47 protein-coding genes, 1 tRNA gene and 2 pseudogenes are annotated in these 47,682 nt (G+C 66.3%); 30 read left to right on the forward strand and 20 right to left on the reverse strand.

From position 1 onward, the window contains the following. The first annotated feature begins 355 nt into the window (after positions 1-355). The 3 genes from J0J10_RS24880 (at position 356) to J0J10_RS24890 (ending at position 3,569) form a co-directional block, all read left to right on the forward strand. Positions 356-697, forward strand: coding sequence for a DUF6634 family protein (locus J0J10_RS24880; RefSeq protein ID WP_291650067.1), 342 nt, complete (start codon positions 356-358; stop codon positions 695-697). Positions 698-803: 106 nt separating this feature from the next. Next, positions 804-1,610 (forward strand): metallophosphoesterase, encoded by an 807-nt coding sequence (locus J0J10_RS24885; protein WP_291650069.1) that lies wholly within the window; start codon positions 804-806, stop codon positions 1,608-1,610. 39 nt (positions 1,611-1,649) lie between these two features. Then, positions 1,650-3,569, forward strand: a complete 1,920-nt coding sequence (locus tag J0J10_RS24890) for an AAA family ATPase (protein ID WP_291650071.1) — start codon at positions 1,650-1,652, stop codon at positions 3,567-3,569. A 6-nt stretch (positions 3,570-3,575) separates the two neighbouring features. On the opposite strand, the gene trxB is transcribed toward J0J10_RS24890, so the two are convergent. From trxB to J0J10_RS24905, 3 genes and pseudogenes are all read right to left on the reverse strand, one after another. After that, positions 3,576-4,580, reverse strand: coding sequence for a thioredoxin-disulfide reductase (gene trxB / locus J0J10_RS24895; protein ID WP_291650073.1), 1,005 nt, complete (start codon positions 4,578-4,580; stop codon positions 3,576-3,578). A 126-nt stretch (positions 4,581-4,706) separates the two neighbouring features. After that, positions 4,707-5,100, reverse strand: a pseudogene (locus J0J10_RS24900) (FAD-dependent oxidoreductase); the annotation flags it as partial. Between the two features lie 105 nt (positions 5,101-5,205). Further along, positions 5,206-6,201, reverse strand: coding sequence for a mitochondrial fission ELM1 family protein (locus tag J0J10_RS24905; RefSeq protein ID WP_291650075.1), 996 nt, complete (start codon positions 6,199-6,201; stop codon positions 5,206-5,208). Positions 6,202-6,353: 152 nt separating this feature from the next. On the opposite strand from J0J10_RS24905, the gene J0J10_RS24910 reads away from it, so the two are divergent. Continuing rightward, complete coding sequence (locus tag J0J10_RS24910) at positions 6,354-6,818, forward strand: Lrp/AsnC family transcriptional regulator (protein ID WP_291636234.1); 465 nt, start codon at positions 6,354-6,356, stop codon at positions 6,816-6,818. A 4-nt stretch (positions 6,819-6,822) separates the two neighbouring features. On the opposite strand, the gene J0J10_RS24915 is transcribed toward J0J10_RS24910, so the two are convergent. From J0J10_RS24915 to carB, 5 genes are all read right to left on the reverse strand, one after another. After that, positions 6,823-7,320 (reverse strand): hypothetical protein, encoded by a 498-nt coding sequence (locus J0J10_RS24915; protein WP_291650077.1) that lies wholly within the window; start codon positions 7,318-7,320, stop codon positions 6,823-6,825. Beyond that, on the reverse strand, positions 7,313-7,780 hold the full coding sequence (locus tag J0J10_RS24920) for a hypothetical protein (RefSeq protein ID WP_291650078.1): 468 nt from the start codon (positions 7,778-7,780) through the stop codon (positions 7,313-7,315). The genes J0J10_RS24915 and J0J10_RS24920 overlap by 8 nt, the downstream gene beginning before the upstream one ends. 7 nt (positions 7,781-7,787) lie before the next feature. Then, complete coding sequence (locus tag J0J10_RS24925; protein ID WP_291650079.1) at positions 7,788-8,270, reverse strand: hypothetical protein; 483 nt, start codon at positions 8,268-8,270, stop codon at positions 7,788-7,790. 68 nt (positions 8,271-8,338) lie between these two features. Continuing rightward, positions 8,339-8,812: a transcription elongation factor GreA gene (greA, locus tag J0J10_RS24930; protein ID WP_291636242.1), complete on the reverse strand. Its 474-nt coding sequence runs from the start codon at positions 8,810-8,812 to the stop codon at positions 8,339-8,341. Between the two features lie 106 nt (positions 8,813-8,918). Then, complete coding sequence (carB, locus tag J0J10_RS24935; RefSeq protein ID WP_291650081.1) at positions 8,919-12,251, reverse strand: carbamoyl-phosphate synthase large subunit; 3,333 nt, start codon at positions 12,249-12,251, stop codon at positions 8,919-8,921. A 420-nt stretch (positions 12,252-12,671) separates the two neighbouring features. On the opposite strand from carB, the gene nhaA reads away from it, so the two are divergent. Together nhaA and J0J10_RS24945 are read left to right on the forward strand one after the other, a co-directional pair. After that, complete coding sequence (nhaA, locus tag J0J10_RS24940; protein ID WP_291650083.1) at positions 12,672-13,880, forward strand: Na+/H+ antiporter NhaA; 1,209 nt, start codon at positions 12,672-12,674, stop codon at positions 13,878-13,880. Between the two features lie 145 nt (positions 13,881-14,025). Beyond that, positions 14,026-15,087 carry a class I SAM-dependent methyltransferase gene (locus tag J0J10_RS24945; RefSeq protein WP_291650085.1) on the forward strand — a complete coding sequence of 354 codons (1,062 nt, stop codon included), beginning with the start codon at positions 14,026-14,028 and terminating at the stop codon, positions 15,085-15,087. Positions 15,088-15,104: 17 nt separating this feature from the next. On the opposite strand, the gene J0J10_RS24950 is transcribed toward J0J10_RS24945, so the two are convergent. Continuing rightward, a complete protein-coding gene (locus J0J10_RS24950; RefSeq protein ID WP_291650087.1) occupies positions 15,105-16,487 on the reverse strand; it encodes an amidohydrolase family protein in 1,383 nt (460 codons plus the stop codon). Positions 16,488-16,751: 264 nt separating this feature from the next. Between J0J10_RS24950 and zigA the strand changes: the two genes are divergently transcribed. From zigA to J0J10_RS24965, 3 genes are read left to right on the forward strand one after another with little or no spacing between them, the layout of a single operon-like run. Beyond that, a complete protein-coding gene (gene zigA / locus J0J10_RS24955; protein ID WP_291650089.1) occupies positions 16,752-17,966 on the forward strand; it encodes a zinc metallochaperone GTPase ZigA in 1,215 nt (404 codons plus the stop codon). Between the two features lie 58 nt (positions 17,967-18,024). Next, the gene (locus J0J10_RS24960; RefSeq protein ID WP_291650091.1) at positions 18,025-19,326 is read left to right on the forward strand and encodes a hypothetical protein; all 1,302 of its coding nucleotides are present in this window, start codon (positions 18,025-18,027) and stop codon (positions 19,324-19,326) included. A gap of 45 nt (positions 19,327-19,371) precedes the next feature. Next, positions 19,372-19,776, forward strand: a complete 405-nt coding sequence (locus tag J0J10_RS24965) for a GtrA family protein (RefSeq protein WP_291650093.1) — start codon at positions 19,372-19,374, stop codon at positions 19,774-19,776. Here the strand turns inward: J0J10_RS24965 and J0J10_RS24970 are convergent, their stop codons facing one another. Next, positions 19,777-20,508, reverse strand: a complete 732-nt coding sequence (locus J0J10_RS24970) for a class I SAM-dependent methyltransferase (RefSeq protein ID WP_291650095.1) — start codon at positions 20,506-20,508, stop codon at positions 19,777-19,779. 212 nt (positions 20,509-20,720) lie between these two features. Here J0J10_RS24970 and J0J10_RS24975 point away from each other — a divergent pair, with 212 nt between their 5' ends. Both J0J10_RS24975 and J0J10_RS24980 read left to right on the forward strand, forming a co-directional pair. After that, positions 20,721-21,977: an SAM-dependent methyltransferase gene (locus J0J10_RS24975; protein ID WP_291650097.1), complete on the forward strand. Its 1,257-nt coding sequence runs from the start codon at positions 20,721-20,723 to the stop codon at positions 21,975-21,977. A 280-nt stretch (positions 21,978-22,257) separates the two neighbouring features. Next, the gene (locus J0J10_RS24980; protein WP_291650099.1) at positions 22,258-22,749 is read left to right on the forward strand and encodes a hypothetical protein; all 492 of its coding nucleotides are present in this window, start codon (positions 22,258-22,260) and stop codon (positions 22,747-22,749) included. A 19-nt stretch (positions 22,750-22,768) separates the two neighbouring features. On the opposite strand, the gene J0J10_RS24985 is transcribed toward J0J10_RS24980, so the two are convergent. Continuing rightward, a complete protein-coding gene (locus tag J0J10_RS24985; RefSeq protein ID WP_291650100.1) occupies positions 22,769-23,671 on the reverse strand; it encodes a DMT family transporter in 903 nt (300 codons plus the stop codon). Positions 23,672-23,796: 125 nt separating this feature from the next. Here J0J10_RS24985 and J0J10_RS24990 point away from each other — a divergent pair, with 125 nt between their 5' ends. Further along, the gene (locus J0J10_RS24990; protein ID WP_291650102.1) at positions 23,797-24,732 is read left to right on the forward strand and encodes a LysR family transcriptional regulator; all 936 of its coding nucleotides are present in this window, start codon (positions 23,797-23,799) and stop codon (positions 24,730-24,732) included. 281 nt (positions 24,733-25,013) lie between these two features. After that, positions 25,014-25,487 (forward strand): VOC family protein, encoded by a 474-nt coding sequence (locus tag J0J10_RS24995; RefSeq protein ID WP_291650104.1) that lies wholly within the window; start codon positions 25,014-25,016, stop codon positions 25,485-25,487. Between the two features lie 63 nt (positions 25,488-25,550). Here J0J10_RS24995 and J0J10_RS25000 read toward each other — a convergent pair whose 3' ends face one another. The 3 genes from J0J10_RS25000 to carA form a co-directional block, all read right to left on the reverse strand. After that, positions 25,551-26,354, reverse strand: a complete 804-nt coding sequence (locus tag J0J10_RS25000) for a prephenate dehydrogenase (protein WP_291650106.1) — start codon at positions 26,352-26,354, stop codon at positions 25,551-25,553. A 175-nt stretch (positions 26,355-26,529) separates the two neighbouring features. Continuing rightward, on the reverse strand, positions 26,530-26,856 hold the full coding sequence (locus J0J10_RS25005) for an NIPSNAP family protein (RefSeq protein WP_291636272.1): 327 nt from the start codon (positions 26,854-26,856) through the stop codon (positions 26,530-26,532). A gap of 14 nt (positions 26,857-26,870) precedes the next feature. After that, complete coding sequence (carA, locus tag J0J10_RS25010) at positions 26,871-28,079, reverse strand: glutamine-hydrolyzing carbamoyl-phosphate synthase small subunit (RefSeq protein ID WP_291650107.1); 1,209 nt, start codon at positions 28,077-28,079, stop codon at positions 26,871-26,873. A 136-nt stretch (positions 28,080-28,215) separates the two neighbouring features. Here carA and J0J10_RS25015 point away from each other — a divergent pair, with 136 nt between their 5' ends. The 7 genes from J0J10_RS25015 to J0J10_RS25045 all read left to right on the forward strand — a co-directional run bounded on the left by J0J10_RS25015 (position 28,216) and on the right by J0J10_RS25045 (position 35,333). After that, on the forward strand, positions 28,216-28,677 hold the full coding sequence (locus J0J10_RS25015) for a GatB/YqeY domain-containing protein (protein ID WP_291650109.1): 462 nt from the start codon (positions 28,216-28,218) through the stop codon (positions 28,675-28,677). A gap of 170 nt (positions 28,678-28,847) precedes the next feature. Beyond that, entirely contained in the window at positions 28,848-30,737 is a 1,890-nt protein-coding gene (gene dnaG, locus J0J10_RS25020) for a DNA primase (protein ID WP_291650111.1), read from the forward strand. Positions 30,738-30,939: 202 nt separating this feature from the next. Beyond that, entirely contained in the window at positions 30,940-32,964 is a 2,025-nt protein-coding gene (gene rpoD, locus J0J10_RS25025; RefSeq protein WP_291636280.1) for an RNA polymerase sigma factor RpoD, read from the forward strand. A 223-nt stretch (positions 32,965-33,187) separates the two neighbouring features. Beyond that, positions 33,188-33,463 (forward strand): hypothetical protein, encoded by a 276-nt coding sequence (locus J0J10_RS25030; protein ID WP_291636282.1) that lies wholly within the window; start codon positions 33,188-33,190, stop codon positions 33,461-33,463. Between the two features lie 80 nt (positions 33,464-33,543). Then, positions 33,544-34,095, forward strand: coding sequence for a hypothetical protein (locus J0J10_RS25035; RefSeq protein WP_291650112.1), 552 nt, complete (start codon positions 33,544-33,546; stop codon positions 34,093-34,095). Between the two features lie 192 nt (positions 34,096-34,287). Then, positions 34,288-34,899 carry a LysE family translocator gene (locus tag J0J10_RS25040; protein ID WP_291650114.1) on the forward strand — a complete coding sequence of 204 codons (612 nt, stop codon included), beginning with the start codon at positions 34,288-34,290 and terminating at the stop codon, positions 34,897-34,899. Between the two features lie 2 nt (positions 34,900-34,901). Then, positions 34,902-35,333 carry a secondary thiamine-phosphate synthase enzyme YjbQ gene (locus J0J10_RS25045; RefSeq protein WP_465247255.1) on the forward strand — a complete coding sequence of 144 codons (432 nt, stop codon included), beginning with the start codon at positions 34,902-34,904 and terminating at the stop codon, positions 35,331-35,333. A 4-nt stretch (positions 35,334-35,337) separates the two neighbouring features. On the opposite strand, the gene J0J10_RS25050 is transcribed toward J0J10_RS25045, so the two are convergent. From J0J10_RS25050 to J0J10_RS25060, 3 genes are all read right to left on the reverse strand, one after another. Next, complete coding sequence (locus tag J0J10_RS25050) at positions 35,338-35,892, reverse strand: TetR family transcriptional regulator (protein WP_291650116.1); 555 nt, start codon at positions 35,890-35,892, stop codon at positions 35,338-35,340. Further along, on the reverse strand, positions 35,889-36,260 hold the full coding sequence (locus J0J10_RS25055) for a hypothetical protein (RefSeq protein ID WP_291650118.1): 372 nt from the start codon (positions 36,258-36,260) through the stop codon (positions 35,889-35,891). The genes J0J10_RS25050 and J0J10_RS25055 overlap by 4 nt, the downstream gene beginning before the upstream one ends. A 184-nt stretch (positions 36,261-36,444) precedes the next feature. Then, positions 36,445-36,708, reverse strand: coding sequence for a hypothetical protein (locus J0J10_RS25060; RefSeq protein WP_291650121.1), 264 nt, complete (start codon positions 36,706-36,708; stop codon positions 36,445-36,447). Between the two features lie 301 nt (positions 36,709-37,009). On the opposite strand from J0J10_RS25060, the gene J0J10_RS25065 reads away from it, so the two are divergent. Both J0J10_RS25065 and J0J10_RS25070 read left to right on the forward strand, forming a co-directional pair. Beyond that, positions 37,010-37,297 (forward strand): HlyU family transcriptional regulator, encoded by a 288-nt coding sequence (locus J0J10_RS25065; RefSeq protein WP_291650123.1) that lies wholly within the window; start codon positions 37,010-37,012, stop codon positions 37,295-37,297. Between the two features lie 286 nt (positions 37,298-37,583). Next, positions 37,584-38,861: a putative bifunctional diguanylate cyclase/phosphodiesterase gene (locus J0J10_RS25070; RefSeq protein ID WP_291650125.1), complete on the forward strand. Its 1,278-nt coding sequence runs from the start codon at positions 37,584-37,586 to the stop codon at positions 38,859-38,861. An 89-nt stretch (positions 38,862-38,950) separates the two neighbouring features. Here the strand turns inward: J0J10_RS25070 and J0J10_RS25075 are convergent, their stop codons facing one another. Beyond that, positions 38,951-40,027, reverse strand: a complete 1,077-nt coding sequence (locus J0J10_RS25075; protein WP_291650127.1) for a 2-dehydropantoate 2-reductase — start codon at positions 40,025-40,027, stop codon at positions 38,951-38,953. Between the two features lie 157 nt (positions 40,028-40,184). Here J0J10_RS25075 and J0J10_RS25080 point away from each other — a divergent pair, with 157 nt between their 5' ends. Then, on the forward strand, positions 40,185-41,408 hold the full coding sequence (locus J0J10_RS25080; RefSeq protein WP_291650129.1) for an MFS transporter: 1,224 nt from the start codon (positions 40,185-40,187) through the stop codon (positions 41,406-41,408). 102 nt (positions 41,409-41,510) lie between these two features. On the opposite strand, the gene J0J10_RS25085 is transcribed toward J0J10_RS25080, so the two are convergent. Then, positions 41,511-41,933 carry a VOC family protein gene (locus J0J10_RS25085; protein WP_291636303.1) on the reverse strand — a complete coding sequence of 141 codons (423 nt, stop codon included), beginning with the start codon at positions 41,931-41,933 and terminating at the stop codon, positions 41,511-41,513. A gap of 79 nt (positions 41,934-42,012) precedes the next feature. Here J0J10_RS25085 and J0J10_RS25090 point away from each other — a divergent pair, with 79 nt between their 5' ends. The 7 genes and pseudogenes from J0J10_RS25090 to J0J10_RS25120 form a co-directional block, all read left to right on the forward strand. Beyond that, entirely contained in the window at positions 42,013-42,384 is a 372-nt protein-coding gene (locus tag J0J10_RS25090) for a hypothetical protein (RefSeq protein WP_291636305.1), read from the forward strand. Next, the gene (locus tag J0J10_RS25095) at positions 42,377-42,787 is read left to right on the forward strand and encodes an acyl-CoA thioesterase (RefSeq protein WP_291636307.1); all 411 of its coding nucleotides are present in this window, start codon (positions 42,377-42,379) and stop codon (positions 42,785-42,787) included. The genes J0J10_RS25090 and J0J10_RS25095 overlap by 8 nt, the downstream gene beginning before the upstream one ends. 231 nt (positions 42,788-43,018) lie before the next feature. Further along, on the forward strand, positions 43,019-43,153 hold the full coding sequence (locus J0J10_RS25100; protein ID WP_291650131.1) for a hypothetical protein: 135 nt from the start codon (positions 43,019-43,021) through the stop codon (positions 43,151-43,153). 89 nt (positions 43,154-43,242) lie between these two features. Further along, positions 43,243-45,645 carry a methyl-accepting chemotaxis protein gene (locus tag J0J10_RS25105; RefSeq protein ID WP_291636311.1) on the forward strand — a complete coding sequence of 801 codons (2,403 nt, stop codon included), beginning with the start codon at positions 43,243-43,245 and terminating at the stop codon, positions 45,643-45,645. 131 nt (positions 45,646-45,776) lie between these two features. Further along, complete coding sequence (mbfA, locus tag J0J10_RS25110) at positions 45,777-46,769, forward strand: iron exporter MbfA (RefSeq protein WP_291650132.1); 993 nt, start codon at positions 45,777-45,779, stop codon at positions 46,767-46,769. 110 nt (positions 46,770-46,879) lie between these two features. After that, positions 46,880-46,955: transfer RNA gene (locus J0J10_RS25115), tRNA-Ile, on the forward strand. Positions 46,956-47,261: 306 nt separating this feature from the next. After that, positions 47,262-47,483: pseudogene (locus J0J10_RS25120) on the forward strand (transposase); the annotation flags it as partial. Between the two features lie 32 nt (positions 47,484-47,515). Here J0J10_RS25120 and J0J10_RS25125 read toward each other — a convergent pair. Next, on the reverse strand, positions 47,516-47,682 hold a 167-nt coding region (locus J0J10_RS25125; protein ID WP_291650136.1), incomplete at its 5' end, for an IS3 family transposase.

Genomic DNA, 47,682 nt, shown 5'->3' on the forward strand with positions numbered 1-47,682 from the left:
TCCTCGCTCGGCTACAAGCCGCCAGCACCGGTCGCTGTGGTCTGGCCGGCTGCGCAAACCCAACCCGCTTCGCCGGCCATCTCAACCGTGGCCGCCAAGCCCACCATGCACTAGATTAGAACCGGGCCACCTAACGGGGGCGGGCCAGCTTGTCGACAGTCGGTCGGCCAGGTCGAGATGGGATTTGGGCCGCTGCATGTCCACGTGTCGGCGACCGAGGTTACTTCAGCGCGCGGGATATCGAGGGGGCACTTTCGAAGCCGTCATTCTCGAACTCGTCACGTCGGCGGGAGGGCGACGGGCGGTTCGCTAGTCGAATTTCGGGAGGGCGGATTCTCGCAGGAGCGGCATTCCCATGGATCCAATAGATCTGGCTTGGACGGAGCGTCGGGCAGGGATTGAACTCGAGATCGAACGGCTGACGCGGCTCGTCGCCGACCTCACGATGTTCTGCGCCACTAAAGCTCCGGCCAGCGCCGAGCTCGCAACGGCGCCGATGCTTGATCGATGGCTGGCGACGTCAAGGCCCGCCTATTGCCTCGTTGGCGAGGTTTCCGGACATCCGCTGCTGGCGGGATCGGGGCGCAGGGTCGTTACCTCCGACCTCGTCCTGATCGACGGAGAGCGCGGTTGGGCGAGAACACGGTCTCGCTGGTATCGGCTCGGCACGCACACCACGTCGACGTCCGGCGGCTGAAGTTTCCACTCAACGAGATCCGTCGAGCGCGCCGAGAAAATTACCTCCGGCTTCCAACTCATCGTCGCGCGCGTTTCGCACCCGACGCGGCCAATAGGAATGATGCATGCGTCTTCTCGTCCTATCCGACATCCATCTTGAATTCGGCCCCTTCGAGCTTCCCGATGACATCGAGGATTTCGATGTCGCCGTGTTCGCCGGCGACATCGGTCGACCGATCGCAGACGCGATTGCGTGGATCGATCGGCAACGGAGCGGCCCGCTCAAGGGGAGACCGGTCGTCTTCGTGCCGGGGAACCACGAGTTCTATCGAGCGGAGTTCGCCGAATCCTTGAGCGCAGGCAAGACTTCGGCCGAACGGGCCGGAATCCATATGTTGGCGCCGGGAATGGTCATCCTCGGCGAGACGCGCTTCATCGGCTGCACGCTCTGGACCGATTACGCCCTGCTGGGAGACCCCAAAGCTGCGCGACAAGCGGCGCTCATGAGAATGAACGATCACCGCCTGATCGAGGTGGTCGAAGATCGACAAAGAATGCGCTTCCTGCCTCCGCACGCCGCCGCGCTACACGCGCAGGATCTGAACTTCATCGTGGCAAATCTCCGGCAGCCATTCGGAGGGAACACGGTCGTGGTCACGCACCACGCTCCTCACCCAGGATCCGTGCAGTCGCGATACCAAGGGGATGCGCTGTCGCCTGCTTTCGCCTCCGACCTCTCCGAGATCATCGAACGGTATCGCCCCGAACTCTGGATCCACGGTCACGATCACGCTTCCCACGACTATAGGGTCGGCCAGACACGTATCCTTTCGAACCAGGCCGGCTATCCGCGCAGCGGAGGAGGGCGCGAGAACCCCGAGTTCAACCCGCGCCTCGTTGTCGAACTCTCTCCATTTCGCAATTGTCGCTAACCGGGGTCCAATCCGATGAGAAAACGGAATGGCAGAATCTTGCGGGACCGCGCCAACATTATCCGCAGCGCTGGCCGCCTTCTGGCTTATTGCGCGACGATCCGCGGTTGCCGGCCGTATCTGCGCCGCGGCGGTACCCTCGCACTCGTCCTGATCGTCCCGGACGACGCTGACGTCGAGGACTACCGGCATGCAACCAACTTCGCGTTTTCGAAACCTGATCGGTTCGGCGGCTTCGATTTTGGCGACAACGCGAAGATCGTGGTCGCTCCCGATCACTGGCGAAAAGAGCGAAAAGAGGCCGCTCAGGACGACCTTCTGAAGCACGATTGCCTTGTCATTCTTGCGAAAGATGTGGCCGAGGTTCCGAATGCGGTAATGGCGGCAATCGACGACGTGGTGAAGTTGGACCGCCCTCAGGTCCGGCACCTCATGGCGGCCAGTCGCGTCTGCCTTAAGCAGCGGATGAGCGTGGTTCAGGCCGAGGAGCTTGCTGCCATGCCCCTGGCTCTGGTCGGTTCGATGCTGTGGCGCACCAGGCCGGTGTCCCAATCTCTTGATTGTATGAGGGATGTTCTGAGGGAGCGCAGGCCGGTCAAGGATCGGGAACTCCGCATCGAGAATCTGCATGGCCTAGGCGAGGCCGGGAGCTGGGCGCTTGATCTCGCCCAAGATCTAAATGACTGGCGTGAGGGCAAGATCGGGTGGGAGGACATCGATAAGGGAATTCTAATCAGCGGCCCGACCGGGACCGGCAAGACGACCTTAGCAAAGGCTTTAGCGGCAAGCTGCGGCGTGCATCTCGTTCTAGGGTCACTGGCACGTTGGCAAGCGCACGGCCATCTTGGCGATTATCTCCGGGCGATGAGGGCCGCTTTCGACGAAGCGCGTAAGAATGCGCCGTCCATCATCTTCATCGACGAGGTCGACGCCGCCGGAGACAGGGAGAAATTCAGCAACGATTACAACAGCCAGTACCACAATAAGGAGGTGGCGGCTCTCCTTGAATGCATCGATGGCGCCGAACGGCGAGAGGGCGTGATTGTCGTAGGCGCGTGCAATTATCCGGAAAGGTTGGATGCCGCTCTCGTTCGGCCTGGACGCCTCGATCGTCATATACGGATTCCACTACCCGATGGTCCGGCTCGGGAGGGTATCATCCGGTGGCATCTGGCCGGGGCACTTGAAAGCGACGATCTTTCCGTCGCCGTAGGCCGGACCGAAGGCTGGAGCGGCGCTGCCTTGGAGCAACTCGTCCGTGACGCCCGCCGATCGGCCCGTCGGGCTCGACGGATGGTCTCCGTCTCCGATCTCAACGCAACGCTCCCGCCGACCGTCTCGGTTCCCGCCGCGATGTTGCGTCGTGCGGCTGTGCATGAGGCCGGACATGTGATTGCCGCTGTCGTGTTGGACAAGCCCTTCGAGTTTGCGGAGATCCGCGACAAGGTAGATTCCGCTGGCGGGCATCAATCATTGGGCGTTGTCCGGGTCGGCAAGATGCCAATCGCCGAGATCACCGTCCAGAGCCTCCTCGACGAGATTTGCTTTCTGCTGGCTGGCATAGCTGCGGAAGGCGCCATCCTGGGCAGTCGCTCCATTGGTGGCGGCGGAACCCGAGGCAGCGATCTCCATCTGGCGACCCTCGTCGCACTCCGGCTCGAAGGGTCCTATGGGCTTGGCGAAGGGCTGGCTTTCCTGGCGGGAGAAGGAGAGGCTGAGCTGCTTCGATTGCTCCACACCTCAAAAACCATTCGCGAGCGGGTCGAAATCATTCTTGCCGAGCAAATGGTGAGGGCACGCTCACTCGTCGAGAGACACCGCGGCGCGCTGGAGCGCGCGGCTGATGAACTGCTCGACGGGAGGCGCATCACAGGTGTTAATGCAGGCGAGTTGATGGCAAGCGTCATAGATCGACCTGGGATTGGCCGAGAGCTAGTCGCCATCGGCTCAGCCCAGTGAGGCCTATTACCAAGCTTCAATCATCTCAGATTGCTGCTTCTCTTCAGCGGCCACTTCGGGATTCGAGCTGTGCTCGGCAAGATATTTTTCGGCTTCAAGCGCTGCCATGCAGCCCATGCCTGCCGCGAGCACCGCTTGACGATAAGTGGGGTCTGCCACGTCGCCTGCCGCTAGGACACCCCTTTGACTGGTCTTCGTGGACCATGGCGCGATCCTGATGTAGCCGGTCTCGTCCATATCGATCTGACCGCGAAAGAGCGCGGTTGCTGGATCGTGGCCGATTGCGACAAAGACGCCGTCGGTCGCAACTTCTTTGAACTCGCCAGTCTTCGTGTTCCGGATACGGACCCCAGTAACGGACTTCAGCGGTTCGGTAGTCCCGAGGATCTCGTCGACGGCGTGGTCCCAGATGACCTCAACCTTCGGATTTGCGAAAAGCCGCTCCTGAAGAATCTTCTCGGCACGGAAGCTGTCGCGACGGTGGACAACAGTGACCTTGCTGGCATGGTTAGTTAGGTAGAGAGCTTCCTCGACCGCGGTGTTGCCGCCGCCGACCACCACGACTTCCTTGCCCCTATAGAAAAAACCGTCACAGGTGGCGCACGCTGACACCCCGTGCCCGCCAAAGGCCCTCTCAGAATCCAAGCCAAGCCAACGTGCCTGGGCTCCAGTCGCGATGATTACGGTGTCCGCGAGATACGTGTCGCCTGAGTCGCCGATCGCCTTTTTAGGGGTGCTTGCAAGATCGACCGAGACGATCAGATCGTAGACCAATTGCGTGCCGACGTTCTCTGCCTGTTGACGCATCTGCTCCATCAGGTCGGGACCCTGAACCGGGTGTGCAAAGCCCGGATAGTTTTCGACGTCGGTGGTGATGGTTAGCTGGCCGCCCGGAGTCATGCCGGTCACGAGCATCGGCTTTAGGCTCGCACGCGCCGCGTAGATTGCTGCGGTGTATCCCGCCGGACCGGCACCGATGATCAGTACCTTGGTGTGGTGGACCTTCGACATTGGGAAATCCGTTCGGAGTATGATGCTGAGTCAGGCGGCCAAGCGAGTAGGACGGGCAGTATTGTAACTCTCTGCAACGCCTTGATTATAAAGGTAGAGTATCACACTCGGGGGCGTTTCGCGATCGCCGAAGCCCTGGAAGCTCTGCTCCGAGGGCAGGCCGAGCCACTTGGCCTGGGCGCCGGTGGCGATGACCAGCGCATCGCAGGAATAGGTCTCGCCGCCATCGCCCCAGAGCCGGAAGGGCCGCTGCGAGAGATCGACGCGGGCGATATGGTCGGAGACCATCTTCGTGCCCATGTGCTCGGCCTGGGCACGCATCTGCTCCATCAGCCAGGGGCCCTGGATGACGTCGGCGAAGCCGGGATAGTTCTCGACATCGGTGGTGATCATCAGCTGACCGCCGGCCTGCATGCCGGAGATCAATACCGGCTCGAACAAGGCGCGGGCGGCGTAGATCGCGGCGGTAGCCCGCGGGGCCGGAGCCGATGATCATCACCTTGGCGTGGGTATGGGCCATTCTCGTCTTCCTCTACCGGCCGTGCCGGTGAATTTCGGTCTCTTCCGGCCTCGCCGGCGATATCGCCTGGCCGGCCGCAACCCGACATATCGGCATCGGGGCGCGTCAGTCCAAGCCTGTCACCGCCCTGTGGCAGCGCCAGGCCTCGTCGACGGCCCGCGCGATCGCTTCCGTCGAGTCTAGCGGCTCGTAGCGCCCGCCTTCAAGCCGGCCCTCGAAGTGATGCACAGCGCCATAGGCCTTCAGCGCCTCGAGGAACTTCGCCAGCCGGGCATGGCCGCCATGCGGCTCGAAGACCAGAATGGGGACACCGGTGGCTGCCGCCTCGCCGATCATGTTGGTCGAGTCGGCGGTGACGACGATCGCATCCGCCAGCGCCAGCAGCGGGACATAGGGGTTGGCGCCCGTGCCGTCCCACCACCAGCCGCCATGGCGCCTGAAAACAGCAGCGACCGCCGCCTCGAGCGCCGGCGGCGTGCGGCGCGAGCGCGAACCCATCAGGGCAACGCCGGAGGCGGCGAGCGCCTCGAGCCGGGCGGCGAAGGCCTCGACGTCCTGCGGCCGGAAGCGGTGATGGCGGCTATCGCCGCCGACCAGGACGGCGGCGCGCGGCGAGGGCAGGGCGGCGAGCGCCGGCGGCGGCGCTGCGCGCGCGGCGGCGAGTGCGGCTGGGGCGAGGCGGTGCGGCGAGGTGATCGTCACCAGGACATTGTCCCCGCGCAGACGGTCGTGCTGCGGCACCCAGATCAGGTCGGCGGCGCCGGCGCCGGTACGGGGGTCCTTGAGGAAGACGGTGAAGCTGCGCCCGTTCGAGGCTTTCTTCAGCGCGCGCAGATAGGCGACGGCGCGCCGGCCCGAGGCGATGGCGATATCGGGAAAGGGTGGGCGCAGCGGGCTGTCCGCGCGGTCCGGCGCCTCCCGCGGATCGATCGGCCCGCGCGGCATCAGCCAGGCCCAGGGCCGGCCCGGGCGGACGCGGCGGATTTCGGGGACGAGGCCGAGGCGCTCGGCGACACCGAGGCATTGGACCTCGTCGCCGGCCTTGCCGTCGGTGAGCACCCAGAGAGTGGGATTTGGTTCGGAAGGCCGATGCTCGCCCAAGAATGATATCCCCGACGCCCGCCGTTGTCCCGGGCAGCTTCTGGCTGCTCCCCGGGACAAGGCTCGAATGTGGCCATCCCGATGATGGCCATCGCCTTGTATCGCGTGGACACTGCGTCTACACCAGCGCGACCTTTTTCCCCGGAGGATCTGTGCGTTCCAAGCTCGACGAGATCGATCTTCGCATCCTGGCCGAATTGCAGCGTGATGGGCGGATGACGAATGTCGAACTCGCCAGCCGCGTTGGCATTTCGCCGCCGCCCTGCCTCAGGCGGGTCAGGGCGCTTGAGGAGGCCGGGGTGATCACCGGCTATCGGGCGCAGCTCGACGAGCGCAAGCTCGGCATCGAGGTCGTCTGCTTCGCCTTCGTTCACCTCGCCAGCCAGGCCGAGGCCGATCTCGCCGCCTTCCAGAGCCGGATCCGCGATTGGCCGGCGGTGCGCGAATGCTGGACGCTCTCGGGTGACATCGATTTCGTGCTGAAATGCGTCGCGACGGACCTGAAAGCCTTCCAGGACTTCGTCAGCGACCTGACGGCGCTGCCCAATGTCCGCAATGTCCGCACCGCGCTGGCGCTCGACCGGGTCAAGGACGAGCCGATCGCGCCTCTGGACTGAGGTCTCAGCCGAGCGTCAGCTTCTTGATCCAGGCGGCGTGGTTGACGATGAGGCGCTCGACGCGGCGCTCGTCGATACCGGGTGAGAACCAGAAACCGGAATCGCCGGCCCCGTTCATCGACAGGACCGGATAGGTCGCCAGCACCTCGCCTTTGCGGCCGGTGACCGTGACCAGACTTTCCAGATAGTCCGAGGTCGCGCCGTCATCGATGTCGCCGCCCACATAGGTCGGCATGGTCAAACCGCGCACGGCGACCGTGAGCGTCGCGCCGCCAGGCTGACGCATCCCGGCGAAAGCGCGTGCCAGCTCTTGCTCGAGCCGGGTCCTGACGACCTCGGCGCGCGGGCCGACGCCGAGCTCGACCAGGCGCGAGACGTCGACGCGAATGGTGCCGATCACGGTGCCGGGGTCGAGCGGCGGCGTGGTCTGGCAGCCGGTCAGCAAGGCCGCGGCTGCGCCCAGGACGAGCAGGCGGCGGGTCGGCAGCATCGTCTCACCCACCGAGATAGCGCCTGATCCATTCTGCGTTGCTGGAGGCCAGGGCCGCGATCCGGCGCCGGTCGACGTCCGGCCGGTACCAGGCGCCCCCGGAGCTCGGGGCCATGATGGCGAGGATCGGGTAGCGGGCGAGCTCGCGCCCGTCGGCCCCGATCAGCCGGGCTTCGCTTTCGAGGCTGTCATTGCCGAGGGTGACGGCCTGTCCGCCGGCATAGCTCGTCAGGTAGAGCCCGGTGACGGTGACCAGCAGGGTCGCGCCATGGGCGCTTCGCAGGCCGGCGAGCTCGCGCTCCAGCATCGGCTTGATCATCACGGCGGTGGTGCTCTGGCCCTTGGCTGCGAGCGGGCCGGTGTCGACGCGAATCGCGCCGATCGCGATGTCCTGACCGTGGCGCGACGTGGTCTGGCAGCCGGCCAGCAAGGCGGCGGCTGCGCCCAGGGCGAGCAGGCGGCGGGTCGGCATCGCGGCTTCAGCCACCGAGATAGCGCCTGATCCAGAGCGCGTTGTTCTCGAGCAGGGCCGCGACGCGCCGCTGGTCGATATCGGGCCGGTACCAGGCGCCGCCGGAGCTGGAGAGCAGGGTCGAGCGGATCGGATAGCTGGCGAGCACGCGGCCGCGATCGATCAGCTCAATATAGCTGTCCATATTGTCGTTGCTGTCGGAATCGCCGGGGCTGCCGCCACCGGCGAAGCTGGCGAGCCAGATTCCGTGCACGGTGACGTAAAGTGTCGGGCCGCCGCGCTGGCGCTGGCCGCTGAGCTGGCCGGCCAGTTCCCGCTCCAGGGCCCGCGCGATCCGGCCGGCATTCTCGCCCCAGCCCTGCGGGCCGAGGCGGCTTGCATCGACGCGGATGGCACCGACCGGGAGGCCCTGAGCCAGGGCCTGAAACGAAGCGAGCCCGCCTGCGGCAAGCGCGGCGGACCCGGTGAGAAAAGCGCGGCGGCTGATCATGGCGACTTCTCCGGCAGCAGGCATCCTCCTCAATCTAGGAGCTGCCGCCGGGCGGGCCAAGGAGCCTTTCAGCGGAAGGCGACGTCGACGACCTCATAGGACTTGCCGCCGCCGGGCGTATTGACCTGGACGGAGTCGCCGACCTTCTTGCCGATGAGCGCGCGCGCGATCGGCGAGCCGATCGAGACCTTGCCCGACTTCACGTCGGATTCCGGCTCGCCGACGATCTGGTAGAGCTTCTCTTCCTCGGTATCGTCGTCGATCAGCTTGACGGTCGCGCCGAACTTGATCGTGTCGCCGCCGAGCTTCGAGATATCGATGATGTCGGCGCGGCCGATCAGCGATTCCAGCTCCATGATCCGGCCTTCGTTGAGCGACTGGGCCTCCTTGGCGGCATGATACTCGGCGTTCTCCGAGAGATCGCCGAGGGCCCGTGCCTCGGAGATCGCCTGGATGATCCGTTGGCGCTCGACCTGCTGCCTGTGCTTCAGCTCGACCTCGAGAGCGGCGAAGCCGCCCGCCGTCATAGGAACCTTGTCCATCGTCCCGTCCCAGTTCCGAAACGCGATGCGGCGCCGGCCGGACAAGTCCGCGCCAGCGCCGTCGCTTTCGATCGTCAGAAAAACTATTTCGGTGCGCCGTCCCGAATCAGGCGGCGCCGTCGAAATAGGATTGTAGCGACCTCACCTCGAGATCGCCGCTGCAATAGGCCTTGATGCCCTCCGCCGCAGCGATCGCTCCGGCCAAGGTGGTATAATAGGGCACCTTGTGCAAGAGGGCGGCGCGGCGCAGCGGGCGCGAATCCGCGAGGGCCTGCGGACCCTCGGTCGTGTTGAAGACGAGCTGGACACCGCCGTTCTTGATCGCGTCGACGATGTGCGGGCGGCCTTCCAGAACCTTGTTGATCTTGCTGGCGCGGATGCCGTTGTCCTGGAGCAGGCGCTGGGTGCCGCCGGTCGCGACGATCTGGAAGCCGAGATCGGCGAGCATCCGGATCGAAGGCAGGATCCGCAGCTTGTCCTGGTCGCGGAGCGAGACGAAGACGGTGCCCTTGACCGGGACCTTCGAGCCGGCGCCGAGCTGGCTCTTGGCGAAGGCGACGTCGAAGGAGCGGTCGAGGCCGATGACCTCGCCGGTCGAACGCATCTCCGGCCCGAGCAAGACGTCGACGCCGGGGAAGCGGGCGAAGGGGAAGACCGCTTCCTTCACGCCGACATGGCCGAGCTTCTCCTGCTTCAGGCCGAAGCTGGCGAGGCTCTCGCCGGCCATCAGCCGCGCCGCGATCTTGGCTATCGGCTTGCCGATGACCTTGGCGACGAAGGGCACGGTGCGCGAGGCCCGCGGATTGACCTCGAGCACGTAGATGACGTCGTTCTGGATGGCGTACTGGACGTTCATCAGGCCGCCGACATCGAGCGCCAGGGCCATGGCGCGGGTCTGGCGCTCCAGCTCGGCGATCATCTCGGGGCTGAGCGAGCGCGGCGGCAGCGAGCAGGCGGAGTCGCCGGAATGGATGCCGGCCTCCTCGATATGCTCCATGATCCCGGCGATGAAGGCGTCCTTGCCGTCCGAGAGGCAGTCGACGTCGACCTCGATGGCGTCGGAGAGATAACGGTCGAAGAGCAGCGGGTTCTTGCCGAGAACGGTGTTGATCTGCCCGGTCTTGTCGTTCGGGTACTTGGCCTTGACCTCGGAGGGGATCAGCGAGGGCAGGGTGCCGAGCAGGTAGTTCTCGAACTGGGTCTCGTCGCGGATGATCTCCATGGCGCGTCCGCCGAGCACATAGGAGGGCCGGACCACGAAGGGCAGGCCGAGCTCGGCGGCGATCAGGCGGGCCTGCTCGACCGAATAGGCGATGCCGTTCTTCGGCTGCTTGAGCTGGAGCTTGTCGAGCAGGCGCTTGAAGCGGTCGCGGTCCTCGGCGAGATCGATCGCGTCCGGCGTGGTGCCGAGGATCGGGATGCCGGCCTGCTCGAGCGCATGGGCGAGCTTCAGCGGGGTCTGGCCGCCGAACTGGACGATGACGCCGTGCAGCGTGCCCTTCTGCTTCTCGGTCTCGAGGATCTCGAGCACGTCCTCGGCGGTCAGCGGCTCGAAATAGAGCCGGTCCGACGTGTCGTAATCGGTCGAGACCGTCTCGGGATTGCAGTTGACCATGATGGTCTCGTAGCCGGCGTCGCGCAGCGCATAGCAGGCATGGCAGCAGCAATAGTCGAACTCGATGCCCTGGCCGATGCGGTTGGGGCCGCCGCCGAGGATGACGACCTTCTTGGCGTCGGAGGGCTGTGCCTCGTCGGCCGGCGCGCCGGCGAAGGGCATGGCATAGGTCGAGTACATATAGGCGGTCGGCGAGGCGAACTCGGCGGCGCAGGTGTCGATGCGCTTGAACACCGGGCGCACGTCGAGCGAGCGGCGCAGCGCCTTGACCTCGGCCTCGGTCTTGCCGGAGACGGCCGCGAGGCGCTTGTCGGAGAAGCCCATCGCCTTGACCTGGCGCAGCGCGATCGGCGTCTGCGGCAGGCCGTGGGCGCGGATCTTCTCCTCGGTGTCGACGATGCCGCGCATCTGCTCGAGGAACCAGGGATCGATCTTGCAGCTCTCGTGGATCTGCTCGTCGGTGAAGCCGAGGCGCATGGCCTGGGCGACATGCAGGATGCGGTCGGGGGTCGGCGTCGAGAGTGCCGCCTTGACGGCGTTGCGGTCGTCGCCCTGGCCGAGGCCCTCGACCTCGATCTCGTCGAGCCCGTCGAGGCCGGTCTCGAGCGAGCGCAGCGCCTTCTGCAGCGATTCCTGGAAGGTGCGGCCGATCGCCATGGCTTCGCCGACCGACTTCATCGCGGTGGTCAGGGTCGGTTCGGAGCCCGGGAACTTCTCGAAGGCGAAGCGCGGGATCTTGGTGACGACATAGTCGATCGTCGGCTCGAAGGAGGCGGGCGTCGCGCCACCGGTGATGTCGTTCTCGATCTCGTCGAGCGTGTAGCCGACGGCGAGGCGCGCCGCGACCTTGGCGATCGGGAAGCCGGTGGCCTTGGACGCCAGGGCGGAAGAGCGCGAGACGCGCGGATTCATCTCGATGACGATCATCCGGCCGGTCTCCGGATCGACTGCGAATTGCACGTTCGACCCGCCGGTCTCGACGCCGATCTCGCGCAGCACCGCCAGCGAGGCGTCGCGCATGATCTGGTATTCCTTGTCGGTCAGCGTCAGCGCTGGGGCGACCGTGATCGAATCGCCGGTGTGGACGCCCATCGGGTCGAAGTTCTCGATCGAGCAGACGATGATGCAGTTGTCCGCCTTATCGCGGACGACCTCCATCTCGTATTCCTTCCAGCCGAGGACGCTTTCCTCGATCAGCACTTCGCTGGTCGGCGAGGCGTCCATGCCGCGCTCGACGATGTCGATGAACTCGCTCTTGTTGTAGGCGATGCCGCCGCCGGTGCCGCCCATGGTGAAGGAGGGGCGGATGATGGTGGGAAGGCCGATATCCTCCAGCGCCTCGAGGGCGGCGCCGAGCGATTTGACGTGGTGCGAACGCGGCGTCGAGAGGCCGATCTTGGTCATCGCCTCGCGGAAGCGCTCGCGATCCTCGGCCTTGTCGATGGCGTCGGCGGTGGCGCCGATCATCTCGACGTCGAATTTCTCGAGCACGCCCATCTTCTCGAGCGAGAGCGCGCAGTTCAGCGCGGTCTGGCCGCCCATGGTCGGCAGCAGGGCGAAGCCGCCCGGCAGGACGTTGCGTTCCTTTTCGATGATCTTGGCGACGATCACGGGCGTGATCGGCTCGACATAGGTCGAATCGGCCAGCTCCGGATCGGTCATGATCGTCGCCGGGTTCGAGTTGACCAGCACGATGCGGTAGCCCTCGGCCTTCAGCGTCTTGCAGGCCTGGGTGCCGGAATAGTCGAATTCGCAGGCCTGGCCGATGATGATGGGGCCGGCGCCGATGATCAGGATCGTCTTGATGTCTGTGCGCTTCGGCATGGGTCTCGACCGTACTTGCGGGCGTGCGCGACCCTCGTCCGATCGTGCGAACGGGGGGCAGCAGGCGCCTGAATGAATGCTAGGCGCTCGCTATAGACGGGAGCGGCGGCTGGGGGAAGCAGAAAGCGCGGGCAGGTGGCATGCGCGCGCGGCGATCTTTCCTCCGCCGGCCGGTGGAATGCGCCTGGCCGGGGCGAGGCGTGCCGGGGTGGTGTCCAGGTTGCGGCCCTCCGCCATCGATGCGATAGAGGGCCCGGGTGCTCCGCCGCGCTGGTGCGGCGGGCAGGTTTTTTGCGCTGGTCGGGCCGCCAGTGCGAGGAGACCTGCATCGATGATCCCGGCCACCCGGGCGCGCCTCCTGCGTGCGCGCCGCGCTTTTGTCTGCTGTTCCGCAATCGCCTCGCAGAAGGGGCTGCGCCGATGAGCGGTTCGCTTCACGCCCCCAACGCGCGCAAGCCCGTCACGACGCTGCGCAAATTCGTCGAGAGCGAGTCGGCCGGCGGTCTCGTCCTGATGGCGGCCGCGCTGCTGGCCATCCTCATCGCCAATTCGCCGCTGGCTCCGACCTATTTCGCGGCGCTGAATGTCTATGTCGGACCGCTCAGCCTGCTGCACTGGATCAACGACGCGCTGATGGCGCTGTTCTTCCTGTTCGTCGGGCTCGAGATCAAGCGCGAGATGCTCGACGGGCAGCTTTCGAGCTGGAGCCGCAGGATCCTGCCCGGAGCGGCGGCGCTCGGCGGCATGATCGTTCCCGGCCTGATCTTCATCGCCTTCAACCGGGCGGATCCGGCTGCGCTTCGCGGCTGGGCGATTCCGGCGGCGACCGACATCGCCTTCGCGCTCGGGGTGCTCTCGCTGCTCGGCTCCCGGGTGCCGGGCTCGCTCAAGGTCTTCCTCGCTGCGCTCGCGATCATCGACGATCTCGGGGCGGTCGTGATCATCGCGCTGTTCTACACGGCCGAGCTCAACCTCTATGCCCTGCTCGGCGGGGTCGTCGTGTTCGGGCTTCTCCTGGGGCTGAATCGCCTCGGCTATCGGAAACTGCCGGCCTATCTCGCCCTCGGGCTGGTGCTATGGGTGTTCACCCTGATCTCGGGCGTTCATGCAACCGTCGCCGGCGTGCTCCTGGCCCTGACCATCCCGATCCGGGTGACGCCCGCCAAGCCCGAATCCGATCCGGCGTATTCGCCGCTGCACCGCCTGGAGCACCATCTCCACCTGCCGGTCGCCTTCCTGATCGTGCCGATCTTCGGTTTCGCCAATGCCGGCGTCTCGTTCGCCGGGCTTTCGCCCGCCGTGCTCGGCGACATGCTGGCCGTCGGCGTCGCGGCCGGCCTGTTCTTCGGCAAGCTGATCGGGGTGATGGGCGCCGTCTTGCTGATGGAGCGCAAGGGCTGGGCCGATCTGCCGGCCAATGCGAGCTGGGGCCAGATGTTCGGCGTCGCGCTGCTCTGCGGCATCGGCTTCACCATGAGCCTGTTCATCGGCCTGCTCGCCTTCGAGGACCCCGCCATGCAGGCGCGGGTGAAGTACGGCATCCTCGCTGGCTCGCTGCTATCGGGCCTGGCGGGCTATCTCGTGCTGCGGGTGGTCCGGCGGGACGACCCGCCGCCGCGCCGCGCCTGATGATGCGGCGTCGGCCAGCGGCGCCGCCATCGCCCGTCTTGGCGCTTTCCGGGTGGGCGGCGCGGGTATAGCATCGCCGCTTCCGCGATGGCGTCGAGCCGGTTCGCGAGAGTTCCGGCCACGCCCCAACCAGAGGAGCTTGGTCATGCGTCAACCAGATCCGCAAAAGCTCGATGCCCTGGTGGGACGCCTCGTCGGGGACGTCGGCGCCTGCGTCACCGGCTCCCTGATCGTGCTGGGAGACCAACTCGGCCTCTACAAGGCGATGGGCGACGGCAAGCCGGTCACCGCTGCCGACCTTGCCAGCCGTACCGGCGTCAAGGAACGCTATGTCCGTGAATGGCTCTCGGCCCAGGCGGCGGCGGAATACGTGCAATATGACGAGAAGACGGATCGCTTCAGCCTGTCGCCGGAGCAGGCGATGGCCTTCGCCGAGGAGAGCAGCCCGGCCTTCTTCGCCGGGGCGTTCGAGGTCGTTCAATCCATGTGGGTCGACGAGCCCAAGGTCGAGCAGGCCTTCCGGACCGGTCAGGGCCTGGGCTGGCACGAGCACAGCAAATGCCTGTTCCGCGGCACCGAGCGCTTCTTCCGGCCGGGCTACAACGCCAATCTGAAGACGAGCTGGATCCCGGCGCTCGACGGTGTCGAGGCGAAGCTGGAGAAGGGCGCGGTCGTCGCCGATGTCGGCTGCGGCCACGGCGCCTCGACCATCCTGATGGCGCAGGCCTATCCGAAATCGCGCTTCTTCGCCTTCGACTATCACGGGCCTTCGATCGAGAAGGCGCGCGAGGCGGCCGACAAGGCCGGCGTCGGAGACCGGATCGTCTTCGAACAGGCCTCGGCCAAGGATTTCCCGGCGAAGAAATACGATCTCGTCGCGATGTTCGATTGCCTGCACGACATGGGCGACCCCGTCGGTGCCGGCCGCCATGTCAGGGAGACGCTCGCCGATGACGGGACCTGGATGATCGTCGAGCCTTTCGCCCATGACCAGCTCAAGGACAATCTCAACCCGGTCGGCCGGATCTTCTACGGGGCGTCGACGATGATCTGCACCCCGGCCTCGCTGTCGCAGGAGGTCGGGCTCGGGCTCGGCGCCCAGGCCGGCGAGATGCGCTTGCGCAAGGTCGCGCTCGATGCCGGTTTCTCGCGTTTCCGCCGCGCCACCGAGACGCCGTTCAACATGGTGTTCGAGGTCAGGGCATAGGACGCAGGACAGCTCTCCTAAGCGCAACAGGGGCAGCCCGGACCGAACACCGCCCGGCTGCCCAGTGCCGCGAGCCTGCCGCGCCAGCCCGGGACCTTCTCCTTGATGCGTGCCATCGTCCGTTCGCGGTCGAGGCGGGTCGGACGGCCATCCTCCATGACGATCGCCCCGTCGACGATGCTGGTCACCACGTCGCTTGCCCTCGCGTAATAGACCAGCGCGGCGTAGTCGCCGTAATAAGGCTGGAGATGCGGGCGGTCGATGTCGACCATGATCAGATCGGCCTTCTTGCCGGCTTCCAGCGAGCCGATCTCGCCCGCCTGCCCCATGACGCGGGCGGCGCCGATCGTGTGCAGCTCCAGTGCCTGCGCGCAGGTGAGGGCGGTCGGGCTGCCGAGGCGCAGCCGCATGGCGTTGAGGGCGTTGCGCATGCCCTCGAACGGGTCGTTCAGCATCCAGTCCGTGGCGAAGCCGGTGGGGATGCCGCGCGCCATGATGTCTTCCAGCGGCGGATAGCGGCCGCGGCGCGGATAGATCGTCGGGCAATGCGCATAGGCTGCGCCGCTCTCCTGGACGGCGTCGAGATCGCCATCCTTAGCGAAGACGAGATGGGCGAGCACGACATCCGGGCCGAGCATGCCGACATCCCTGAGGAATTCGACGGGGCCGCAGCCATGGGTCGCCTTGATCTGCTCGGCCTCGCCGGCGCTCTGGGCGGCATGGATATGCATGCCGATGCCGAGCCGGTTCGCCTCGGCGCGGGCCGTCTTGAGCAGTTCGGGCGAACAGGTGTCGGTGGCGTGCGTCCCGATGCGCGCGGTGATGCGGCCATTGGCGGCGCCGTGCCAGCGTTCGGCGAAGGCGACACCGTCGCGCAGGCGCTCCTCGCCGATATCAGGATGATGCGTGTAGTCGCCGCGCCAGAGTTCGTGCAGGCGGACATCGAAGACCTTGTGGGCGATCTGGGCACGCAGGCCGCAGGCTTCTACCGTCCCGGCGAGCCGGTGCGGCGCGTACCAGATGTCGTTGATGGTGGTGATGCCGGACTGGAGCATGTCGGCGCAGCCGGCCTCCGCCAACAACGCCCATTCGTCATCCGTGATGTCCTTCTCCATCCGGAACGCGACTTCGAGCAGCGCCGCCTTGGCGGCGTGGTCGTCGGTCTGGCTGCGGAAGACCAGCGAAGCGGCGTGCGAATGGCAGTTGACGAAGCCGGGCAGGACCGCCCGCCCGGCGCCGTCCAGCGTGCGGGCGGGTGCCCAATGTCCCTCCGGCTGACGCGGGCCGGCATGGAGGATGCGCCCGCCTGAGATCGCGACCTCGCCATCCGGGATCACCGGCATTCCGGGGCTGACCGGGTACAGGAATTCGGCGCGCACCAGGAGGTCGATCTCGATCATGGTGCTGGCTCCTTCATCGGCATGAAGAGGTTAGCTTAGCGAGGCGAGACAATTTCCCAAGCCCCCATCCTCATCAGCGCTCCGCAGGAGTGCGTCTCGAAGGATGCCTCAGGAGGCTCTGGCGATAGCAGGAGCATCCTTCGAGACGCCGCTGCGCGGCCCTTCAGGATGAGGCCTGAGTTTGGAGACCGTCGCAGACCGCCTTGCGTCTCCCGATCACTCTCGATATGAAATGTTACAACGTAACAAAATATGAGTTCCGAGATGGATACCCGCCTTCCGGTCACCGTGCTCTCCGGCTTTCTCGGCGCCGGAAAGACGACGCTGCTCAACCACGTCCTCAACAACCGCGAGGGCCGCCGGGTCGCGGTCATCGTCAACGACATGAGCGAGGTGAACATCGACGCCGACCTCGTGCGTGCTGGCGGCGGCGATCTCTCGCGCACCGACGAGAAACTGGTCGAGATGAGCAATGGCTGCATCTGCTGCACCTTGCGCGACGATCTCCTCGCCGAGGTCGGCCGGCTCGCCCGCGATGGGCGCTTCGACTATCTCCTGATCGAGGGGACCGGCATCGCCGAGCCCTTGCCGATCGCCGCGACCTTCGAATTCCGCGACGAGGACGGCTTCTCGCTTTCCGATCTCGCCCGGCTCGACACGATGGTGACCGTGGTCGACGCGGTGAACCTGCTGAAAGACTACGGCTCGCGCGACTTCCTGCGCGAGCGCGGCGAGACGGCGGGGGAAGGCGACGAGCGGACTCTGGTCGATCTCCTGGTCGAGCAGATCGAGTTCGCCGATGTCGTCGTGCTCAACAAAGCGGCCGATGCCGGACCGGAGCTGCTCGAGCAGGCGCGGCTGGTGGTGCGGGCACTCAATCCCGATGCAAGGCTGGTCGAGGCCGATTTCGGCCGGGTGCCGCTCGATGCTGTCCTCGACACCGGGCTGTTCGATCACGACAAGGCGCAGGAGCACCCGCTCTGGCACAAGGAGCTCTACGGCTTCAAGGACCATGTGCCGGAGACCGAGGAATACGGCATTTCCTCCTTCGTCTATCGGGCGCGCCGGCCCTTCCACCCCGAAAAATTCAATGCCTTCCTCGCTCGGAGCTGGCCGGGGCTGATCCGCGCCAAGGGCCATTTCTGGCTGGCGACGCGGCCTGAATGGGTCGGCGAGATGTCGCTCGCCGGCGCGATCTGCCGGACCGAGGCGATGGGTTTCTGGTGGGCTGCGGTCCCGCGTTCGCGTTGGCCCGACCATCCAGAGTGGAAGGCGATCCTCAATCGGCACTGGCATTCGGTCTGGGGCGACCGGCGGCAGGAGCTGGTCTTCATCGGCACGGGGCTGGACGAGCGGGCGATCCGCGCCGCGCTGGATGTCTGCCTGATCGGCGAGGTGCCGACCATCGCCTTCAAACCCGAGCGCTATCGCGATTTGCCCGACCCGCTCCCGGCCTGGCGCCGGGCCGAAGCCGCCTGACATCCGACTTCCCCGTTTCCGGCCGCGGCGTGCGGCCCTTTCCCCTGGAGATATTTCGATGCGTCTACCCGCCCTGAGAGCGGCCCTGCTTCTGTCGGCCGCCTGCGCGAGCCAATCCACCTTCGCCCATGACCATGCGGTGCTGCGCGGCCGCCTGGTCTTCGCCGACCATGAGAAGCCGGTGGTCCGCGTGCTCGATCTCGACAGCGGCGAGGTCACCCATAGTTTCGCGGTGCCGAAGGCCAATCCGGGCTTTGCCGGCATCGAGGGCGGGCGCTTCGTCGCGATCAAGACCGGCGACGAGGCCGGCACGGTCCGCATCCTCGACAGCGGGCTGAGCTACGAGACCCATGGCGACCATGTCGATGTCGAGAAGGGGCCGGTGCGGCTGACCGATCTCGTGCTCACAGGCGAGCGGCCTGCCCATGTGATTTCCGGTCATGGCCAGCTCGCGGTCTTCTTCGACGGCATCCGCCCCTGGGAGGGCAAGAGCAGCGCCAAGGCCTTGCTGGTCGCGATCGACGATCTCGGCAAGGCCGGGCCCGCCGTGACGGAATGGCCGAGTCCCGGCCCGCAGCACGGCATCGTCGTGCCGCTCGGCGCGCAGCGCTGGCTGACTTCGGTGCCGAACCCCGCCTATGTCAGGGGCGACGACCGCAAGGCCTCCTCGCGGCCGGACGGTTTCGAAATCCAGCAGCAGGATAAGGGCACCTGGCGCCGGCTCGCCTCCTTCAACGATCCCGCGAAGGCCGACGCCTCCTGCAAGCTCTATCACGGCCATGCCGCGGCCGGCGGGCGCCATGTCTTCGGCTGCGCCGAGGGCGAGGGCGGCGGCATGTTGGTGTTGTCGCAGGACAAGGGCCGCTTCAGCGCGCGCAAGCTCGCCTATCCCGACGATCGCCGGATCAGCGCGATCAAGGCCCGGGCCGGCGCGAAGTTCATGGTCGCCAATTACGGCAAGGCTGCGCCCTATGACGCGCTGCTGCGGGTCGATCCTGCCGCGCAGTCGCTGTCGGCGAGCGATGTCCTGCCTGTGCCGGGCGGTCAGCCGGCCTGCCAGTTCGAGTTGTCCGGCAATGGCAGGCGCCTCGCCAATCTGACGCCGGACGGCAAGCTGCGCATCTACGAGATCGCGCCCGCCTGGAAGGAACTCGCCAGCTTCGAGGCAGTGCCGGCCTTCGACTGCCAGTATGGCGCGCGGACGCCGACACCGTCGCTGGCGGTGATCGGCGGCAATGCCTTCGTCAGCGATCCCCTGAACGGCCGGATCCGCGAATACAGCCTGGATTCGCTGAAGCAGGGGCTCGACCTGCCGGTCGAGGGCAAGCCGGCCAATCTCGCCGGCAGCGATGCGGGGTGATTGGCCGTAGGCTTCCGTTCAGCATCCGGGGTATAGGCATCCCGGATGCTGAACCGTCTTCCTCGCCATACGCGCCAGGTCATCGCCTATGCCTTTTCGGGCGTGATGGCGGCGGTTGCGCATTACGGCTCGCTGATCGGTCTGGTCGAGCTCGGCGGAGCCGATCCCGTATTGGCGTCGCTTGCCGGTTTCGTACTCGGTGGCTTCGTCTCTTACGCGCTGAACCGCTGGCTGACCTTCGAGGCGACGCGGACCCATGGCGAGGCGAGCTGGCGCTTCGGCCTGATCGCCTTCGGCGGCTTCCTGCTCACCGGCGTGCTGATGCACCTCTTCGTCAAGGTCGCCGGTCTGCCCTATCTGCCGATGCAGGTGGTGACGACGCTGGTCGTGATGATCTTCACCTTCGCCGGGCACAAATTCTTCTCCTTCGCCGATCGCGAAGGGGCGTGATCAGCTATTGGCGCCTTCATCCAGGACAAGGTCCGGGACCGTGAGCGGCCGGCGCGCGGAAAAGGCCATGCGGTGCGGATTATGGCCGAAATTGCTGCGGCGTGTGACGCCTTCGAAGCCGGCCGCTTTGACCAAGGCGGTGAGGCCGACGGCGCTGTAGGTCGACAGGCCACACTGGGCGCGCAGCTTGCGATAGTCCGAGAAGAGCGTGCGGACGAGGCCGCCGAGCGCAGCGATGAAGAAGCCGCCGCGCCAGGCGAAGCCGAGCAGTTCGCTCGCATCCGTCAAAGGTGAAAGATCCGGTGGAATCACATCGGCAAGGATGAGTTCGCCGCCGGGCTTCAGCTTTGCGAGCCAGGTGGCGAGCGCCCGCTTCAGCTCGACATCGCTCAGATACTGGATCAGCGAATTGGCGACGACGAGGTCGAGCGACCCGTCCGGCAGCGCCTCGACCTCTTCCGGCGACACGACGGAGAGGTTGGCGAGGGTGCCGAAACGGGCTTTCAGCTTATCGCGTACGGTCGGGGCCGCCTCGCACAGGATCAGCTTGCCTGAGGCGGCGGCGACGAGATCGGCCGAGAGCGCTTCGCCGCAGCCGACATCGAGCACGGCAGCGTCCTTGTCCGGCACGGCGGCGGCGATGTCCTGAGCGATGCGCCGGTAATGCAGGGCCTTGTGGCGCTCCGAGACGTAGATCGCGTGCTCGCCATTCCAGAAGTCGCGCCAGGACATCGGGCCTTTTCCGTTTCGCACCGGCGCGGAAAGGCGCCTTTCCGGTTAGCCCTAACCTGTTTCGCAAGCGCGCGGAACCGGGGCAACTCGGGTTTCGCCGGCGCGGAAAAGTAATGCGCCCGACCGAAACGGCCGCAGGCGCGGCCAAACGGTTTGCGCTCCGGCCGGCGAGACCCTAGCCTTTCCGGAGCCGTTCATGCGCCGGGGGGACCATGCTGCTGCTGCCTAAGCTTCTGAAGCGCTTCGTCCGCCAGGGCCGCCTCACCGTCATCACACCCGACAATAAGCGCCATGTCTTCGGTCCCGGTCCGGGGCCGATCAGCTTCGCCGGCCAGAACAAGATCGCCCCCGACGTCACCGTGCGTTTCTCGGACGACAAGATCGAGCGCGAGATCTTCCTCAATCCCGAGCTCGCATTGGCCGAGGGCTATATGGACGGGCGCGTCAATTTCGAGGACGGCTCCTCGATCCACGACCTGCTTTCGCTGTTCTGGCTGCAGCGCAAGGAACTGCGCAAGCACCCGCTGCAGCAGGTGATCCGCAAGGTCCGCTTCAAGATCCGGCGCTTCCGGATGCACAATCCGCTCGGCATCGCCGGCAAGAAGGTCAAGCACCACTACGACATCCCGACCGATTTCTATCGGCTCTGGCTCGACGAGACGATGACCTATTCCTGTGCCTACTGGCACAGCCCCGAGGTCGGGCTCGAGGCGGCGCAGAAGGCGAAGCTGCGCCATCTCGCGGCCAAGCTCCGGATCGAGCCGGGCATGCGGGTGCTCGATATCGGCTCGGGCTGGGGCGAGCTGGCGATCTATCTCGCCAAGGCCTGTGGGGCGCAGGTCACCGGCCTCAATGTTTCGCCGGACCAGATGGCGGCGGCGCAGAAGCGAGCGGAGGCGGCCGGCGTCGGCGATGCCGTCAGCTTCATCAACAAGGATTATCGCGAGCTCACCGGCAGTTTCGACCGGATCGTCTCGGTCGGCATGATGGAGCATGTCGGCGTCGCGCATTATCTCGAATATTTCGAGAAGATCCGTGATCTGCTGGCGCCGGACGGGATCGCGCTCGTGCACTGCATCGGCCGGGTCGGGCCGCCCGGCTTCACCGGCCCGTTCTTCGACAAGTACATCTTCCCCGGCGGCTATGCTCCGGCGCTGTCCGAGGTCTTCGCCGCGGTCGAGCAGACGGGCTTGTGGCATTCCGACTGCGAGTTCTGGCGCCGGCATTACCACTGGACGCTGGAGGCCTGGCGCGAGCGCTTCATGGCGCAGCGCGACGAGGTCGTCGTGATGCTGGGCGAGCGTTTCGCGCGGATGTGGGAATTCTACCTGTCCGCCTGCTCGATCTCCTTCGATATCGGCGGCGACATGGTCTTCCAGCTCCTGCTCGGCCAGCACAAGAGCGCCGTTCCGGTGATCCGCGACTACGTCACCGAGGCGGAGCAGGAACTGGAGCAGCGCGGCTTCTGAGGCCGTGCCCGGTGCAGGGTGCGTTGCCGACGCAAGGTGCCGCGCAGATGAACCTGCGTCACATGAGTATCGCGATCGCCGCCGGCCCGAATTCGGCCTGCCTCCGGCCCTGCGGCAGGCAGCTGCCGAACTTTCCTCCAGCATCTTTCGCCGCAGGTGGGAGGCGAGCGCGGAGGTACGCCAGAATATCAGCCTCTGTCCCTGATCAATGCCGTGAAAATCGGCTATTCTGGCCACGCCTGCCGCTCTTTCAGCTTACAGATCCTGTGCGGTGATGAAGATGAGACTGGTCGCCGGAAGCCTGCTCGGTGCCGCGAGTATCCTGCTCCTTTCGGATACCGGCTTCGCGCAGCAAAGACCGGCCGAATGGGTTCTCGGCGTCGACAAGGATACCCAGGAGGAGCTCGGCCTGAAGAAGCCTCCCAGGGTTGCGCATGTGCGCGCCAAGGCGGGTCGGAACAGCAGTTTCGTGCTGACAAAATGCAACAAGAACGCGATCGAGGGACGTTTCGACGACGATCCGACGCTCAATGTCGAGAAGCTGTCAGGCGGTTCGGACACCAAGAAGATATTCGTGTCCTATGACGGCCTCTCGGCCGTCTCGACCTTCGCGGACAATGGCTATGCGCCCTGGTATGTCGCGCTGCCGATGCCGCCTCGCAATGCCACGACGATCAATCTCTGTCCGACGGCCGAAGCGGCAGGCTCGCGCTGCCTGCGCTTTCCGATCGAGGGGTTCGCCAAGGCCCGGCAATTCGTCTGCGGCAAGTGACCGGGGGCTCTGCCTCGCCTCAGCGCCTGAGGTTGACGATCACGACGCCGGCCAGCGCCATCGCCCCGCCGAGGATGCCAAGCGCGGTCGGCACCTCGCCGAGCCAGAGGAAGCTGATCAGCATCGCGGTCGGCGGCACGCCATACTGGAAGTTAGAGGCGCGGGCGGCGGGCAGGCGCGAGAGCGTGATCGCCCAGGTGCCGTAGGCGATCAGGCTCGGCACGACCGCGAGATAGACCACGGACCAGAGCGCCTGGGCAGGCGCAGCCGGGACCTGCTCCAGCGCGCCGGGCAGGAAGGGCGAGAGCGCCAGCCCGCCGATCGCCATGTTCCAGGCGGCGACCGAGAGTGGCTTGTGGCGGGCGAAGAGCGGCTTCTGCACCACGGTCGAGATCGCATTGCAGAAGGCGGCGCCGAGGATCAGCAGGACGCTGACGCCGATGTTCAGGTCGAGCCCGTTGCTGAGCGCGATCACGCCGATGCCGGCGAAGGAGAGGGCGGTGCCGAGCCAGGCGACGAGGCTGAAGCGCTCGTTCAGGATCAACATGGCGAGCGCGGCGGTCATGATCGGGTTGGTGTTGATGATGAAGCTCGCGGCGCCCGCCGGCACGACGCGCTGGCCGAGATTGAGCAGGATCGCATAGAGCGCGATGAAGACGATGCCGCCGGTGAGAAGGCGCCAGATGTCCGTGCCGGCGGGCAGGGTGGCGCGGGTCAGGGCCAGGAAGAGTGCGGCCGGCACGCCGGCGAGGGCAAAGCGCAGCGCCGCCATTTCGAGCGGGCCGAAGCCGGAAAGCCCCGCCCGGATCGCCGGGAAGGAGGAAGCCCAGGCGACCACGGTGAAGGGGATGGTGAAGAGCAGCAGGGGATCGATCGCCGTGCCGTGCCGGGCCGGGGTCGTGGAGCAGCTGACGTCTGCCATGAGAGGTCTCCAAGCGATCTGGTTCCGCCCTCATCGACCGCCTTCGAGACCGCCGATGCTTAGGCCTCGATAGACGCCTCCTCGAGCTGATTGACAAACGAGTAATTCGATGACGAGCTGTGAACATGGATCACAGCTCGAACCTGCCGCCGCTGGATACGCTGCGCGCCTTCGAGGCGGCGGCGCGCTCCGGCAGCTTTTCCGGCGCGGCGGAGGCGCTGAACCTGACACATGGCGCGGTCAGCCGGCAGGTGGCGAAGCTCGAGCACTGGCTCGGCCTGCGCGTCTTCCTGCGCCAGGCGCGCGGCGTCGTACTGACGCCTGAAGGGCAAAGGTTGCTGCAACGGACGCAGGAGGCGTTTTCGCTGTTCGCCGACACGTCGGACCGCTGGACCGAGCAGCGCGGCGCGGCGGTGGTCAGGCTCAGCGCGCCGCCCTCGGTCTGCGCGCTCTGGCTGATGCCGCGGCTGAGCGGGCTGGAGGCCGGCGACCCCGCCCTTCGGATCGTGCTGCAGGCCGAGCACCGCAAGGTCGATTTCGAGGAGGAGGGGATCGATCTCGGCGTGCGCTGCGGGCGCGGCGGGGCGCCAGGCCGCGTCTCGGTTCAGCTTTTCGAGGAATGGTGCTTTCCGGTAGCCTCGCCGGCATTGGCCGCCGCGTTCGGCGAGGGCCCAGCGGAGCGCCTGCTGGTGCAACCCCTGATCCATGATTCGGATGCAGCCGGCTGGAAGGCCTGGTTCGCCGCGCAGGGCCTCGATTATCGCCCGCGGCCACAGGATCGCCGCTTCGAGGACTACAACTTGGTGCTCGATGCCGCCGCCCATGGCCTCGGCATCGCGCTGGCGCGCCCGCCGCTCGCCCAGGAGCAGCTCGATGCCGGCCGGATCGTCGCCGTCGACCGGCGCACCGCGTTGAATCCGGTTGCCTATTGGCTCGATCGCCCGCTCGGCCAGCCACGGCCGGCGACTATGGCGCTGGCTATGCGCATCGCAGAGCAGGCGGGATTGCCGGCCGCTCGTCTCGCGACCTTCCTGAAGCCGGAGGCGAGGACTGTCGCGTAGCGCCTCTCCCGTGACGTTCCGTCGCGTCCCGGCGCTTCGGAGGTGGGTTGCTCGTTTTCCGCGACGGTGAACAAGCCGCCAGCTGACGAGGGAGGCCGTGCAGGAGTCGATAGCATCGGACCGAAACGTGGAATGCATCTTCCGAAGAATTTTAATGCAATGACAATGAGATAGGTCGCCGTTGTTGCGCCCAGGCGGACGCGCGGCGATCCAGCTGACACCGGACGACAATGGGCGCGGCTAAAAGCGTGGAGCTTGGCACCACAGCGAAAGGACACGCCATGGCGAAGAACACGATCTGCGTCTGGTACGACAAGGACGCCGAGGCCGCTGCCCGCTTCTATGCCGAGACCTTTCCCGACAGCGCTGTCTCTGCCGTCCACCGCGCGCCCAGCGACTATCCCTCGGGCAAAAAGGGGGACGTTCTCACCGTCGCGTTCACCGTCGCCGGCATCCCCTGTCTCGGCCTCAATGGCGGCCCGGCCTTCAAGCACAGCGAAGCCTTTTCGTTCCAGATCGCCACCGATGATCAGGCCGAAACCGACCGCTACTGGAACGCCATCGTCGGCAATGGCGGCCAGGAGAGCGCCTGCGGCTGGTGCAAGGACAAATGGGGCGTCTCCTGGCAGATCACGCCGCGCGTGCTGACCGAAGCGCTGGCGGCCGGCGGCGAGGAGGCGCGGCGCGCCTTCGAGGCGATGATGGGCATGCGCAAGATCGACGTCGCGGCGATCGAGGCGGCCCGGCGCGGCTGATCCTCCAGCCGCTCCGGCGATGGGCGGCGGCCCGTCCCTGTCGGTCCCGGCGGTGCAGCGATCCTAGGCTGGCTGCATCGCTTCGTCCTTCGCGACCTCGAGCGCCTGCCGGGGGGCGTCGTCGAGGTGCAGCCGCATCTCCTCGGCGAGCGCGAAGAAGCGGTCGCGGACGGCGCGCGCATGCGGGTTGCCGCGTTCGATCGCGAGGAAGACGTTCGGCGCATCGTAGCGGACCATCTCGGTCGCCTGCATCAGCAGGTCGAAGCTCGCCGTCGTCATCCGGCGCGGCAAGGGCTCCATCTGCACCAGGATCTTGGCGATCAGATGCGTCAGCCCCTGGGCGAGCGCGACCTCGCGGTCAAGGGCGTCGGGCGTGGTCATGATCACGTCGAGGCCGAGCACCCGGCGCAGGAAGGCGGCGATCCTGCCGGCGCTGCGGCCGCGGATCGGGCAGATCGCGATCTTCAGGCCGCGGATGCCCTTGCGCGCGCTCTGCGGCCCGAACAGGGGATGGGTTCCGACGATCTCGACATGATCGGGCAGGCCGGCCTGCATTGCGAGGGCGGGAGCGATCTTGACCGAGCCGACATCGAGCACGATCGCGCCGGCCCGCAGATGCGGCGCGAGAACGGCCAGTGCCGAGGGAACTGCGCCGACCGGGACGGCGAGGATGACGAGGTCGCAGGCGCCGATCTCGGCGATGTCGCCTGGAACCAGGCCCTTTCCCGAGTCGTCGAATTGGGCGGGCTGATCGGGATCGAAGACGCGCAGCCGGAAATGCGGCTGGAGATGGTGCGCCATCAGCCGGCCGAAGGCGCCGAAGCCGATGATGCCGATCGAGGTGACGGTCTTGCGGGGGGTATGCATCGCGTTTTCCTGAGGGAGGCCGCGATGCCGGGTGACTGCCTGAATTCAACCGCCAGCGCGGCGGTTGAGACATGGGAATGCCACCGCCTTATGAGGACGGGGCGTAATAGTTCCGGGCGAGGAGGCAGGAGATGGCCATGGCGGGCTTAGAGCGCGCCGGCGCAGGCCTGTCAACTCAGAGCTGCGGCGAATAGTCGGTCGGCGTCAGCATGCGGTCCTCGATCGCGCCGACGAGGTCGCCATGCTCGATCGCGCTGACGCGCTTGATCTCGAGCCATTCCGGATCGGCCTTGAAGCTCGCCCAGCGCTCCGCCTTGGTCTGCGCATCGGGCCAGGCGAGGATATAGGCGAACTCGGTGCGGGTCGCGCTCCTGGTTTCCCAGAGCGACAGGATGCGGAAGCCGTGGCGGGCCATGATGCGCATCGCGTGATCTCGAAAGCGGGCGTGGAAAGCGGCCTTGTTGCTCTCGAAGATCTCGTAGATGCGCAGCTGGTGGATCATGGCCGCCGCTCTCCTCAGATCACCTTCTTCGCCTTCTCGGTTGCCATCATGTCGACGAAACGCGCGAAGAGGTAGTGACTGTCCTGGGGACCGGACGAAGCCTCCGGGTGGTACTGGACGCTGAAGGCCGGGCGGTCTGTCAGCGCGATGCCGCAATTGGAGCCGTCGAAGAGCGAGACATGGGTTTCGGTCGCGTTCTTCGGGAGGGAGGCCGGATCGACTGCGAAGCCATGGTTCATCGAGACGATCTCGACCTTGCCGGTGGTCTTGTCCTGCACCGGGTGATTGGCGCCGTGATGGCCCTGCTTCATCTTCAGGGTCTGGCCGCCGATGGCGAGCGCCAGCATCTGATGGCCGAGGCAGATGCCGAAGGTCGGGATCTTCTGCTCCAGCAGGTCGCGGATCACCGGAGCAGCATATGCGCCGGTCGCGGCCGGGTCGCCCGGGCCGTTCGAGAGGAAGACGCCGTCGGGGGCGAGATCGAGGATCTGCTGGGCTGTCGCCGTCGAGGGCACGACCTCGACCTCGCAGCCGGCCTTGGCGAGCAGGCGCAGGATGTTGCGCTTGATGCCGTAGTCGATGGCGACGACGCGATGAGCCGCGCTTTCGCGCTTGCCATAGCCGCGCGGCCACTGCCAGGGCGTCTCGTCCCAGTCATAGCGCTGGGTCGCGGCGACGAGCGGGACGAGGTCGAGACCGGCCATGTCGGGCAAGGCGGCGGCTTCGCGCTTCAGGGCGTCGATATCGAACGCGCCGTTGGGATCATGAGCGATGATCGCATTGGGCATGCCCTTGTCGCGGATCAGCGCGGTCAGGGCGCGGGTGTCGACGCCGCAGATGCCGACGATGTTGCGGGCCTTGAGCCAGGCGTCGAGATGCTTGCCGGCGCGCCAGTTCGAGGGCTCGGTGATCGCGGCATGGAGGACGACGCCGCGCACGCCCGAGGAGGAGGAGGCGTTCACCGTCTCGGTGTCGTCGTCGTTGACGCCGACATTGCCGATATGGGGAAAGGTGAAGGTGATGATCTGCCCGGCATAGGACGGGTCGGTCAGGATTTCCTGATAGCCCGTCATCGCGGTGTTGAAGCAGACCTCGCCCGGCGCCCGGCCGATGGCGCCGAGGCCGAAGCCTTCGAGCACGGTCCCGTCCGCCAGTACCAGAACCGCAGTCGCGCGCGGCTCGCTCCAGCCCGCCGCGGCGGGGTTCCCTTCGTCAACGGTCATGTCTATGTCTCGTCCAGGCCGCTCGGAAGCGCGGCATCGTGAAGGCAGGGCGCCGTTTGGTGCCGCCGGTCTGGAGCGTGAGCCTTAAAGAGCCGCTCGCGCCCCGTCAATGAACGAAGACGAGGATAGCTGAGTCATGTCCACCCTGCGCGAGCAATTCTCCGCCGACCTGAAGACCGCGATGAAGGCTGGCGAGAAGGGCAAGGTCGCCGCGATCCGCCTGATCCAGTCGGCGCTGAAGGACAAGGACATCGAGGCGCGCGGCGCCGGCAAGGGCGAGATCTCGCCGGACGAGATCCTGGCCATGCTGCAGAAGATGATCAAGCAGCGCCAGGAATCGATCGCGATCTACGACGCCAATAGCCGTCCCGAGCTGGCCGATGGCGAGCGCGCCGAGGTCGCGGTGATCAGCGCCTATCTGCCGCAGCAGATGGGCGAGGCCGAGGTCAAGGCGGCGATCGAGAAGGCGATCGCCGAGACCGGCGCCGCCGGCGTCAAGGACATGGGCAAGGTGATCGGCGCGCTGCGTGCCGCCTATGCCGGCCAGATGGATTTCGGCAAGGTCTCGCCGCTGGTGAAGGGCATGCTCGGCGGCTGAGCCGTACCCGCAGGCTCTGTGCCTGCCGGGGGGCAGCGCCGGCCATCGTGCAGCTCCCTATCCGGGGAGCTGCTGTCTTCTTCGGGCAGTGGCTGTGGATATAGGCGATAAGCCCCTCGCGTTTCGCTCCGGGGCTGGCTTTCATCGTCCGTATCGCCACATAGGAAGCCATGAAGTTCCCGCCCTCCGTCCTTGAGGAGATCAAGGCGCGGCTGCCGGTCTCGGCGGTCGTGGGCAAGCGCGTGCGCCTTGCCAAGGCGGGGCGGGAATGGAAGGGGCTTTCGCCCTTCAATGCCGAGAAGACGCCGTCCTTCTTCGTCAACGACCAGAAGGGCTCGTTCTTCGATTTCTCCTCCGGCAAGAACGGCGACATCTTCAAATTCGTGATGGAGACGGAAGGCCTGACCTTCCCCGAGGCCGTCGAGAAGCTCGCCTCCGAGGCCGGGGTGGCGCTGCCGAAGGCCTCGTTCGAATCGCAGGCGCAGGAGGAGCGCCGCAAGGGCCTGCACGAGGTGGTGGAGCTCGCGGCCCGGTTCTTCGAGGCCGAATTGCAGACCGAGCGTGGCGGCCTCGCGCGGCGTTACCTCGCCGGGCGCGGGCTGGAGGGCAAGGCCCGCGAGCATTTCCGTATCGGCTATGCCCCGCATGACCGCTTCGCGCTGCGCGATCATCTCGCGGGCAAGGGCGTCGGCGCGGAGCTGATGATCGAGGCGGGACTGCTCGTCCATGGCGAGGAGATCGCCGTGCCCTATGACCGGTTCCGCGACCGGATCATGTTCCCGATCCATGATGCACGCGGGCGGGTCGTCGCCTTCGGCGGCCGGGCGATGAGCGCCGAGGTCTCGGCCAAGTATCTGAATTCGCCGGAAACGCCGCTCTTCCACAAGGGTGCGCTGCTGTTCAACCACCACAATGCCCGGAAAGCCGCGCACGACACCGGCCAGGTCATCGTCGTCGAAGGCTATGTCGACGTCATCGCCATGACGCTTTCGGGCTTCCCGCAGGTCGTGGCGCCGCTCGGCACGGCCCTGACCGAGGACCAGCTCGGACTGCTCTGGCGCATGGCCGACGAGCCGGTGATCTGCCTCGACGGCGACAAGGCCGGGCGCAAGGCGGCGAGCCGGGCGATCGACCTCGCGCTGCCCATGCTGGAGCCGGGCAAGTCGCTGGCCTTCGCCCTCCTGCCGGAAGGGCAGGACCCCGACGATCTCGCCCGCTCCGGCGGCAAGCAGGCGATCGCGGAGGTGCTGGGCGCGGCCAAGCCCTTCGTCGATATGCTGTGGGCCCGCGAGTTCGAGGCGAGCCAGCTCGACACGCCCGAGCGCCGCGCCGCCTTCGAGCGCCGGCTGAAGGAGCCGCTCGGCCAGATCCGCGACGAGGCGACGCGGCGCCATTACCGGCTCGAAATCGACGAGCGGCTTGGTCAGCTCTTCGCCGCCGCCGCTCCTGCGCCGCGCAATGAGCGGCGCCCCGGATTTTCAGGCGGCGGACGAGGCGCCGGCCGCAGCGGCTTTGGGGCTGCCGCCGCACGGTTGAACCTGCCGCTGCGCGCCAGCCCGCAGCTCGCCCGTTCGGCCCTGCTGCAGCGGGCGCATCGCGAGAACCCGCGCGAGGCCTTCGTCCTGCTCGCTTTGGCGAGCCATCCCGACCTCGTCCTGCGCTGTGTCGACGACATTGCCGAGCTCGCCCTGGAAGGGCCGGCGGCGGAGCGCTTCCGCCAGGCCCTGCTCGATGCGACGGGCGAGGGCGATTTCGATCGCGAGGCCTTCCAGCGCCGTCTCCAGCAGACCCGTGTGGCCGAGGCGCAAGCCGCGCTCCTGGCCGTCACCGGCCCGGCCGAGCGGTTGAAGCTTCTCCAAACCGCTGATCCTGAATCGGTTTTTGATTCGATTCATCAAGCTCTCGTCTTGCATCGCCGGGCGCGCACGCTACATAGCGAGCTTAAGGCAGCCGAACGCGCATTGGCTGACGAAGCGACAGAAGCCAATTTCGCCTGGATGAAGGACGTTAAGGCCCGGCTCGACGATGTCGAGGGCACGCAGGCCAACGCCGATGATTGACCGGGCGCGGCGCGTTGCATTTCGTCGGTAAATCCGGTGATGGCGGCAGATGGTGCACGATTCATCAACGATGAGTGGCGCTATCTGTGTGAGGGATGATTTGGGTGGGTGCGCGGCCGTTCCTTCGGCCGCGGCGCCCTTTCACGCGTCGAGGCATCGCTCAGGCGATGTCGCGGCGTTTCAGAAGGCGGAGCGCTGATTTATGGCCACCAAAGCGAGCGAGCGGGAAAAGTCCGAGCCGGTGTCGCCGGAAGCGCCTCCGAGCGCGGACGGACCCCTTCTCGACCTTACGGACCAGGCCGTAAGGCGGATGATCAAGCTCGCCAAGAAGCGTGGTTACGTGACTTATGACGAGCTGAACGAGGTCCTGCCTTCGGAGGAGTTCACCTCCGAGCAGATCGAGGACGTGCTCGGCCAGCTCAGCGAGCAGGGCATCAACGTCGTCGACAACGAGGACCCGGAAGCTTCCGGCGAGGAGCGCGCCGCGGCGCGCGCCGGCAAGGAAGGCGACGACGAGGAAAGCGAGGGCGGCGATCTCGTCGACGCGTCGCGCTCGGCTTTGCCTGTCGAGGTCAAGCGCAATCTCGAGCCGACCGAGCGCACCGACGATCCCGTCCGCATGTATCTGCGCGAGATGGGCTCGGTCGAGCTGCTCTCGCGCGAGGGCGAAATCGCCATCGCCAAGCGCATCGAGGCCGGCCGCGAGGCTATGATCGCGGGGCTCTGCGAGAGCCCGCTCACCTTCCAGGCGATCATCATCTGGCGCGACGAGCTGATGGAGGGCAAGGTCCTCCTGCGCGACATCATCGATCTCGAAGCGACCTATGCCGGCCCCGATGGCAAGAATCCGTCTCAGATTCCGGGCGAAGGCGAAGAGGGCGAGGGCGGCGAAGAGGCGCCTGCCTTCGGCGCCGAGGGCGAGCAGCCGCCGGAAAGCGACGACGACGACATCGAGAACAATGTCTCGCTCTCGGCCATGGAGGCCGAGCTGAAGCCGCGCGTGCTCGAGACCTTCGACTCGATCGCCTCGAACTACACCAAGCTGCGCCGCCTGCAGGACCAGGACATCGCCAACCGGCTGGAGAACGCCAAGCTCACGCCGTCGCAGGACCGCAAGTACAAGAAGCTCAAGGACGACATCATCACCGCGGTGAAGTCGCTCTCGCTCAACAACAACCGCATCGAGGCGCTGGTCGAGCAGCTCTACGACATCAACAAGCGCCTGATCTCGCATGAGACCCGCTTGCTGCGCCTGGCCGAGAGCTATGGCGTCGCGCGCGAGGACTTCCTGCGCCAGCACATCGGCGGCGAGCTCGACCCGAAATGGGTGCTGCGCGTCTCCAAGCTCGGCTCGCGCGGCTGGAAGGAGTTCGTCGGGGTCGAGAAGGACCGGATCAAGGATCTGCGCGAGGACATCCACACGCTGGCCTCCGAGACCGGCCTGGAGATCCAGGAATTCCGCAAGATCGTGCTGATGGTCCAGAAGGGCGAGCGCGAGGCCAGGCAGGCGAAGAAGGAGATGATCGAGGCCAATCTTCGCCTCGTGATCTCGATCGCCAAGAAGTACACCAACCGCGGCCTGCAGTTCCTCGACCTGATCCAGGAGGGCAATATCGGCCTGATGAAGGCGGTCGACAAGTTCGAGTACCGCCGCGGCTACAAGTTCTCGACCTACGCCACCTGGTGGATCCGGCAGGCGATCACCCGCTCGATCGCCGACCAGGCCCGCACGATCCGCATCCCGGTGCACATGATCGAGACGATCAACAAGATCGTCCGGACCTCGCGCCAGATGCTGCACGAGATCGGCCGCGAGCCGACCCCGGAGGAGCTGGCCGAGAAGCTGGCCATGCCGCTGGAGAAGGTGCGCAAGGTCCTGAAGATCGCCAAGGAGCCGATCTCGCTGGAGACGCCGATCGGCGACGAGGAAGATTCGCATCTCGGCGACTTCATCGAGGACAAGAACGCGATCCTGCCGATCGACGCGGCGATCCAGAGCAATCTGCGCGAGACGACGACGCGCGTGCTCGCCTCGCTCACCCCGCGCGAGGAGCGCGTGCTGCGCATGCGCTTCGGCATCGGCATGAACACCGACCACACCCTCGAAGAGGTCGGACAGCAGTTCAGCGTGACCCGCGAGCGCATCCGCCAGATCGAGGCGAAGGCGCTGCGCAAGCTCAAGCATCCGAGCCGCAGCCGGAAGCTCCGGAGCTTCCTGGACAACTGAAACGGTCTTGGACGGGGCGCTTCGGCGCCCCGTTTCATTTTTGCGAGGGAGCGATGCCGGCGCGCCGCTTGTCTCGGTTTCGTTGCCCGAATATGCGGCGGCATCATTCGCAGCCCTGTATAGGCGCCCTCCCTCTGCAGGGCCTTCCAAGCGAATTCGGCTGCATCCGCCATTCTTTCGCTAAGATCGCCCAGAGGAATGCTGCATCGACAGGGGAGCGCGCATGACCGGCATTCCAGATTCTGCCCAGATCGAAGTCGCCAGGGCTGCGGCGCAGGCTGAGCTGGAGAGCGAGGCGAAGAAGCAATCGGCCGCTTCGGCGGGCGATGCGGCTGGCAGCGCCGCCGATATCGGCGGCAATGTCATGATGGAAGGGGTCGGCGAGGTGGCGTTTGCCACGGTTGGTGCCGTCGTCGAAGGGATCGGCAGCGTCGTCGGGGCCGCGGCCGAAGGCGCGGCCGCGGTGGTTGGCGGCCTTTTCGAGGGATTGGGCAGTTAGGAGGCCAGCTACGCGGCTTCGCTCGTCCGGGCCGAATGATCTGGCCCTATCGCATTGAAAAGGAGGCGCATCTGTCCGCCTTGCATCGTCTTGCAGTAGCCGCCGTCCTGGCGGTGCCGATGGCCTTCCAGAGTTTCCAGGCGCTGGCAACGTCGATCGCTCCCGAAACCTTCATCGCAGCCGCGACGCAGATCGACGCTGCGAAGCTCTCGGCCCTCGCCCTTGCGGTGGAGGCCGATCCCCGGGGCGTGGCGAACCGTCTGCAAGGCGATGTCGGAGGCCGCGGAGCGCTGCAGCGCTATGCTGCGGCGATGCTGCAGCAGGGCCAGGCCCAGCGCCTCGGCCGGCAATGGGCGGTGCTGGTCGCCGATACGGCCGTGCTGGCGGCGCCGGAAACCAAGGATGGAAGCGTCTGGTTTCCGCGGGCGAAGGATGCCGGTTTCTTCACCGGCGGCATCGCTGCTGCCTTGTTACGAGATTCGGGCGCCGTTTCGGCCTTCGCGCGCGGCGCCGGCCTGCCGGAGCCTGCGAAAGTCCAGAGCATCCCCGAATGGCTGTCGCAGCCGGCAGCGCTTTTGCCCCGGCCGGCTCGCTCCGCCTTCGATAGGGCCCAACGCGCCGGAGCCTTCTAGAACCTTGTCTTGTCGCATTTTTTCACGCGACCGGCGGCCGGAACGCTCGAAAATGCTCTGATCGCGAGCGCCGCAAGCGGCGCGATGTCGCCGATCCCGGGGTCGGCAGCGCATTGTTGACGAAGCGGCATGGGGCGCTCGACAGTGACCAACCGGGCATGTTTGATGCGGGCCTCTCGGTTGGAGCCTCCCATGTCACCCGAATTCCTGCTGACCTCGCTGATCATCGTGGCCTCGCCGGGTACGGGGGCGATCTATTCGATCGCGGCCGGGCTGGCGCGCGGCGGCAAGGCGAGCGTCGTGGCCGCTTTCGCCTGCACGCTGGGTATCGTGCCGCATCTGATCGCCGCGATGATGGGGCTCGCGGCGCTGCTGCACGCCAGTGCGGTGGCCTATGAAATCGTCAAATATGCCGGCGTCGCCTATCTGCTCTGGATGGCCTGGCAGACCCTGAAGGAGCAGGGCGCGCTCAAGGTCGAGACCAAGGCCGATCCGCGCTCCTTCTGGCGCGTGATGGTCGATGGCATCGCGATCAATGTGCTCAACCCGAAGCTCTCGATCTTCTTCGTCGCCTTCCTGCCGCAGTTCATCGCAACCGACGAGGTGAGCCCGCTGGCACGCATGCTCGAGCTCTCCGGCGTGTTCATGGCAATGACCTTCGTCGTCTTCGCGCTCTACGGACTGTTCGCGGCGGCGATGCGCGACCATGTGGTGACGCGCCCTGCGGTGATGGCCTGGCTCAGGCGCAGCTTCGCGGCGGCCTTCGTCGCGCTCGGCGCCAAGCTCGCACTGACCGAGCGCTGAGCGTGGCAACGCTGCCGCGGCAGTCGCGATTGACGATCGAGACGCGCGGCGCCGGGCTCTACGAGTTCACGCCGGCGGCCGCGCGCTTCGTGCGCGAGGCTGCGGTTGATGCCGGGCTGCTCACCGTGTTCGTCCGGCACAGCTCCTGCTCGCTGCTGATCCAGGAGAATGCCGATCCCGATGTAAGGCGCGATCTTCTCGCCTTCTTCGCCAGGCTGGTACCGCCCGCCGACGACCCGGCCATGGCCTATCTCACCCATCGCGCCGAGGGGCCGGACGACATGCCGGCCCATATCAAGGCGGCGGTCCTGCCGGTTTCGCTCGCGATCCCGGTGAGCGACGGGCGCCTTGCGCTCGGAACCTGGCAGGGCATCTATCTGTTCGAGCATCGCAGCAGTCCGCACCGGCGCGAGGTCGTGCTGCATCTGGCGTGAGCGGTCACGGCGCGGCCGGGCGCGGCAAGAGCCGCATGAAGCTGCGGTAGCAATCGTGCAGGTCCTGCGACGACAGGCCGAGATCGAGTTGCTGGAAGCCGACGAAAGCGGCGTATTCGATCCGGGCCAATGCCAGGGCCTCTTCGGGCCGGCGCCCTACCTCGCCATGGAGCCCGGCGAGGTATGCGATGCGCTCGCGATCGACAGCGGTGCAGATCGTGGCGACGCCGGCATCGAGCTGCGCGAGGCGGCGCATGCCCTGCTCGATGCGAAAATCGAGGCTGAGCGCCATCTTGTCGAGCGCGATCAGCCTTGCGCCTGCGGCCTCGCCCTCGTCGGCCTCCTGCATCAGCCGCAGCGTAAAGCTCTCGCGCCAATGTTCGGCAAGGGCGGCAAGGAACGCCCCGAGCGCCGGGAAATGCGCGTAGAACGAGCCCTTGGTCTTGCCGGCACGCCGGCACAGGGCCTCGATGGTCAGGCTGGACGGTCCGCCCTCGGCGAGGGCGGCAAGGCCGAGTGCGAGCCAGTCCGCCCGACTGAAGCGGGAGGGGGGCTTCACCACCACAGCCCGAGCGCGCCGCAGGCGGTCATCGGGGTAAACAGCGCCCATTGCGGGAAATGGGCGGGGCGAAGCCGGAAGCCGCCGATCATGCCGAGGCTCCAGGCCGCGAAGAGCCCGGCTCCGGCCGTGGCGAAGATGGCGAGGTCGCGGCTGGCATGGCCGGATGCGGCGAGCGCGAAGGCGAGAGCCTGTCCGGCGAGGATGATCGTCACCAGATGCCAGCAGTAATACATTGTGTATTTCGGGACATTGCGCAGCCGTTCGGCGGCGAGCAGCGGAGCGGCGATCTCGCGACCGCCGAGCCAGGCGTGGATCAGGGTCGTCAGCGCGGCGATGACGGCGGCGGCGGCCAGCCAGAGATTCATGGCGGTCTCTCAAATTTTAATACCATACGGTATGGTATTGATATTTGATCCCGGCGCAAGCGCCTCTGCCGGCAAGGGCGGCGAAAGCTGCGGAACGGGCCAGGAAGGGGAGCGCAGCGCTGCTGCACGTCGGCGTGGCAAGCGAAGGAGACTGCGGCGAGGCCGGTGTGCGCCGGCGGTCGGTTTAGCGGGCCGCGAAGCTTTCCTCTTGCGGCGAAGGCTCCCAGGCCTCGCCCGAGGCGATCAGACAGCTTTGGCCGTGCGGCGTCGTCGCGAAGACGGTGAAGGAACCTTGCGGACTGACGAAAATCTCGATCAGGACGCCGCTATCGGCCAGTCCCTGCCCGAGCCGGCGCTCCTCGAAGAGCTCGCCGAGCTGCGCGACCACTTCCTCATGCCTGCCGCAGGCCAGCCCCGCCGGAGCCTGGGCGGCGGCGGAAGTGAGCATGACGACCCCGGACGCCAGGGCCGCCAGATGCATTTTCAGGACGCGTGCCATGGCAGTACCGGTGGCAGAGCGGCCGTTGAGAGGGCAAGTTGGTCTATGGGCCTCTGTTCCCGCCCTGACTGAGCAAGAGATGGGGATGGCGTGCGTAAAACAACAGAGGCCGCTGGCGGTCGCGGTTCGACTGTCCCGGTGGGCCGCTTCATCTGCGCCCGGCCCGGCACTGCTAGCCTGCCCCTGCACGAGATGCTTGGCCTCGCGGCGCGCATCTGCGCTATAGAGAGCCAAACAGATGGAGCCAGCCATGTCTTTTCTCAAATCCCTGTTCGGCCGCAAGGAGGCGACGCCGGCAGAGCCGGTCGCGCTCAAGACGGTGGAGCACAAGGGGTTCACCATCCATGCCATGCCGTTCCAGGAAGGCGGGCAGCATCAGCTCTGCGGGGTAATCGAGAAGGAGATCGACGGCGAATTGAAGAGCTATCGCTTCATCCGTGCCGACCGGTTTCCGGGTGCGCAGGAGGCGGCGGATTTCGCGCTGGTCAAGGGGAGGCAGTTGATCGACGAGCAGGGAGAGAAGATATTCAGATCATAGAGGAGCAGTCTTCACGCCACAACGCGCCTTACGTTTCGTCATCTCTTCGGGGTCGCGATAGAATTCGCCGCCGCGCGATGCGGGGTGCAGCGCCAAGTGCAGGGATATCGACGAAAATTGTCGGTTCATTGCATGTTTCTGATTAACTGAATGCCGAGAATCGCGCGCCGAACGTCCGGCGCGATCAGCGAAATGCCGCACCACTGTCGCGATTTAAAGATTTGTTGGCATTTTTAGTTTCTTGATGGACCGGTATCGCTCGGGGCGCAATCACGACAGGTTTCGCATGTTTCGTAGTGCCGTGGCCGCGGAGACGCCGGCCGAGGGCCAGACCAGCAAGTCCGGGTCTGACACCGGCGAGGTCGACTTGGCCCTCGCCTTGCTTTCCCAGCAGGGCGTTGAGTCCAGCCTTCTCGAAGACCGTTGGTTCAAGGCCATCGTCGCCAACCTGCCTGCTGCCGTCTATACGACCAATGCCGACGGGCACCTGACCTATTTCAACCAGGCGGCGGCGCGCCTTGCGGGGCGCGTGCCGCAGATCGGCGAGGATCGGTGGTGCGTCGCCGAGCGCCTGTTCCTGCTGGATGGCGCCCCATTGCCGCATCAGGACTGCGCGATGGCGATCGCCTTGCGCGAGAAGCGTCCCGTTCGCGGCGGCGCGGCCCTGGCGGAGCGCCCTGATGGCAGTCGTGTCGCCTTCATGGCGTTCCCGACACCGCTCTATGGTGACGAAGGCGAGATGGTCGGCGCCGTCAATCTGCTGCTCGAGCTGCGTGAAGGCGAGGAAATCGACGGCGAGGCCTGCGATGCCGCTCAGGGGATCGAGGCCGATCTGCGTCTCGCCATCGCCGGCGACCAACTGCGATTGCACTACCAGCCGCTGTTCGATGCGGCGGGAGTACTGGTCGGATTCGAGGCATTGGCGCGCTGGGCCCACCCGGAGCGCGGCGAGATCTCGCCCTCCGAGTTCATCCCTGCGGCCGAGGAATGCGGGCTGATTCTGCCGCTTTCCGAGCAGTTGCTGCGGCGGGCCTGCGCCGAGGCGGCCGGGTGGACCAATCCGCTGCGGGTCGCCGTGAACATCTCGCCGCTGCAGTTCCGCCATGGCGATCTGCCGGGGCTGATCGAGACCGTGCTGGCCGAGACCGGGCTGGAGCCGGAGCGGCTCGAGCTCGAGGTCACCGAAGGCGTGATGATCACCGATTTCGACCGGACCATGCTGGTCCTGCATCGGATCAAGGCGCTCGGCGTCAGGATTGCGCTCGATGATTTCGGTACCGGCTATTCGTCGCTCTCCTACCTCCATGTCTTCCCGCTGACGACGCTGAAGATCGACCGCAGCTTCGTCGCCAATCTCGGCGTGGCCTCCGAGGCGGCGGCGATCGCGCGGGCGGTGATCTCGCTCGGTCACGCGCTCGGCATCGAGGTGGTGGCCGAAGGGGTCGAGACGCGCGAGCAGTTCGATTTCCTGGTCGACGAGGGCTGCAACTATCTGCAGGGCTTCCTGCTCGGCCGGCCGATGGCGGCGGAGGACTACGCCGTCGAGATGGGGCGCAAAGCCTAGAGCGCTCCTGCCGGAGGCGGATTGGTTGCCGATCTGCTTATGGAAGCATTGGCTTCATCCGCAGCGCGGCTTCCGCTTCCCGATCCCGCCTAAGCCGTGGCATCGGCAGGATTGCCTGCGGCGCCCTGCAATTCGGCCAGCAGCGCTTCGCCCGGCCAATATTGTCGGTTCGCATCCCGTTCCGCCGCGCGCACGAGCGCTGTCAGCCGGGTATTCACCGGCGCTCGCCGCCCGAGCCGCTCGGCTAGGCGCACGACCTCGCCGTTCAGCCAGTCGATTTCGGTGGGGCGGCCGGCGACGAGATCATCCGCCATCGAGGAGCGCGCCAGCGGGTCGATCGCCAGCATGCGGCGGCCCAGCCGCTGGAAAACTCCGTCGGGAAGCCGGAGCACGGCAGGCAGAAGCTGTGCCGGGAGCGGTGTCAGCCGCGCCGGCCGGATGCCGGCGCGCGCCAGCAGCCCGAGCGCTTCCTCCAGTGCGATGGCGAGGCAACGCCGATAGGCGCGCTGGCCGAGCTCCTCGCGCAGGGGCAGGCCGGAGAGCGCGTTGATGGCATTGTTGAGGTTGAGCAGCAGCTTGGCCCAGAGCACCGGCTCCATGTCGTCATGGCGGACCAGCGGCAGGCGCGCTGCGGTGAAGCTGGCGAGGAAGGGCGTGAGTGCTGGGGCGGCCTGCGCGTGCAAATGCCCTTGCGAGCCTTGATGGAAGGCGCCTTGGCCGCGGTGGACGACGTTGAACGCCACCATGCCGGCGAGCACTTTCTGCTGCGGCAGGGCCGTCCGCAGCAGTCCGGCATTGCCGATCCCGTTCTGTAGGCTGAGCACGACCGTGCCCGGCTGCAGAACGGAAGCGAGCTCGGCGCCGGCGGTCGCGGTGCCGGCGGATTTCACGGTGACGAGCACGAGCTCGGCGGTGGCTGCGGCCGCCGGCCCGGTCGCGAAGGCGATGACCGCCGGCCCCTGCCGCCAATGACCGCCGCGATAATCCGTGAGGCTGAGGCCATGGCGGTGCAGTTCCGCGCCGACGGGCTTGCGGCCGATGAAGGCGACGTCGGCGCCACCTGCCAGCAGGCGCCCGCCGACATAGCAGCCGATCGCGCCGGCGCCGTAGATGCAGATCCTGGCCATGATGTCGTTGCCCGCTTCCGCCGATAGAAGGTGCAGCAAGACCGGCCGCCGATAAAGCTGCGATAAAGGAGGACCTCGGTGGCCCTGCATCTGCGCCGCATGGCCCCGCGGCAGGTGCGCTTGCTGGCCCTCTGGCGCCCGCCTATTGCTCGATCAAAGAGAAACTCGTTCTCCGGCTGCGGCCAGGGGAGGGAACATGCCGATCGAAGATCCGCGCTACGCGCCCGATTCCTCCTATGCCTGGTTCAGGCTGGCGCTCGCCTTGCTGGTCGGCATGATCGCCTGCGTCGGTTCCTGGTCCGCGGTCGTGGTGGTGACGGCGGTGCAGCAGGAATTCGGCGTCCTGCGTGCCGATGCCTCGCTGCCCTATACCTTCGCCATGATCGGCTTCGGTGTCGGCAACATCGTCATGGGCCGCCTGGTCGACCGTTTCGGCATCGCCCTGCCGATCGTGCTCGGTGCGCTGCTGCTCGGCGCCGGCTATGCGCTCGCCTCGGTCTCGGCCACGCTCTGGCAGTTCGCGCTGGCGCATGGCTTCCTGATCGGGCTCGGCGCCGCGACCGGCTTCTCGCCGCTGATCGCCGACCTCTCGCACTGGTTCCGGCGCTATCGTGGCCTTGCCGTCGTCTTCGGCGCGTCGGGCAGCTACCTCGCCGGCGTGTTCTGGCCACAGCTGATCAACTGGGGCGTCGAGACGCATGGGCTGCGTACGACGCATCTGTGGCTCGGCATCGCCTCGCTGGTCGTGATGCTGCCGCTGGCACCGCTGTTCCGGCGCCGGCCGAACGCCGCGACCTTCGCGGCGGCCGAGCTGAGCAGCGCCGGCGCGCGCGGCAATCTCGGGCTGACGCCGAACCAGCTGCAGCTGCTGCTGGTCGTGGCGGGGTTCTGCTGCTGCGTCGCGATGTCGATGCCGCAGGTTCATATCGTCGCCTATTGCAGCGACCTCGGCTATGGCGTGGCGCGTGGCGCCGAGATGCTGACGGTGATGATGGCGCTCGGCATCGTCAGCCGGATCAGCTCGGGCTTCATCGCCGACAAGATCGGGGGCACGGCGACGCTGGCCCTGTCCTCGCTGATGCAGGGCATGGCGCTCTTTCTCTATCTCTGGTTCGACGGGCTGAGCTCGCTCTTCATCGTCACCGGCATTTTCGGGCTGTTCCAGGGTGGAATCGTGCCGATGTATGCGGTGGTGATCCGCGATTACATGCCGCCGCGCGAAGCGGGCGTTCGCATCGGCGTCGTGATGTCGGCGACGGTCTTCGGCATGGCCTTCGGCGGCTGGGTCTCGGGACTGATCTTCGACGCGACGGCCTCCTACCGCCTCGCCTTCCTCAACGGCCTCGCCTGGAACCTGATCAACCTCTCGATCGTCTGCTGGCTGATGTTCAAGGCGCGGCCGAAGCTGGCGGTGGCGTGATGCGTTCCGTCATTGCGGGCGCAGCAAGGCGATCCAGGGCGACATGGAACCCGTCGCCCCTGGATGGCGTCGTCGCTACGCGCCTCGCAATGACGGGAGAGTTCATGCAGGCTCGGCACCTGGCCGATAGGTTCCGAAGCACCAGACATGGCCTTCGGGATCCCGGCAGATGAAATCGCGGCTGCCATAGGGCTGGTCGGTCGGCTCCATGATGATCTCGGCGCCCGCCCGGCGCGCGCGCTCGCAGCGGGCGTCGATGTCGTCAGTGGCGATATAGGGCGAGGCCGTGGTGCCGCCGAGTTCGGCCGGGCGCGAGACGAGCTTGCCGAAAGCGTTGTCCTCGGCCGAGCCGAGCATGACATAGCTGTCGCCCAGGCGCAGTTCGCCATGCAGCAGCGTCCTGCCGTCCTGCGAGTAATGCGCAGCGACCCTCTCGAAGCCGAAGGCGTCGATCAGCCAATCATAGATTTTCGGGGCATCGGCATAGCGCAGCGAGATTGAGATCGTGGCGGGTGGCCGCGGCATGACAGTCTCCTTGTGCAGGCATCGCTTGACGCAGCTTGCCCGCCCGGCAATCTCGGCTCAACCTCAACGGGACCTCGCAATGGTGCGCCTGACACGCTTCGAGCATCGGCGACAGAAACTGATCCCGATGCGGCGTTTTGCGCTGCGCATGGGGCGGGCGATGCTGCTCTGGCTGGCGCTGACCCTGGTCGGCCTCGGCATCGGCATGGCGGGCTATGCCGCGAGCGAAGGCATGAGCGCGCTTGACGCCTTCGTCAACGCGGCGATGATCCTCTCCGGCATGGGGCCGGTCAGCGAACTCAAGACGAGTTCGGGCAAGCTCTTCGCCGGGTTCTACGCGATCTTCTCAGGCCTGTTTGTGGTGATCGCCACCGGCTTCGTGCTGGCGCCCGTGCTGCATCGTGTGCTCCATTCCTTCCATGTCGAGGAAGGAAAGGAAGCCGATGACTGAGCCTGGCCTGCAGCCCGAGGAGAAGCCGCGCGGGGCATTGACGGTGCGCACCATCGCCATGCCGGCCGATACCAACGCCAATGGCGATATTTTCGGCGGCTGGGTGATGTCGCGCATGGACTCGGCCGGTGGCATTGCCGGGGTCGACCGGGCGCAGGGGCGCGTGGTGACGATCGCGGTCGAGGCGATGACCTTCTTCCGACCGGTCAAGGTCGGCGATGTGCTCAGCGTCTACACCACGGTGGAGTCGGTCGGCCGGACCTCGATGAAGATCTATGTCGAGGCCTGGGCCAAGCGCTTCCGGACGACGATCCACGAGAAGGTCACCGATGCGACCTTCACCTTCGTCGCGATCGATGAGGAGGGCCGGCCCCGGCCGGTGCCGCCGCTCGGCGAGGACTGAAGGCAGACGTTCGCGGTCCTCGTGTCGCGGGAGGCCTACTTTCGGGAAGGTTGCCGCCCCGCCGCAGTGCTCGCCGGCTGAACCGGGAGGCCGGCAAGTCCTAAGCGAAAGTAAACCGGTATCGGTGGCCGTTGATTCAGAAGACTCCAGCCGCTTAAACGTTCTTTAAGTGAAGCACCCCGATCTTGTCGGACAACAGGCGTCAGCCTGACCTGCATGCTGGGGAGCCAGATGGTCGATCGCCGCGACATCCTGATAGGATTTGCCGCCAGCGTCGGGGAGCTGTCCGCTCCTCCCGACCGTTTCCTGGGCGCTCCGACCAAGGCCGAGATGGCCGCCGGCACTGTCGGCCCGGTTTCCATTTGATCGTTCTGTAAAGGCCAGCCGCTCGAGGGGAGCGGCGGGCATCTTCTTGCTGCCGCGACTGCGCGGCCATGCCTTCGGGAGTATCGGGTATGTCGAAGACAAAGAAGCCGGTGCGCCAGCCGAAGCCGGCATCGCGCGTCGGCATCGCCGCGCGAATCTATGCCGCGCTCGGCGTGCTGACCGTATTGACCATGGTGGCCTCGGGAGTTGCCTGGCTGTCCTATGAGCGTGTCTCGACGACGGTCGACGACATGGTCGAGCGCAAGATCCCGGTGGTCGAGCTGTCGCTCGAGCTCTGGCAGGCTGCGACGACCTCGACCGCACTGGCGTCGCGCTTCATGGAGGTGCAGGCCGTGCGCGAGCGCGCCGCGCTGACCGGCGAGTTCGACAAGGTCGAGGCGCGGCAGTTCGACCTGGTGCGCCGGATCGGTCAGCTCGGCAATGTCGACAACAAGAAGGCCCAGGCGGCGCTCGACAATCTCTCGCGCCACATCAACGACATCAACGACCTGACCGGCGAGCGCCTTCGCAATGTCGCGGAAGCGGAGACCGCTCTCGCCAACCTGTCCAAGGCGCAGGAGAACTTCATCAAGGCGGCGAGCGGCGAGGCCGAGCAGGCCAAGTTCGCGGTGACCTTCGGCTTCGACGATCTCGGCTCGCTGACCGGCGAGGCGCTGACCGGCGCCGTCCGGACCCTGGTCGACCGCGACTTCGTGATCTTCGAGCTGGCGCGGACCCTGCAGGCCGACGTCAACGAGCTCGTCGGCCTGTTGCGCGAGATCGCGCAGATCAACGACAAGGCCCGGCTCGGCACGGCGCGCGAGCGCTTCAACGGCATCGCCTACAAGCTCAGGACGATCCTGCAGGATGCCGACAAGGTCAGCACCAACCAGACGCGCACGCGCACGGTCCAGGATCTGATCGCGATCGGCGAAGGGACCGAAGGGCTGATCGACATCCGCAACCGTGATCTCACCACGCGCGAGGCGATCGCCCGCGGCCTGAAGGAGGTCGACGAGGCCGCCGAAGTGCTGCGGCGCGAGGTCGATGTGCTGGTCCAGGGTGCGCGCGGCGAAGCCAAGGCAGCCAGTGCATCGACCATCGAGACGATCGCGACCAGCAAGCTCTGGCTCGGGCTGATCGGGCTCGGCTCGCTCCTGATCGCGCTCGCATTGTCGCTGTTCTATGTCCGTCCGATGATCGTCGGACGCCTGAACCGGCTCTGGGCCGCGACCCGGGCGATCGCCGATGGGCAGCTCGAGACCAAGGTCGAGATCCGCGGCAATGACGAGATTTCGGACATCTCGAAGAGCGTGCTGCTGTTCCGTGACAATGCTGTCGCGCTCAGGGCCGCCGAGCTCGCCAAGGTCGAGGACGAGGCCCGGGCGCAGGAGCAGCGCCAGGCGATGATGGCCGAGCTCGGCCAGGCCTTCGGCGAGGTCGTCGAGGCGGCGGCGCAGGGCGATTTCAGCCGCCGGGTTTCGGCGAACTTCGCCGATGCCGAGCTGAATGCGCTCGCAGACTCGGTCAACGAGTTGCTCGCAACTGTCCAGACCGGTCTGAGCGAGACCTGCGAGGTTCTGGCCGAACTCTCGGCCGGGCGCCTGCACACCCGCGTCGAGGGCCTCTATCACGGCGCCTTCCAGGAGCTGAAGGACGGCACCAACGGCCTCGCCGGCGAATTCGAGAGCACGCTTGCGCGGCTTTCCGAGACGGTCACCGCGGTCCGCAGCGCCACCAGCGAGATCCTCGACGGCGTCACCGACCTTGCCGAGCGCACCAGCGAGGAGAGCAACGCGGTCTCGGTCGCGACGAACCAGCTCGGTGCCTTCGCCGGAAATGTCCAGAAGACCGCGAGGGATGCGGCCGAGGCCGTCGGCATGGCGCATAGCGCCGAAGAGCGCGCCCAGCAGGGCGAGCAGGTCGTCGCTTCGGCGCTCGAAGCGATGCAGCGCATCCGCACCTCGTCGAGCAAGATCTCGGAGGTCATCGCGATGATCGACGAGATCGCCTTCCAGACCAATCTGCTGGCGCTCAACGCGGCGGTGGAGGCGGCGCGGGCCGGCGAGAGCGGCAAGGGCTTCGCCGTGGTCGCTGCCGAGGTGCGCAGTCTCGCCAAGCGCTCGGCCGACGCCTCCAACGACGTCAAGAAGCTGGTCGAAGCCGCCCATGGCGACGTCAAGGTCGGTGTCGGCCTGGTCGAGCAGAGCTCCGAGGTGTTCGGCAGCATCCTGACCTCGGTCAACGATCTCTCGGCGCTGATGAACGGCATCTCGCAGACCGCGCGCGGCCAGGCCACGGATGTCTCGACGATCAACAAGGAGATCGACGGCATCGGCACCATGGCGCATCAGAACGCGGCGCTGGTCGAGCAGACCAATGCGGCTCTGGCGCTGACCGACGAGCAGACCCGCTCGCTGAAGGAGCATATCGCCCGCTTTAGCTTCCGCGAGGGGCAGGCGGCGGAACAGGAGCAGGCGCGCGCCGCCTGAGCGCTCGCCGAGCCGTGCAGTCCGGACATCACGGCCCCCGCCCCAGGCGGGGGCCGTTCTGCTTTGCGGCGTCGGCTTGCCGCTGGCGATGATTCACATTATTTAGAATTGTTCTAAACAAGGATCGCGCCATGCTTTCTTCGCTCCTTCCGGCCGGGCTCGGCGGCCGGCGCCGTTTCGACAGCCTGTCCGAGCGCGAGATCCTCGCTTTGGCGATCTCCTCCGAGGAGGAGGACGGGCGGATCTACGCGACCTATGCGGCGATGCTGCGTGCGGAATACCCGGCTTCCGCTGCGGTCTTCGACGGGATGGCGGCCGAGGAGGATGGGCATCGGCAGCGGCTGATCGGCGAGTACCGACGGCGTTTCGGGGAGGTGGTGGTGCCGATCCGGCGCGAGCATGTCGCCGATTTCTATGTCCGCAAACCGGTCTGGCTGGTCGAAAATCTCGGGCTTGCGCGCATCCGCGAGGAAGCGGCGGCGATGGAGCGCCAGGCCCGCGACTTCTATGTCGCGGCTGCAGGCCGCAGCGGCGATGCCCAGACCAGGCAGCTGCTCGGCGATCTCGCCGCGGCCGAGGCCGGTCATGAGGCGAGGGCAGGGGAGCTTGTCGACAAGCATCTGGCTGAGGGGCCGAAGGCGGACGAGGACGCCGTGGCGCGCCGCCAATTCGTGCTGACCTGGGTGCAGCCTGGGCTCGCCGGGCTGATGGACGGCTCCGTCTCGACGCTCGCCCCGATTTTCGCGACTGCCTTCGCGACGCAAAATCCGTGGACGACCTTCCTGGTCGGGCTCTCGGCTTCGGTCGGTGCCGGCATCTCGATGGGTTTCACCGAAGCCGCCCATGACGACGGCAAGCTTTCGGGGCGCGGCTCGCCCTGGAAGCGCGGCCTCGCCTCCGGGGTGATGACGACGCTTGGCGGGCTCGGCCATGCCTTGCCCTATCTCATCCCGTCCTTCTGGACGGCGACGGCGATCGCGCTGGTCGTAGTCTTCATCGAGCTCTGGGCGATCGTCTGGATCCAGAACCGTTACATGGAGACGCCTTTCGCCCGCGCCACCTTCCAGGTCGTGCTCGGCGGCGCATTGGTGCTCGCCGCCGGCATCCTGATCGGCGGAGCCTGAGGCCAGTTCCGATGTTTCGACGAAGTGTCGGATCGCCGATCTGTGCTGGCGACGGCGCTCGGCGATCTAACCCGTTGCATCGGCAGTGGGGCGAATGCTAGGCCTGCCGCGGGCCGGTAGCTCAATGGTTAGAGCTCGCTGCTCATAACAGCGCCGGTGCCGGTTCGAGTCCGGCCCGGCCCACCAATTCGTTTTAAAATCAAGGCGTTAGATACAGGACTCTGCGGGTGGAACATACAAGTGGAACATCCGCGTGTTCAATCCAGCCTATCTGCAGATCAGCCGCCACGGTGTGTTCTACCTACGTTGGCCGATTCCCCGACGCTTCCATCCGGCCAACAAGCCAACGACATTGCGGATTTCATTACGAGTTCGCGCCCCGAAGACAGCGCTACGATTGTCGCGTGCGGTCGCAAATAAGGCAGACGGGCTGGCCTGCTGCCGGTTTCGTGGACACCGAGATTGGGTGTTTCATGAAGCGGGAGGTGGCATATGCAGCGAAGACAGTTTGGGCGTGAGTTCAAGATTGAGGCGGTCCGCCTGATCAAGGATCGCGGAGTGATTGTGGCGCAGGCGTCTCGGGACCTGGATGTCCATGAGAACCAACTGCGCAAATGGGTGAAGCTCTTCTCGGTCGATCCTGCGCAGGCCTTTCCCGGCCACGGTCAGATGAAGCCGGAGCAGCTTGAGATCGAGAAGCTGCGGCGAGAGGTTGAATAGCCCCGAGTTTCGTAGACGCCGTCGTGCTACGTATTGTGCTGCCATTCGAACTCGACGGGTGACAGCATCCCGTTCCTGACGTGCTTGCGCTTTGGGTTGTAGAACATCTCGATGTAGTCGAACACGTCCTGCCTTGCCTCCTCGCGCGTTCGGTAGGTCTTGCGGCGGATCCGCTCGCGCTTGAGCAGATTGA

The organism is Allobosea sp., assembly GCF_017308075.1.
Classification (GTDB): domain Bacteria; phylum Pseudomonadota; class Alphaproteobacteria; order Rhizobiales; family Beijerinckiaceae; genus Allobosea.

What these genes read in the sequence shown, in the direction of transcription:
- J0J10_RS24945 (WP_291650085.1), top strand. Translation starts at nt 14,026, where the DNA reads ATGCGTCAACCAGATCCGCAAAAGCTCGATGCCCTGGTGGGACGCCTC.
- J0J10_RS24880 (WP_291650067.1), top strand. Translation starts at nt 356, where the DNA reads ATGGATCCAATAGATCTGGCTTGGACGGAGCGTCGGGCAGGGATTGAA.
- J0J10_RS24965 (WP_291650093.1), top strand. Translation starts at nt 19,372, where the DNA reads ATGCTGAACCGTCTTCCTCGCCATACGCGCCAGGTCATCGCCTATGCC.
- J0J10_RS25090 (WP_291636305.1), top strand. Translation starts at nt 42,013, where the DNA reads ATGGTGCGCCTGACACGCTTCGAGCATCGGCGACAGAAACTGATCCCG.
- mbfA (WP_291650132.1), top strand. Translation starts at nt 45,777, where the DNA reads ATGCTTTCTTCGCTCCTTCCGGCCGGGCTCGGCGGCCGGCGCCGTTTC.
- J0J10_RS24975 (WP_291650097.1), top strand. Translation starts at nt 20,721, where the DNA reads ATGCTGCTGCTGCCTAAGCTTCTGAAGCGCTTCGTCCGCCAGGGCCGC.
- carA (WP_291650107.1), bottom strand. Translation starts at nt 28,079, where the DNA reads ATGACCGTTGACGAAGGGAACCCCGCCGCGGCGGGCTGGAGCGAGCCG.
- dnaG (WP_291650111.1), top strand. Translation starts at nt 28,848, where the DNA reads ATGAAGTTCCCGCCCTCCGTCCTTGAGGAGATCAAGGCGCGGCTGCCG.
- J0J10_RS24995 (WP_291650104.1), top strand. Translation starts at nt 25,014, where the DNA reads ATGGCGAAGAACACGATCTGCGTCTGGTACGACAAGGACGCCGAGGCC.
- J0J10_RS24950 (WP_291650087.1), bottom strand. Translation starts at nt 16,487, where the DNA reads ATGATCGAGATCGACCTCCTGGTGCGCGCCGAATTCCTGTACCCGGTC.
- J0J10_RS25100 (WP_291650131.1), top strand. Translation starts at nt 43,019, where the DNA reads ATGGTCGATCGCCGCGACATCCTGATAGGATTTGCCGCCAGCGTCGGG.
- J0J10_RS24980 (WP_291650099.1), top strand. Translation starts at nt 22,258, where the DNA reads ATGAGACTGGTCGCCGGAAGCCTGCTCGGTGCCGCGAGTATCCTGCTC.
- J0J10_RS24925 (WP_291650079.1), bottom strand. Translation starts at nt 8,270, where the DNA reads ATGATCAGCCGCCGCGCTTTTCTCACCGGGTCCGCCGCGCTTGCCGCA.
- J0J10_RS25095 (WP_291636307.1), top strand. Translation starts at nt 42,377, where the DNA reads ATGACTGAGCCTGGCCTGCAGCCCGAGGAGAAGCCGCGCGGGGCATTG.
- J0J10_RS25030 (WP_291636282.1), top strand. Translation starts at nt 33,188, where the DNA reads ATGACCGGCATTCCAGATTCTGCCCAGATCGAAGTCGCCAGGGCTGCG.
- J0J10_RS25065 (WP_291650123.1), top strand. Translation starts at nt 37,010, where the DNA reads ATGTCTTTTCTCAAATCCCTGTTCGGCCGCAAGGAGGCGACGCCGGCA.
- carB (WP_291650081.1), bottom strand. Translation starts at nt 12,251, where the DNA reads ATGCCGAAGCGCACAGACATCAAGACGATCCTGATCATCGGCGCCGGC.
- J0J10_RS24885 (WP_291650069.1), top strand. Translation starts at nt 804, where the DNA reads ATGCGTCTTCTCGTCCTATCCGACATCCATCTTGAATTCGGCCCCTTC.
- zigA (WP_291650089.1), top strand. Translation starts at nt 16,752, where the DNA reads ATGGATACCCGCCTTCCGGTCACCGTGCTCTCCGGCTTTCTCGGCGCC.
- J0J10_RS25015 (WP_291650109.1), top strand. Translation starts at nt 28,216, where the DNA reads ATGTCCACCCTGCGCGAGCAATTCTCCGCCGACCTGAAGACCGCGATG.
- J0J10_RS24960 (WP_291650091.1), top strand. Translation starts at nt 18,025, where the DNA reads ATGCGTCTACCCGCCCTGAGAGCGGCCCTGCTTCTGTCGGCCGCCTGC.
- J0J10_RS25040 (WP_291650114.1), top strand. Translation starts at nt 34,288, where the DNA reads ATGTCACCCGAATTCCTGCTGACCTCGCTGATCATCGTGGCCTCGCCG.
- trxB (WP_291650073.1), bottom strand. Translation starts at nt 4,580, where the DNA reads ATGTCGAAGGTCCACCACACCAAGGTACTGATCATCGGTGCCGGTCCG.
- J0J10_RS25080 (WP_291650129.1), top strand. Translation starts at nt 40,185, where the DNA reads ATGCCGATCGAAGATCCGCGCTACGCGCCCGATTCCTCCTATGCCTGG.
- greA (WP_291636242.1), bottom strand. Translation starts at nt 8,812, where the DNA reads ATGGACAAGGTTCCTATGACGGCGGGCGGCTTCGCCGCTCTCGAGGTC.
- J0J10_RS25070 (WP_291650125.1), top strand. Translation starts at nt 37,584, where the DNA reads ATGTTTCGTAGTGCCGTGGCCGCGGAGACGCCGGCCGAGGGCCAGACC.
- J0J10_RS24990 (WP_291650102.1), top strand. Translation starts at nt 23,797, where the DNA reads ATGGATCACAGCTCGAACCTGCCGCCGCTGGATACGCTGCGCGCCTTC.
- J0J10_RS25005 (WP_291636272.1), bottom strand. Translation starts at nt 26,856, where the DNA reads ATGATCCACCAGCTGCGCATCTACGAGATCTTCGAGAGCAACAAGGCC.
- J0J10_RS25055 (WP_291650118.1), bottom strand. Translation starts at nt 36,260, where the DNA reads ATGAATCTCTGGCTGGCCGCCGCCGCCGTCATCGCCGCGCTGACGACC.
- J0J10_RS25000 (WP_291650106.1), bottom strand. Translation starts at nt 26,354, where the DNA reads ATGCATACCCCCCGCAAGACCGTCACCTCGATCGGCATCATCGGCTTC.
- J0J10_RS24985 (WP_291650100.1), bottom strand. Translation starts at nt 23,671, where the DNA reads ATGGCAGACGTCAGCTGCTCCACGACCCCGGCCCGGCACGGCACGGCG.
- J0J10_RS25060 (WP_291650121.1), bottom strand. Translation starts at nt 36,708, where the DNA reads ATGCTCACTTCCGCCGCCGCCCAGGCTCCGGCGGGGCTGGCCTGCGGC.
- J0J10_RS24970 (WP_291650095.1), bottom strand. Translation starts at nt 20,508, where the DNA reads ATGTCCTGGCGCGACTTCTGGAATGGCGAGCACGCGATCTACGTCTCG.
- J0J10_RS25085 (WP_291636303.1), bottom strand. Translation starts at nt 41,933, where the DNA reads ATGCCGCGGCCACCCGCCACGATCTCAATCTCGCTGCGCTATGCCGAT.
- J0J10_RS24920 (WP_291650078.1), bottom strand. Translation starts at nt 7,780, where the DNA reads ATGCCGACCCGCCGCCTGCTCGCCCTGGGCGCAGCCGCCGCCTTGCTG.
- J0J10_RS25105 (WP_291636311.1), top strand. Translation starts at nt 43,243, where the DNA reads ATGTCGAAGACAAAGAAGCCGGTGCGCCAGCCGAAGCCGGCATCGCGC.
- rpoD (WP_291636280.1), top strand. Translation starts at nt 30,940, where the DNA reads ATGGCCACCAAAGCGAGCGAGCGGGAAAAGTCCGAGCCGGTGTCGCCG.
- nhaA (WP_291650083.1), top strand. Translation starts at nt 12,672, where the DNA reads ATGAGCGGTTCGCTTCACGCCCCCAACGCGCGCAAGCCCGTCACGACG.